Genomic DNA, 52,124 nt, shown 5'->3' with positions numbered 1-52,124 from the left:
CGTCACATCCTGGGGCTGGAGAAGGTCCCAAGGGTTCGGCTGTTCGCCGATTAAAGTGGCACGCGAGCTGGGTTCAGAACGTCGTGAGACAGTTCGGTCTCTATCTACTGTGGGCGTTAGAAATTTGAGTGGATAAGTCGGATCGTAGCCATGTCGTTCTGTGGGCCAAGGAGTTGGTAAGACCCATTGTCTTCCTAAGACCGCTTGGCCTCCGACTTGGCTGGAGAAGGTCCCAAGGGTTCGGCTGTTCGCCGATTAAAGTGGCACGCGAGCTGGGTTCAGAACGTCGCGAGACAGTTCGGTCCCTATCTGTTGTGGGCGTAGGAAGTTTGAGTGGGGCTGTCCTTAGTACGAGAGGACCGGGATGGACAAACCTCTAGTGAATCTGTTATGGCGCCAGCTGTACTGCAGAGTAGCTACGTTTGGAATAGATAAGCGCTGAAAGCATCTAAGTGCGAAACTAGCCACAAGATGAGACTTCCATATAGGGTCGTGAGAGACTATCACGTTGATAGGCTACAGGTGTAAAGGTGGTAACATCACAGCCGAGTAGTACTAATTACCCGAATCTTTCTCATAGCAGAAACTCTGTATGTTGACTGTGTATTCAAAGACTTCTTTCAATAGTGTTAAAAGTTTAGAAGAACAGTTAGATTGGTAGCGATACCATTCTAACGAATTCTTTGAAAACTTAATGATATTAAACGCTGCATCAAAGCTAACAAGCCGGTGCAGGCAGTTTACACCTTATTCAGGTGCCTATATCGGCGGTGTCCACCTCTTCCCATTCCGAACAGAGAAGTTAAGCCCGCCAGAGCCGATGGTACTGCAGTAACATGTGGGAGAGTAGGTCGGTGCCCAATTTTATAATCAGCCCGGTAGTTTCAGTACTACTGGGCTTTTTTGTGCGTTATGCTTTTGCTATATTCGTAAGCTATGCCTTATAAGTGGGGCAGCTCACATACACACACTAAACACACTAACTCAGAAAGGAATATTCTCGGATGAATATATTGAATAAAGTACTCTTGTTTTTGGCATTCCTGCCGTTCGCTTCTATCGCACAAAAATCTGCAGAACCTAAGCCGAACTGGTTTAACCTTGATCTCGTTGAGGATGGCGTTTTTGGAGTCAGTACCGAAAAAGCATATAAAGAATTATTGAGTGGAAAAAAGGGCGTTCCTGTTGTGGTCGCGGTAATTGACGGAGGAATACAACAGGATCATGAGGATCTTAAAGACGTAATGTATGTAAATCCTAATGAAGTTAATGCTAATAAGAAAGATGACGATAATAATGGATATGCAGACGATATCCATGGGTGGAATTTTATAGGTTCACCCGAAGGAAATGTGCGATATGACAATCTGGAGGTTCTGAGAATGGTTCGTAAATACCAGGATCGATATGCTTCTGTAGTAAACTCTACACCTCTTGATAAAGAAGAAAGGGCAGAATTTAATCTTTACAAGAGGCTCGTGACGGAGTACATGGGTAAGTTAGAGAACGCTCGCTATGGGTATGAGCAGATGTCTTTGCTCTCTAAGCATGTATCGGCTATCGTGGCGAAAATTGATAAGAAGAAACCCACGCTGAAGGATTTCGACAATTATAAAGCTCAGAACGAGTTTGAATCCAAGGCCCTAAGGGCAATAAGATCTTCATTGAAGAAGGAACCGGACTATGACAAGTTTAAGGAAGAGCTCGATGAGACGCTGCACTACTACCACAGCCAGGTGAATTATCATCTGAATATGGATTATGACCCCCGCGATTCTGTTAAGGATGACTATTCAAACGGGTGGCAACGCCATTATGGAAATGCAGATATACAGGGACCAGATGCTGATCATGGAACCCATGTTGCCGGGATTATCGGTGCTGATCGCACGAACGGTAAAGGCATTAAGGGTGTAGCGGATAACGTGCGGATCCTTGGTATCCGGGCCGTTCCTGATGGTGATGAGCGGGATAAGGATGTTGCAAACGCTATCTTCTATGCTGTTGATAATGGGGCGAAGGTTATCAACATGAGTTTCGGAAAATCTTTTTCGTGGGACAAGAAGTTGGTTGATAGTGCAGTCAGGTACGCTGCATCTAAAGATGTTCTGTTAGTGCATGCAGCGGGTAATGACGGAAAAAATACGGATTACAGCAACAATTTCCCTACTGCGATATTTGCAGACGACAGGGATCCGAACATGTGGCATGCTCCCCGTCCGGTCATTGCCGCATTACAGCAGGCAGGTCCCGGGACAATTCCCGGAAATGGAATGAGGTCCAGAACTCCTGTTAGGATCGGAAGGGATACAACCAAGCTAGGTCTTCCAAAGGCGGAGAACTGGATAGAGGTAGGGGCCTCCGGATGGAAGAATGATGGTAATCTTGTGGCCGAGTTCTCCAACTATGGTAAGCGTACCGTAGATGTATTCGCCCCCGGAGTTAAAATAAACTCCACGATGCCGGGTTCGAAGTATAAATCCAATAATGGTACCAGTATGGCTTCGCCCGTAGTTGCGGGTGTTGCAGCCCTTATTCGTTCCTATTATCCATCATTGACAGCTGTTGAAGTTAAAGATATCATTATGAGGTCAGTTGTAAAGGTTGACCATAAGATTAAAGTTGTTGATGTGGAAGGAAGTAAACGCGTACCGCTTTCTGAGCTCTGCGTGTCAGGTGGCGTTGTAAATGCTTATAATGCTATCCAGCTGGCAGAGAAGCTTCAGCGTAAATAATTTCGGGAATTATTTTTACCTTTGCAGCGCATTTAACGCTGTTTGCAGCAGTATCGGTGAATCTATGACACAATATCAAACATTACTTTATTATTGCTATACTACGATAGCGAACGCAGAGCAGTTTGCTGAAGACCATCTTCGCTATTGCAAATCTCTTAATCTTGTAGGCCGGATCATCGTTGCCGACGAGGGACTTAATGGCACGGTTTCGGGTACAAAGGAATCGTGTGAAGCCTACATGTTTCATGTTGAATCGAATCCGATATTTAAAGGGATTGAGTTCAAAGTTGACGACGTAGCAGAACCTTCGTTTATTAAAATGCACTGCCGATACAAGTCGGAGATAGTCCATTCAGGACTTCGTGACCCTCAGATCATCAATCCTCAGGAGAAGACGGGAATACATCTCGAGCCTAAAGAATTCATGGAGATGAAGGATAGGGATGATGTAGTTGTGCTCGACGTGCGTTCTAACTATGAGCATTCCTTAGGGAAGTTCAAGAATGCGGTGACTCTTGACATCGATAACTTCCGTGATTTCCCTGCGATGATTAATGAACTGGCGAAATATAAGGATAAGAAGATCCTGACGTACTGCACAGGGGGCATCAAATGCGAAAAGGCTTCTGCGCTATTATTGCATGAAGGCTTTCCTGAAGTTTATCAGCTCCATGGTGGTATTATTAAATATGGTAAAGAAGCAGGGGGGAAGGACTTCGAAGGCAAGTGTTATGTATTTGACGGTCGGGTCGCTGTTGATGTAAATAAGGTTAATCCGGTTGTTATTTCTAAGTGCTATAACTGCGGAAAGACAACGGCTAAGATGATCAATTGTGCAAATCCAGAATGTAATGAGCACTTTACGCAGTGTGATGACTGCGGCTGGGAGCTTGATGGCTGTTGTTCTGAACCTTGTAAGGAACATCCGCGTAAGCGAAAATATGACGGCACCGGGTATTATGTGAAAGTGCCGATGCAGGTTAATCTGAATAAAAGAAAAGGCGGGGAGCCTGTTCCTGAACTTCAGTTTTAATATATTATTAAAGTCCGGCCCAATAAGCCGGACTTTTTGATTTTAGGCATTCACTGCTTTTTCCAGCAATTGTATCCCGGTTGTTCGGGTGTTATCAGGCTATATTATCTGTGTTAGCAGCTCCCTGTTCGATAGTTTATTTTTTCTCTTCTTGATGGCACAAAATGCAAGCAGTTTTGTTATTCAATTAACTGATAAACCGCTCATTAACCTACCAAACTATGAGAAAATTATTTACAAGTCTGGCAGCTTGCGTTCTGACAGTCCTTTTGCTTACCGGAGAAGTTTTTTCACAAAATATAGTTGTGAGAGGCAGGGTCACAGATGCTGCCAATGGTGAAACATTAATAGGTGTAAGTATCAAGGTCAAAGGAGGAACCCAAGGTACATCCACAGACGCAAATGGTGCATTTACCATAAACGTCGCACCTACCGCCACCCTGGTCTTTACATACATCGGCTTTGAGCCTGTCGAAGTTCCGGTCAACAATCAGACTAACCTTAACGTGGTGATGAAAACCTCCGCCTCTGCATTGGAAGAGGTAGTGGTCGTCGGTTACGGTACACAGAGGAAAAGCGACGTGACAGGATCTGTTGCAAGGGTGAAAGGAGCAGATATCGCCAGTCAGCCAGTTTTAGCGGCAACGCAAGCAATTCAAGGACGTGTGGCCGGTGTCCAGATCATTAGTTCCGGAGATCCTAATGCCCTACCCACTGTCAGGATACGTGGTACAGGAACGATGAAAGGGGGTGCTAACCCGCTATACGTGGTCGATGGAATTATCACCGAGGATATCAGGAACATCAATAACGCTGATATCGTTTCTATGGATATCCTTAAGGATGCCTCCGCTACGGCTATATACGGCATGCGTGCAGCGAACGGTGTGTTATTGATTACCACCAAAAAAGGTAAGACCGGTAAGATGGTGATTTCTTATGATGCTCACACGGGTGTAAAAGAGGCTGCAAACCTCGTTGATATGGCGGGACCCGCTCAGTATGCTGGCTATCTGAATGAAGCGAATATCTATTATGGCAGTGGCGATGAGCTGATTACTGCTGATCAAATTACTAACGGTGCTAATACGGACTGGTATGATGCAATTCTAAAGAAGGGTTTTCAACAAAATCATAACCTGTCACTCTCAGGAGGTTCGGAGGACCTGACGTATTTTTTCAGCGCGGGTTATCTTTCTGATGCTGGAATTATTGAGACGAATAACTTTAACAGATTTACTCTTCGATCTAACAATGAATATAACGCTACGAAATGGTTGAAGCTATCCTCTCTGATATCGTTTAGCCGCTTGAATAACCGAGGGGTGGATCTGGGAGCGTTCAACGTGGCCTATCGTGCTGCGCCATATATACCTGCAAAAGTAGATGGTTTATACGGCAATACGTCATTATCCAATAATGTTGGGAACCCGTTGCTCAGTTTGGAAAAGACCGATAATCGTACTCTCGGTAATCGTCTGCAGGGATCATTTGCTATTGATGTGAAGCCGGTGTCATGGTTGAGCCTTCGGTCAAGCTTTGGGGTAGATCTTGATTTTTTAAGAAGTACCAACTATGGCTACCAGTTTGATAATGTGGGGCCGAACAGCGTGTTCATCACACAGGGAGGTAATCAACTTCGTGATAAGAGTGACCTTACCGCAATCAGTAATAATGCTACGAAATGGGTTTGGGACAATACAGCCACTTTTAATAAAATTTTTGATAAGCATAGTGTAAACTTTCTGGTTGGTGTAACTTCTGAATACTACCGTTTTAATGGTTTGGAAGGCAAGCGCGTTAATGTTCCTGCCGATCCTGACCAGTGGTATCTGGGTGCCGGTTCAACCACTGGTGCAACCAATAATAATACTGGTGATAAATGGGCAAGGAATTCGTACATCAGTCGTTTGAATTACGCTTATGATAACCGTTATCTCTTAACCGCTACTTTCAGGGCGGATGGCACGTCAAGATTCCCTTCTGCAAACAGATGGGGTTATTTTCCATCAGTAGGCTTAGGCTGGAATATTGCGGAGGAAGATTTTATGAAAGGGCAGAAGACGCTTACCACGTTTAAAATCAGGGGAAGCTGGGGTAAGGTTGGAAATGACCAGATCAATACCAATGTGTATTTTCCCATTGCTGAAATCAACCTTCCATACTTCTATGAGGGCGTAGAATACTCGGGTATAGCGTTCAATCAATTGCCTGACCGGAATGTAAAGTGGGAAACTACAGAAGAATTTGATCTAGGTCTCGACTACGGTTTCATTGATAACCGACTGACCGGCGAAATCGACTACTATCATAAGAAAACCACCGATGCTCTGATAGACATCAGGATTCCGGCTATTCTAGGAGATGCTGACGCTTTGTATACTACGAATGCGGCAACTTTTACCAATAAAGGGCTGGAGTTTGGAATACATTGGACAGATAAAATCAATGATAACTGGAGTTACAATATTGGTGGAAACGTTGCTTATAATAAAAATGAAATTACTGGTCTTAACGGCGGACAGGCACTTGTGGAGGGAAATATTGGCGGAAACCAGGGGAATGTGACCCGATCCGACAATGGCCAGCCTATTGGTAGTTTCTACATTTACGAAGCAGACGGGATTTTCCAGAACGCTGAGGAAATAGCTGCCTCCGCACAGAAGGACGCGCGTCCGGGCGATTTAATATACAAGGATTTGGGAGGCCCAGATGGTACTCCAGATGGAGTCATTAATGAGTTCGACAGAACTTATGTAGGATCGTATCAACCCAAGTATACGTTCGGTATCAACGGCAGTTTAACTTATAAGTCTTTTGATTTGAGTATCAATACCTATGGAACAGCCGGAGGAAAGATATACAACGGGAAGAAGGCATCACGTTTAGACCAGCGAGACAACCTTGAAGCAGCTGTTGTAAAGAACCGTTGGACTCCCGATAGGCCTGGAAATACTGACCCACGTGCTAACCTTGCGCAGTTACCCGCCTCTACGTACTTTCTTGAAAAAGGAGACTTCTTCCGAATAAACAATCTAACTATTGGTTACGCTATACCCAAGGAAAAACTTTCCAGATTTTTTATAGAAAGACTCAGGGTTTTCGTTGCTGCTCAGAATTTGGCTACAATCACAGGTTATAGCGGGTTTACGCCTGAAATCATCAGCGGAAACCCGCTCAACGCGGGGATAGAATCCAATATATATCCAACCACCCGCACGTTTACTTTTGGCGTCAACATAGGCTTGTAATCTTAAACGGAACAAAATGAGAACACATAGATATATTACACTGATCTCAGCAACGCTGATTATACTGTCTGGATGCAGTAAGGATTTTTTAGATATTAACCCGCAGGGACAGCTCGTGGAAGAACAGGCATTGAGAGATCCCAACGCCGCAGAGCAACTGGTAGGCGGCGTGTATAATACCTTATATTTCGGTGGTTTTGGAAACACTACAGTAGGGTTCTTATTTGAATGCCTTAACGATATTGCATCTGACGATACAGAGAAAGGAAGCTCTCCGTCTGACTTCGCTGCTGGCGGAGAGATAGACAATTTTACGGTTACTCCAAATAACTTTATCCTCAACAATATTTGGGCGGGACACTACACCGCTATTGCCAGGGTAAACAGGGCGATTGATATTCTCAGCCAGAGTACGTTCGAAGAGAGCGTCAAAAACAGACTGCTCGGAGAAGTGCGTTTTCTTAGAGGCTTGTACTATTTCAATCTGGTTAGGACTTTTGGAGGGGTGCCCAAATTAATCCGTGTGCCTGACCCTTCAGAGGGCAACAGTGATGAATTTCAGACCCGTGCATCACAAGAGGAAATATATAACGTGATACTTGAAGACTTGCAATTTGCGGCTGATAATCTTCCGTTGAAAGGTGCAACAGCAGTAGGTCGCGCTACAAAGGGTGCGGCCCAAAGTTATCTGGCAAAGGTATACATGTATCGCAAAGACTGGCCTCGGGTACTTGAAAATACCACGGCAGTCATTAGTTCGGGCTTATATGATCTGGTTCAGGATTATGCTTTGATTTTCAGAGAGAATCCTGTTAATAATGAGGGCGGTAACAATAACATTGAATCCATATTTGAGGTGCAAACTGGAGTGAATCTGGGTGAGAATGCTGTAAGTGAGCTCTATAGCAATGGCCAGGGGCCACGGTCCCGGGGGGGCTGGAATGATCTTGGTTTCGGCATTAACACGCCAACCGCCGATCTTGCTAACGCCTATGAGCCCAATGATGAAAGGAGAGCTGCCAGTATTATCTTTATCAATCCAACTGTTGTTCCCAAAGCGGGTGGTGATCCAGCCAACGTAGGAACCGTGTTATGGGATGGTTTCAGAATCCCAACTCAAGATTCCGTGGAGAATGAGCGCTACAATTATAAGGCCTACCATAGCCCGCTCAGGGAGTCGCCGCAGGTTAGTAATAACAAAGATAAGAAGCCCAAGAACATACGTCTGATGCGTTATGCTGATGTGCTGTTGATGTATGCGGAAGCACAGGCTAATCTTGGGAATGGCGGAGAGGCCCAGGCGAAGCTTACCCTGGTGCGCAACCGCGCAGGGCTGGATGCCGTTCCGGGTACTATCGACAATATCTGGCGCGAACGAAGGGTTGAGCTGGCTTTGGAGCAGGATCGGTTCTTCGACCTGGTGAGGCAGGGACGTGCGGGTACTGTGTTGCGTTCCAAGGGTAAGCCTTTTGTCGATGGTAAGCATGAATTATTTCCTATCCCTCAGACACAACGTGATTTGAGCGGAGGGCGCTTAACTCAGAATCCGGGGTATTAATCGTGATCTAAAAGAATTCTTATGAAACGCAGATATCAATCGCTAAAAACACTTTTATTAGTAACTGTGTTGGGCATGTTTTTCAGCCAGTGTACGGAACCGGAAATGGATGATGACTTTACACCAGGTGCTCCTCCGTCCATTGGAGAATGGACCGGTTCTGAGGAAATTGCGCCGTCTGATCTGGTAGCTTATTGGAGCTTCGACGGAGATGCAAAAGAAGCTATGGGAAACGTAACAGGTGAACGCATTAATGGAAGCGGAACGTTTGCCCCCGGAAGGAAAGGGCAGGCCTATATGGGTGCTCCTAATGCTTTTATATCTTATGATAGTCCAGGCTCCATCGCCGCACTAACAAGCTTTACAGTAGCTTTCTGGATCAATACTCCCAAGCATGGCGGTGGTGCTCAGGGGATTTATGCGCTGACAAGAGCCGATGGCTCTTTTTGGGGTAACTTTCAGGTGATCATAGAAGGGAACACCTCAACAAGCAACAAGATGCAGATGAAGCTTCATTTTGAGAAAAACTCCACGCCGCCTGTCATAAATACAGAGCATTGGATAGATCCACCGGAGGCAGCTCGCCCAGATAATATGTATGGAGCCTGGAGGCACGTGACATATACATATGATGAGCAGACATCAAAAGCAGCAATGTACGCAAACGGACAGGCGGTTGATCTTGGTGCAAGTGCCGACCGAAAAAGTGGTGCTGGTGACGCTGGCCTGGGTGCGCTGGCGTTTAAAGATGCCGCGAGATTCGTAATTGGAGGATTCCAGAATCACCTGGGTGCTCCTTATGGAGGGCTGGAACCCTGGATGCTTAACTATACTGGAATGCTAGATGAGATGCGTATCTATAAAAAGGCCTTAAGCAGTCAGGAAGTATCAGCGTTATATCAGTTAGAACGACAGGGTAGATAATTAACTGAGAGCACATGAAACCACCACACTTGTTATGGATAGTCTTCCTTACTATCTTTTTGGCTTGCAAAAAAGATAGTAAGGAAGAGCCTGCTCCGGAATTCGAACCGTTTGAGTTAGTAGCAGTACAGGTGGATAGTATAGCAGATACGGTATTGACATATTCCCAGGTTGGTCGACAGCCTTCCATGAAGCTGATCTTTTCTTCGCCACTGGACGTTTCTTCTGCAGCGGATAAAGTGCTTTTCAACGGGTCTTCAGGAGAAGCAGTTCAGTTTTCGCTGTCGTATGAGAATGATAACAGATCTATAGTGGTCAAGCCTGCTTCCCCCCTTGCTTCGTTCAGCAGCTTTAGGCTAGTGATTAGCCAGGCGTTACAGGCATCCACCGGGCAGACCTTAAAAGAAAATGTCAATATCAAACTGACCACAGGCTTAGACTCCACCGATAAATTTGCTCGAATTCCCGACGATGAACTGTTAACCTTAGTGCAGAGGCAGACCTTCAAGTATTTTTGGGATTTTGCACATCCCGTAAGTGGTTTAGCCAGAGAAAGAAACACCTCCGGCGAAACGGTTACATCCGGGGGATCGGGTTTTGGCATTATGTCGATAGTGATAGGTGTTCATCGTAATTTTATTACCCGACAAGATGCATTAGCCAGAACGCACCGTATAGTCGACTTTCTCAAGAATAAAGCGCAGCGGTTTCATGGTGCATTTCCACATTGGATGAACGGCACTACAGGAGCTGTACAACCCTTTAGTACTAAAGATAATGGAGCTGACCTTGTTGAAACTTCCTTGCTTTTTCAGGGCCTGCTTACCGCCCGCCAGTTCTTCAATGGGACGGGTGCCGCAGAGACGGCACTCCGCGACGATATTACTATCTTGTGGAATGATGTAGAATGGGACTGGTTTAGAAGAGGTAATGGAGATGTTCTTTACTGGCATTGGAGCCCAGAATATGGCTGGGACCTTAACCTTCCCGTACAAGGCTGGAATGAAGCCTTAATAACCTATGTACTTGCTGCTTCTTCACCGCGACATGCCATTTCTAAATCGGTATATGACCGGGGTTGGGCTAATAATGGTCAGATCGTAAATGGCAATAAATATTATGATGTGGTACTGCCGCTTGGGCCTGCTAACGGCGGTCCGCTATTCTTTTCTCATTATTCCTTTCTGGGTCTGAATCCGAATGGTTTGAAAGATGCGTATGCGGATTACGGCGTCCAGAATAAAGCGCATGCGTTAATTAATTATAGATACTCTGTGGCTAATCCCAAAAAATTTTATGGTTACAGCGAAGAGTGCTGGGGGCTGACAGCCAGTGACGATATCAACGGCTATCTGGCCCATGCGCCTGGAAATGATAATGGCGTGCTATCGCCAACGGCGGCATTATCCTCATTTCCCTATACTCCTGAAGAATCTATGAGAGCCCTGAAATTCTTCTATTATAAACTGGGAGACAGGCTATGGAAAGAATATGGCTTCATTGATGCTTTTTCTCTTTTTGAACCCTGGTTTGCTGAATCTTTTCTTGCCATAGATCAAGGTCCTGTAATCGTGATGATCGAGAATTATAGAAGCGGTCTTCTCTGGGAGTTGTTTATGAGTTGTCCGGAAGTGAAAAAGGGACTTAAAGCCCTAGGCTTTACCAGTCCTCATATTTAATAAAAGCAAAATGAAACGGTTATTTATTCCTTGTTTGGTTCTTATACTCTTAATGACTGCTTGCGGAAATAGTGATAAAGCAAACTCTTCCACATCATCATCAGGCCAGGATTCACTTACAGATGATTCATTGCTAACCCTTGTTCAAAGAAGAACGTTCGACTATTTCTGGGAGGGTGCAGAACCTAATTCCGGATTGGCGAGAGAGCGAATCCATATGGATGGTGACTATCCTCAGAATGATCAGGATATAGTAACCATTGGAGGAGGTGGTTTTGGAGTAATGGCGATCCTGGTGGGTATCGAACGGAAGTTTATCACCAGAGAGGAAGCTGTTGCGCGCCTTTCCCGTGTGGTGGCCTTTCTTGGCAAAGCAGATCGTTTCCATGGCGCCTGGCCACACTGGCTGGAGGGGAAGACAGGGAAGGTAAAGCCCTTTAGTAAGAAAGACGATGGGGGCGATTTAGTGGAGACAGCGTTTATGGCTCAGGGACTCATCTGTGTGAGTGAGTATTTCCGCAATGGAAACAAGCAGGAACAGGCGCTTGCAAACCGGGCCGATAGCTTATGGAAAACTATCGACTGGAGCTGGTACCGGAAAAATGGTGAAAATGTGTTATACTGGCACTGGAGTCCGCAGTACGGCTGGGCCATGAATTTTCCGGTTAGTGGTTATAACGAGTGCCTGATTATGTATGTGTTGGCAGCTGCTTCGCCTACGCATGGCGTGCCCGCAGAAGTATATCACGAAGGTTGGGCCAGGAATGGAGCGGTAAAGACCGATGACGAGCAGTTTGGACATCAGCTAGTACTTTCTCACAATGGTTCACCCGGAAGTGTTGGCCCGCTTTTCTGGGCTCACTATTCTTATCTGGGTTTAGACCCGACAGGCTTGAAGGACAGGTATGCGGATTACTGGACGCTCAACAAGAACCATACATTGATTAACCGCGCGTACGCCATCCAGAATCCCAAGGGGTATAAGGGCTACGGAGAAAAGTCCTGGGGATTTACGGCGAGCTATTCCGTTAATGGCTACGCAGGTCACAAGCCTGGCGAAGATTTGGGCGTGATATCACCTACCGCAGCTATCTCATCATATCCCTACACTCCCGAATACTCCATGCAGGTGATTCGCCACCTCTATGAGGATCTTGGAAATAAGGTATGGGGGAAATATGGATTCTATGATGCGTTCAGCGAAACGGAGCACTGGTATCCTCAAAGGTATCTGGCAATAGATCAGGGTCCTGAGATTGTCATGATTGAGAACGGACGTTCCGGCTTACTCTGGAACCTGTTTATGAAAAATCAGGATGTACAAAATGGATTGAAGAAGCTGGGCTTTGAGAGTCCACACTTAAAACGTTAATATGATCGAAAGAATTAAAATATACTGGGGCTGCTTTGTGTTTTTCTGTCTATTTCTTGTCTGCTCTCCTCAAAAGCTTCAGGCGCAGCAGACACAAATGAGTACGTACTGCAATCCCCTGAATATGGATTACACCTATATGGTTTATGACGCCAGCCGTAACATCTCGTACCGTTCAGGTGCAGATCCTGCTGTCGTGAAGTTTAGAGGTGAGTATTATATGTTCGTAACCCGTTCCATGGGCTACTGGCATTCTCCGGATCTGGCCAATTGGACGTTCATTACGCCAGAGAAATGGTACTTTCAGGGTTCCAACGCTCCAGCAGCCCATAATTACAAGGACTCTGTTCTATACGTAGCCGGCGACCCTTCAGGCTCCATGAGTATTCTCTACACGGATAATCCCAAGAAGGGAGATTGGAAAGCCGTACCGAATATTCTCAACGACTTACAAGATCCCGACCTGTTTATCGACGATGATGGTCAGGCTTACATGTTCTGGGGTTCATCTAATACGTATCCGCTAAGAGGACGTAAACTGGATAGAAATAACCGATTCGTCGCTGATGAGAAGATCGTGGAGCTTTTCAAACTGGATGGTGAGAAACATGGATGGGAACGCTTCGGAGAAAATCATTCGGATACGGTACTAAAAGGCTATATGGAAGGAGCCTGGCTAACGAAATACAAAAATAAATATTACATGCAGTATGCTGCTCCGGGTACAGAGTTCAATGTCTACGGTGATGGGGTCTATACCAGTGATTCCCCTTTGGGTCCTTACCAATATGCGCCTAACAACCCGGTTTTCTATAAACCCGGGGGCTTTGCTAATGGTGCGGGACATGGCAGCACTGTTTTGGGTCCTGATCATGTCTATTGGCATTTTGCTTCCATGGCACTATCTGTCAATGTAAATTGGGAACGAAGACTATGTATGTTTCCTGCATTCTTTGACGAGGATGGACTCATGTATTCCAATACAAGCTACGGCGATTACCCACACTACGCTCCTGCTGTGGCCGGTAAAAATGGTGCATTCAGAGGATGGATGCTCTTGTCTTTTAATAAGCCGGTTAAAGCATCCTCTACATTAGAAGGCTATTCTCCAGGGAATATTACAGATGAAAGTATTAAGACCTTCTGGGTAGCTGCTAAGAACGACTCGACACAATGGTTGGAAATTGATCTGCAGAAGCCCGCTGCTGTTCATGCTATTCAGTTAAATTATCACGATTTTAAGTCTGATCTTTATGGTCGTGTTCCTGGTCTTTACCATCGTTATGTGCTTGAGGGATCAACAGATAGGAAACAGTGGAGTGTTCTCGTAGATAAGTCTGAAAGTTTTGAAGATGTTCCCAATGATTATGTTGAACTCCGAAAGGCAGAAACGCTGCGATATATTCGCTACAAGAACATCCATGTACCCACCCCTAATCTGGCTATCTCCGGGTTGAGAGTGTTTGGACTGGGGCAGGGAAAAGCCCCGGCTGCGGCGAAGTCTTTTCGTGTAAAGCGTCTGCCGGACAGACGTGATGCCATCGTCTCATGGAAGAAAGAGGAAAACGTACAGGGACATAACATACTCTGGGGAATAGCTCCGGATAAATTGTACAATTCATGGATGGTCTACAAGGATGACACGCTGCACTTAAAAAGCCTCGGTGTAGATCAGACCTATTATTTCAGTATTGAAGCATTCAACGAAAACGGCATATCGAAACGGTCTGCCATTGTTGAAGTAAAATAACATCAGGTACAAGCTTAATTAGTCAATTATGAAGGTTTACAGAACGCTACTAACAATCTCAATGCTATCTCTAACAGCGGTGATGGCACAGACAACCCGTGATACTAAGATGGATCAATTCATTAACAGGCTGATGCAGCAGATGACTGTTGAAGAAAAGCTCGGTCAGCTGAACTTACCCGGTGCGGGCGATATCACAACCGGACAAGCCTCCAGCTCTGATATTGCGGGGAAGATAGCAGAAGGTAAGGTTGGCGGATTGTTTAATATCAAGTCAGTCGCCAAGATCAGAGATGTTCAGAAAATAGCGGTAGAGAAAAGTCGCTTAAAGATCCCGCTGATATTCGGAATGGACGTGATCCATGGATACCAGACAGTGTTCCCCATACCGCTGGGTTTATCCTGCAGCTGGGATATGCCCCTTATTGAGCGCAGTGCCCGGATCGCGGCTATTGAAGCAAGTGCTGACGGGATCAACTGGACATTCTCGCCTATGGTCGATATTTCAAGAGACGCGCGATGGGGGCGTGTTTCCGAAGGATCCGGGGAAGACCCTTACCTCGGTGCAGAAATAGCCAAAGCCATGATAAAAGGGTATCAGGGAGATGACCTTTCTAAAAACAACACGATCATCGCTTGTGTAAAGCACTTTGCACTATATGGAGCAGCAGAAGCGGGCAGAGACTATAATACTACGGATATGAGCCGGGTAAGAATGTACAACGAATTTTTCCTTCCGTACAAAGCATCTATTGAAGCAGGTGTAGGGACCGTGATGACTTCGTTTAACGAGGTGGACGGTATCCCCGCCAGTGCCAATAAATGGCTGATGACAGACGTTCTCAGAAATCAATGGGGGTTCAGCGGCATGGTCGTTACCGATTATACGGCTATCAATGAAATGGTGGATCATGGATTAGGCGATCTGCGTGCTGTTTCCGCATTGGCTCTTAAAGCCGGCGTCGATATGGATATGGTAGGAGAAGGTTTTCTGACGACCCTTAAGCAATCTCTTGACGAAGGGAAGGTAACCCGGCAGGAGATCGATATGGCGTGCAGAAGAGTGCTTGAAGCCAAGTATAAGCTCGGCCTGTTCGCTGACCCTTACCGTTATTGCGATATCAAAAGAAGTAAGAAAGAAATATATACTCCTGCCTTCAGAAAGGAAGCAAGATCAACCGCTGCTCAGAGTTTTGTGCTGATGAAGAATGAAGGAAACACGCTGCCGCTGAAGAAGACCGGAACAATTGCCCTGATAGGTCCTCTTGCTGACGCAACTGAGAACATGACGGGTACCTGGAGCGTGGCTGCTGACTTTAGTAAATCCGTCTCCGTGTTGAACGGCCTGAAGTCAAGTGTCGGCAAGCAAGGTCGTATCCTTTATGCAAAGGGTTCCAACCTCACTGAAGACAGTGTGCTTGAGGAACGCGCCACCATGTTTGGAAAGACCCTGCGCCGGGATAGCCGGAGTGCGGAAGCGATCCGAAACGAAGCCCTCCAGATCGCCAGCCAGGCAGACGTGATCGTCGCTGCTCTGGGAGAGTCCGCCGAGATGAGCGGAGAGAGTTCCAGCCGCACAGACATTGGCATTCCGCAGGTTCAGAAAGATCTTCTTGCAGAGTTGTTAAAAACCGGAAAGCCGGTCGTTCTGGTTCTGTTCACCGGAAGGCCGTTAGCGCTTCAGTGGGAATCAGAGAATGTGCCAGCGATTCTAAACGTCTGGTTTGGGGGCTCTGAGGCGGGAGATGCAATAGCTGATGTTCTCTTTGGCGCTGTTAATCCTTCCGGAAAGCTTACGATGACCTTCCCGCAAAATGTCGGACAGGTTCCTATCTTCTATAACCACAAAAATACGGGGAGACCCTTGGAAGAAGGTAAATGGTTCCAGAAGTTCCGTTCAAATTATCTGGACGTATCCAATGATCCCTTATATCCATTCGGATATGGCCTCAGCTATACACAGTTCTCTTACGGAAATATTCAGCTCAGCGACAGTCTGCTCAGGTCAGGCCAGCCAATCACCGCGAGTGTCTCCCTCACCAACAGCGGATCTGCAGAAGGAAAGGAAGTCGTGCAGCTTTATATCCGTGACATGGTGGGCAGTATAACCCGTCCTGTGAAAGAACTGAAGGGCTTCCAGAAAATCTCGTTAAAACCGGGAGAGTCCAGGGAGGTGACGTTTCGCATAGACGAAGAGATGCTTAAGTTTTACAACTCAGAGCTAAAATTCACTGCAGAACCCGGAGAGTTTAAGCTATTTATCGGAACCAACAGCCGTGATGTAAAAGAGGCCAAATTCAGGCTTCAGTAAGGCAGAAGCGGATAAAAGGGGATGAATGATCAGTCTGGTTCTGCCGGATACAATGTAAATAGGCATATATGAAAGTAAGTCTGATGTTTTTGATGATTGGCCTGAGCTCCGCATTTCTCCGGGCGCAGGACTTCAGTCGCTATGAGCGCACGGTATTCATCAGCGAGGGCGACACATTGCCTTACCGGATCTTATTTCCCCAGAACTTTGATAGTTCCAGAAAGTATCCGGTGCTCTTCTTTCTTCACGGAAGAGGGGAGAGCGGTACTAATAATGAAGATCAATTAAGAAACGGTGCTGCGCTTTTCTTAAGGCCTGAGCTCAGAACCAAATACCCCTGTATAGTGATAGCCCCTCAATGTCCCGCAGACAGTTACTGGTCTAACGTCAAGATCACCACAGATACCGCGGGCAAACGAAACTTTTCGTTCAGGAAGAAAGGTAAACCTACAAAGGCGATGCAGCTGTTGCTGGGACTGGTGGACAGGATAGTGGAAAAGCCGTTTATCGATTCAACGCAAATTTATGCAGGCGGGCTATCCATGGGAGGAATGGGTACTTTCGAACTGCTTCGCCGGAAACAGGGTCTTTTTGCAGCTGCCTTCGCTATATGCGGTGGCGATGTCCCCTCTAACGTTAAGAAATATGATGATGTACCGCTATGGATCTTTCACGGGGGGAAAGATGACATTGTGCCACCTCATTTTTCAGAAGAGATCGTCAGAGAACTGGAAAAGAGAAAAGCGGATGTTAAGTTCAGTCTTTATCCGGAGGCTAACCATAATAGCTGGGATCCTGCGTTTGCAGAGCCTGAACTCCTGCCCTGGCTATTTTCCAGGAAGCGGACCGATCATCTCGAAAAATAACGTAAAGCTATTCCTTGGGCTTGATATTCTTCATATTGAACCTGGGCTTATAGGCAGGCTTAGCCGGTTCTTCCGGAGCTTCCGTAGTCGACTCCTGGCTTTTTGAAGGTGACTCCACCGAGTCTGCCGCTTGTTCAGATGATGAAACGGGCGGTTCTTCGGCAGTTTTCGCTGCGATAGTTTTCACGTTGAAGCGCGGCTTATAAGCAGGCTTAGGAACAGCAGCTTTTGCTGCTTCGTTATGATCTGTGCCCTCCTCTAAAGGACGATCCCCATTCTCAGCCTGAGGTTTTGCTGCTTCATCAGCCGGTTCTGGCAAAGGAGGGTTATTTTCATTAGTAACACTTACGCCGGCTGATGGATTTTCATGCTCCGGATTCTCTTCCTGAACGTCCTTCCTGGCAGTCGTCTTACTATTAAAGCGAGGTTTGTATGCCGGTTTCGTTGGAGGAACAGTGCCCGTGTCTGCAGGATGAGCTGCATCACTACCTATAATGGCATCGCCAGCTGAAAGTAGCGAATCCGGAGCAGAATGCTCTCCGGGAGTGGCGGCTGCAGGTGCTGAGACACCAGGTTCTCCAGTATGTTGGACCTCGTCCGCCGATGCATTTTCTTTTGCGGTACCTTCAATCGCTTCCTGCTTATTCCTCTCGGCATTTTCCGTATTTTCTGCCAGCTTTCCTGCGTTAAAGCGCGGTTTGTATGCCGGGCGAGGTGTATTTGCCGTGTTACCCTGTGAAGCGCCAGATGGTATCTCCTGGCCCGGTCGGCTGGCTGTTTTCTGTACGTCTTCTGACAATTCTCCCGATACGGGCTTGATGTTCCTCGGCTTGAATCCTGGTTTGCTAACCGGAGTTGCAGGCTTATCAGCGGACGCATCCGCTTTGCTATCCGTAGGTTGCTCCTGCTTTTTAACAGCCGCAGCAGCAATGCTTCTTGGCCTGAATCCAGGCTTAGCTGAAACCGGCGTTTTAGGTTCCTGACTCGCCTGGGGCTGCAGTGCCGGAATGCTTTGCTCGATAGTAGGAGAGCTTAGCGGTTCCGCCTGAGACGCAATCTGGGTCTCCAGCTGTGTGGCAACCTTCTTGGCAGATTCTGCCAGATGGTATAAATGTCTTAGTTTATTAAACCAGAACTTCTTGGTGTGGTCGAAGCTCTTTTCGCCCATCGACTCGAAATGACTTTTGAATTCAGAATAAAGGGCAGGATCTGCATCTCTCATCAGTCCCAGGTCGATTCTCTTTTTATTAAAAAATTCTTCAAAAGTCATTTCGTTCGTTTTAGTTACTCAGCCATGTTATGATAAACCGCCTGCACATCATCATCATCTTCCAGCTTGTCGATTAGCTTCATCACGTCAGCCGCCTGTTCTTCCGTAACCTCAGAAAAAGATAACGCTACACGCTCCAATTTCGCACTTTTAACTTCAATACCTTTCTCCTCAAGTGCACGCTGCATCTTTCCAAAGTCTTCAAACGCAGTATGAAGTACCGCAATGTCGTTTCCTTCTTCGTCCGCTTCCACAAACAGATCTTCGAGGCCCGCATCAATCAGCTCAAACTCAAGTTCCTCCAAATCACGATCCGCCGGATCAAACTTGAATACCGACTTTCTATTGAAGATAAAGTCCAGAGAGCCTGTTTTGCCTAATGTTCCGTTAGTTTTATTGAAATAGCTTCGTACGTTGGCTACCGTGCGGTTCGTGTTGTCAGTTGCTGTTTCAACCAGTATGGCTACCCCATGAGGCGCATAACCTTCGTAAACAATCTCTTCGTAATTGCTTTCGTCCTTGCTCGATGCTCTTTTAATCGCCGCTTCTATCCTGTCCTTCGGCATATTGACGGCTTTGGCATTCTGAACAGCTGTACGCAGCCGGGAATTGGTCTCAATAAGCGGCCCGCCGGCTTTTACAGCCATCACAATTTCCTTACCCAGGCGGGTAAACTGAACTGCCATCTTGGCCCAACGTTTAAATTTTCTTTCTTTACGGAACTCGAATGCTCTTCCCATATATAAGTAAAGTTATTTTATAGTATTTTTAAGGGTTCTCCAGTTTCAGAAAACGAAGTCCAAACTTACAAAATATGCCAGAAAAGACCTTACTCCGGCAACCTTTATACGTAGATATAGAATTAAAAAATCAAAATCTCGATGCCAGTACACATGCTTTTCGGCAGCGATGGGTTTTTCCGTTCAAATCAGTCAGTTCCAGAAATATGATGTAAATTCCAACAGGCGCCATTTCGCCGTTCTCATCCCTTCCGTCCCAGAAAAGATCCCCTTCAGAACCAAGCGTAATATTTCTGCAGATATGCCTCACCAGCGTTCCGCTCCTGCTAAACGCAGATATATTAGCCAGGATTTCCGGTGCCCGGGTAGAATAATGGATAATTAGATAATCTTCAAAGCCGTCATTGTCGGGCGAAAACGTCTTTGAAGCCAGCATTACGGGCTCGTCAGCGGTCACCGTCTCGCGAAGCTGCGAATTTCGATATCCTGGAGTAGCGTAACCCGCAGCACCAGCTGCAGAGCAGAAGTTTCCCGGCTCGTTAGCCCCCCTGTCAAATACCGAACGTTCGAGAGATACACCATCAGGATCCCTGATCAGGGGTGAGTGCATATCCTCTGAGTAATCCAGACGATCTACCACTGTGCTGTCAGATACCAAAACAATAATTCCCTTATCATTGCTGAAAACCGGGAGCGCCTGTACCTGCAGAAGAGCGTTCTCATCAGGCGTATCATACTCACTTTTAATGTTACTTGGGTCGACACTCATGGCCATGTAGCCGGCAGGGTATAAAAGGATGTCGCTTTTACTAATCGGCTTTACCGCTGTTACCGTATCTTCTTTCATCGTGGCAACCGACAGGTTCTTCAGATTGAACACCTTGTCTGACCGATTGTATATTTCTACAAAATCAACTCCATCCTTCCGTGGATTAAATAAAATTTCATTGATGATAATCTCTTCCTTCCCGATTGCTGAATAAACCGGTCCACCGCCTGGTCCTGGCGCAGAGGTACTGTCGTTTGGGGCCTCTGGATTAGGAATTAAGTCTGGACGCTTCGGTGTCCCGGTTTCAATGTCATCGAAATAGAACTGCGCGGAATGTGATTTGGTGAATACACACTGGAACCCGAACCAGGAAGACGATAGCACCTCGGGCTGGGTAGCCGCCTCTCCCTCCAGAGTAAAAGCAGACTCAGACCTGTTCTTACTGTACAGCTGCCATGAACCATCTGCCCTGCGGTTTACCAGAATCCGCGTGCTGACTGTTGATGCCGAAGCCCTTCCGTCAATTCCATCAATAAGCAGCTGGGCATGCCCTCCGGATTGTCGGTAAAGGTCATAAGAATCTTTCGTTCCGTCTTCACCAAATTCTATGAAGTATCCGTTCAATGAGCTACTCAAATCTGCCTGGTCTGACACCAGATAGATGCGCACAAAGTTCGACGATGTAGCAGCAAACCCCAGTTCCACGCTGAACTCCCAGCTGCATGCTGCCGGAAGGTCGACACCCGTAGACAGGTATTTCGCGGAGGCGGAATCGTTTTTGACAGTCTGCAACCTACCGGCTGAGTTTATCATAAAGGCAGCCACATCACCAACCCATATCGGCGAGCTTGTAAAGTTCCCGTCATTAAATGATTCATTCAGTTGAGCTATAGCAAAATTCCAGTAAAAAAAAGTGAAAAACAGTAAACAATTTTTCATATTTGCTGGATTAGTAATTATGTAACAAATATTTATTCCAAAAAAAGATGAAAGTTGCAGTTGTAGGCGCTACTGGTCTCGTAGGATCAGTGATGTTAAAAGTATTAGCAGAGCGCAATTTCCCGGTTACCGAATTGATTCCCGTTGCTTCAGCGAAAAGTGCTGGTAAGGAACTCGAATTTAAGGGTAAGAAGTATAAGGTGGTGACAGTGGATGAAGCAATTGCAATGAAACCTGATGTAGCGCTTTTCTCTGCAGGTGGAAGCACTTCGCAGGAGCAGGCTCCCCGCTTTGCGGAGGCTGGTATTGTGGTTATTGATAATTCGTCTGCTTGGCGCATGGATCCGACTAAGAAACTGGTAGTTCCTGAAGTAAACGCAGATACGCTTACCCCGGAAGACAAAATTATTGCCAACCCAAATTGTTCTACCATTCAGATGGTGGTTGTATTAAAGCCACTGCACGAGAAATATAAAATAAAAAGAGTTGTTGTATCAACCTATCAATCAGTAACCGGCACAGGAGTTAAAGCTGTAGACCAGTTAATGAACGAAAGACAAGGTGTAGAAGGGCCAATGGCATATCCGTACCCTATTGATCTAAACGTTATTCCACAGATAGATGTTTTTCAGGATAACGGTTATACTAAGGAAGAGATGAAAATGATTCTCGAGACCAAGAAGATCATGGGCGACGACTCCATCCGTGTTACCGCTACAACGGTGCGTATACCGGTAATGGGCGGGCATTCGGAATCTATCAATCTGGAGTTCGAGAATGATTTTGATCTGGCAGAAGTTCGCTCCCTGCTTGAGCAGCAGGAGGGTATTCTGGTCGTTGACGATCCTGCTAACCTGGTTTATCCGATGCCAAAAGACGCTCACGAGAAAGATGAGGTGCTGGTAGGCCGTATCCGCAGGGACGAGTCGCAGGATAAAACCTTGAACCTATGGGTAGTTGCAGACAATCTTCGTAAGGGTGCTGCTACAAACGCTGTCCAGATTGCTGAGTACATGCTAAAAAACGGACTACTTCCGGCATAATTTTAAAAACAGTTTACAATAGGCGGTGTATTTAAAAACATCGCCTTTTTTATGCGCTTTACATCCGAGTTGACCAATTTGAAATCTTTTCCCGATTGTCCATGAAATCATGTTTTTTGCCTCTACTGTTACTTGTATCACAAATTGTCGCTGGTCAGACTCTGAAAGAGAAAATTTCAGAAGCCTACCTCCGTTATGAAAGAGACAGTCAGCTTCAGTACGGTCTAAGCTCACTTACCGTTCTTCATGCCGAGACCGGAGAGGTGATTTTTTCAAAAAACGGATCAACGGGCCTGGCTCCGGCCTCTACGCTGAAGACAATCACCAGTATCACCGGTTACAGCTTGCTGAAGCCGGGATACCAATGGGAGACATCGTTGGGATATAACGGTACGCTCTCAGGAGGAGTGCTAAGTGGAGATCTTATCATCAAAGGCAACGGAGATCCTTCGTTGGGCAGCAGCCGCTATCAGGAGACCCAACCTGCGATCTTACTCGCCCGATGGCTGGATGCGGCTAAAAAGGCAGGCATCAACAAGATAAACGGAGATATCATTGCAGATGATTTGCTGTTTGGAACGCAGACTTTGTCCGATGGATGGACATGGGGAGACATGGGTAACTACTACGGAGCAGGTTCAACAGCCATGACCTGGCGGGAAAATGAGATAGGCGTCAATTTTACTCCCGGAAGCAGGAGCGGGGCAACCACTACGTTAAGGAGCACAGACCCACAGGTGCCAGGCGTACGGATTGTCAATGAAGTAATTACTGGTCATCCGGGCAGTGGAGACCATGTATATGCCTACTCTGCGCCATTCGGGGATATCATCTATCTGCGTGGTACCTACGGAATAGACCTCAAAAAGCAGATCAAAATTTCCATGCCCGACCCGGCCTTGTTCCTGGCTCAGGAGCTTCGCGCCCAGTTGAGCAAAGCAGGTATCCCCGTTACGGGAACGGTAACAACCGCCAGAAAGTTGGCGCTGGATCAGAAATCCCCAAAAGCACTGTCCGCCATTATCGACCGTTATCAATCACCTGATATTTCCAGGATCGTATACTGGCTAAACCAGAAAAGTCTTAACCTTTATACCGAGAATCTGTTGCGGACGGCCTCCATTGCTAGTGGGAGAACAGGCTCCTTTGACGACGCAACAAAGACCCTTGCCAGCTACTGGGATAAAAAGCTCGGCATTGATAAAAATGCTATCTCCATCCTGGATGGCAGTGGTCTGTCACCAGAGAACAGGGTGACAACCCTCGCGATGGCCACTATCTTATATTCTGCGAGATCCGAAGAATGGTTCCCGCAGTTCTATGAGAGCCTCCCCTTATACAATAATATGAAGATGAAAAGCGGCAGCATCCGACGTGTTCTTGCCTATACCGGATACCATAAGAGCGCCGCCGGCATTCCGCTTGTTTTTTCGTTCATCACCAATAACTATAGTGGTGGCTCCTCTGCAATCAGGCAAAAAATGTTTAAGATGCTCGATACGCTTAAATAACTTGCGGCTTAACAACGCCTGAAACTTTTTGAGCTGCTATTTTTTACATGCGAAGTCTCCTATATTCGTTTATGATTTTGATTGGATGAATAGACTTATACTTCTCCTTGTATTTCTTGGCTACCATCACGCATTACTTTCCCAAACCAACTATTATGGTGATCCTGCTTATGTGGGAGATGCAGCTGACAGGAACGCCTGCCTACCCAATACCGTAATTGTAAAATTTAAAGAGTCGCCTGGCCCAGCCCCGATGAGTCGGTCGTCCCTGCCGCAGCTGCTGTTGAAAGCCGCGAAGGTGAGGAGCCTTACTCCGAAGTTTCCCCAGGCCGCACTGCGTTCGGGGGTCAGCAGTTCTTCGAACACCAATAAAATCGGTCTTGACCGTATCTACGAGCTCAAATACAGTGGCGTTGCCGACGTCAATGCCGTCGTCCGGGAGCTTCAATCGATGAAGAACGTCGAATACGCCGAACCTGCCTATATTCATCACACCCGTTTAGTCCCCAATGATCCCTATTACACTCCCCGGCAAAGCTATCTCGCGCAGATCGGTGCACCCCAGGCATGGGATCTTGTCCCCAACGCATCCGGTGTGGTCATCGGGATAGTGGATACGGGTTCTGATCTTGACCATGAAGATCTGATAGCGAATTTCGCAGGCGGCAAGGATCTCGTAGGCGCCTATGCAGGAAATATATTGCCGGACGATGACCCGGATGTGAAAAAGGCAGTCAACGACCACGGTGTGCATGTAAGCGGCCTGGCTTCGGCCCTGACCGGTAATGGTAAAGGAATCTCCAGCATTGCTGGCACGGCGCCTTTACTTATTGTTAAAGTTGCAGCAGACGACTCTCCGGAAGATATATACAACGGATACGAAGGGATCCGGTACGCTGTGGATAACGGAGCGAAAATTATAAACTGTTCCTGGGGAACATCTGCACGCAGTCTTTTCGGTGAAGATGTCATTAATTACGCCATAAGCAAAGACTGCCTGGTGATTGCTGCCGCCGGAAACCAGGGTAATGACGTTCCGGACTATCCTGCCGGATACAAGGGTGTTCTGGCAGTGGCTAATATTATGGACAACGATACCCGCGCCAGCACTTCCAACTTTGGTGGCTACGTGTCGATCAGTGCGCCCGGAAACGCCATTTTTAGTACCACCTACAACGGAAACTATGGCGTGAAATCGGGTACCTCCATGGCGGCGCCCATCGTTTCCAGTGCCGCTGCACTGCTCAAAACATACTACCCCCTGCTGTCTATGGCACAGGTGGGCGAACTGCTGCGCGTTACTGCGGATGATATTAACCACCTCAATCCATCCTATTCGGGAAAACTGGGGAAGGGGAGGCTGAATATCTTTCGTGCGCTCACTCAGACAGCACCGGCGCTGCGTACTACCGCTGTCCGCTTCGAAGATCCAGGGAATGGAAGCTTCCGCGCGGGCCCTGAAATTAAAATGCATATCGATATCCGTAATTATTTGATGCCTGCTGATGATATCGAAGTGACGTTGCGGACAGATAACCCTCATGTAGAGATCATAACCGACTCCCGTCAGGCGGGTTATTTAGGAATGATGGAAGACCAGGCAGGAATTGGTGCGTTCACGTTTACAGTGAAAGCAGGAGCCCCCGACAACCTGCCAGTAGAGTTCATTGTTGGTTTCAAGGCGAACAACGGACAATACGAAGATTATGAAACCTTTACGTTGCTGGTAGCCCGGGATTATCTTAATATCGTCACCGACGATCTGCAGACTACTGCTACCAGTGTTGGCAAGATCGGATACGCCGCCACCGGTCAAAAAGGAGGGCTCGGATTCCGTTACAAAGGTAAACAGATGCTTTATGAAGCTTCACTGCTGATTGGCTATTCAGCCAGCTCAGTCGCTAACAATGCCCGTACCAGCGCCGGGAACGCAGATGAGCATTTCATAAAGCGCGTTTCTATTGCCGAAATATCCCAGGGCGATAAAATAATTGCTGAGGCCATATTTGATGATAGCGGTCAGCCGCAAGGGGGCTTGGTAGACGTGAAGCAGACGGTAACGGCGCTAAAGGATCCAGACAAAGACAATTATATCGTCTCCCTATACGAAGTAATAAACAGGAGTGCGCAGGAAATCAGTGGCGTTTATATCGGGATGTTCACCGATTGGGATATAGACGGTGGAAGCTCCGACTATACCGCTTACCATGCGGCAAGCAAACTCGCCTATGTATCATCCACTGCAAAGGAAGCCCCTTTTGCGGCGGTGAAGTTGTTGAGTAGTTCAGGACAGCCACACTACTATCCTTTGTCCCTGGGCAGCGGTATTTTGGCGGATGATAACTTTACCACCCCGGAGAAGTTTCAGACCTTATCTTCCGGAATACAGTCCACCGGGATCGGCTCTCCGGTCTCCCCTTATGACGTTTCCTTTGTTTCCGGATACGGCCCATATACCATTCCGTCAAATGGCTCCATCAAAGTGGCTTTCGCATATTTAGGTGCGCCTAGCCTGGAGGAGTTGCTCAACGCTTCTGCAAGCGTTCAGTCTGATTATGATCTGGTAAAAGAAGAAACGGAAACGATAGAGATCCTGTCGACCTATCCGAACCCTGTAACGCCAAAGAATAACGGCGATGTGGCAGTCGTGGTAAATCTTCCGGATGACGTGCCGATAAGCCTGTCGCTTTTTAATATGATGGGTCAGAAGGTAAAAACACTATTGCATAATCAAACCTTTTTTAAGGGCAGTCATACCTTGTATTTTAATGTGGCATCTTTACATGCGGGTATCTATATACTTCAGCTGAAGTTTAAGGGCAAAAGTTATACCCATAAAATAAGTGTGGTCAAATAGTTATTTAATGTTGAAACAAGCTCTGCAACGAGGTTCGTAACTTTCCTTTTCTCCAAGAAAGAAAGTATCGGTATTGGTAACGGTACGATAGGAGTAAGAGGCAGGCGCGCCGCATTGCGCACATATAGCGTGTACTTTGGTCACGTCTTCCGCAATGGCCATAAGAGCGGGCATTGGTCCGAAAGGCTTGCCCTGAAAATCCATGTCCAGTCCCGCAATGATCACGCGTATCCCGCGGTTTGCCAAAGCAATGCAAACGTCTGTAAGTCCCTCATCAAAGAATTGCGCTTCGTCTATCCCCACGACGTCCGTGTTGGAGCCATACAAGAGAATTGCCGACGAATGCTCAACCGGAGTAGAGGGAATAGAGCTGGAGTCGTGTGAGACGACTTCCGTTTCGTGGTAGCGCACTTCAGTTGCCGGTTTGAAGATTTCGATGTTAAGCCTGGCAATTTTGGCCCGTCTCAACCGACGGATAAGTTCTTCGGTCTTACCAGAGAACATCGAGCCGCAGATCACTTCGATACTGCCGCTACGCTCGTTTTTAGACCGGAAATGGAACTCACTAAACAACATATCCCGTTTTTGAGAGCGGCTAATATCAGAATTTAATGGTACTTTTGAGAACCTAGTTACCAACAAAACATTATCTAAATTTGTCTATTAGCCATGATTAATAAAGCAGAGATTTTTAAAAAAGCGGGTAATATCCTATCAGAGCTGACTGAACAATACCAGTATATTGAAGAAAACCCCCAAGACCTGAATGACCTGGAACTTGAGCTTCTTTCTGCTAATGCTGATTTTCTGGCCGAGAACCTGAGAGTACTTAAGAAACTGAACGCAAAAAAGCGATCGTCTGAAACAGCTGTGTCTGAAAAAGCAGCCGGCAAAGATGATGATGCGGAGTTGCCATCTGCTCCCGTCAGAGCCACGAATGAGATATCACTGGAGACATTGCTGAATACAGCTGCAAATGAAGAAAAAGAAGAACCTGTAGCCGAAAACAAAGAGGTTAATCCTATCCCCCAGACGCATGATATCCAACAGGAAAGCAGGCCGGCGGCGCAAGGCCCGGTACCCGGACTCCTAACGGATGTGCAAACGAGCAGACCGGAGCCGCTCTACGTTCCTGTACCAGAACCGGTAAAGGCCCCTGAGGTGCCGCAAAGCCCCGAGCCAGTAAAGGTCTCTTCGCCAGAGCCTTCATATCCTTCAGTGCCCGTTCCGCCAGTGACCGCGCCGGCAGCTTACCAGCAGCCACGGGTTCAAAGTCTTAACGATATGATTTCATCTCAGAAAGCGCAGCAAGGCACGTCCAGCCAATATAAGCAGGCTCCCATTACGGATCTGAAGTCAGGTGTGAATCTCAATGACAAGCTTTCGTTCATTAAGGACCTGTTTAATGGCTATAGCCTTGCTTACAGTGAGGCCATGGAGATCCTTAACCGGTTCGAAACATTTGAATCAGCAGACAATTTCCTGAAGTCAAATTATGCAGCAAAGAACAACTGGGCGGCAAAACAAGCGACCGTAGAAAAGTTCTATGAAGTCCTTCGCAGAAGATTTATTATCTGAATTATATAACTCCCATCCTGTTTGAATCCAGCTTTAGCAGGATGAAAAGCAGGATGGTGAAACTCCAGAGGGATGATCCACCATAACTCAGGAAGGGCAGCGGGATACCAATAACCGGAACCAAGCCGATCGTCATCCCTATATTAATAAAGAAGTGGAAAAATAGGATAGACGCTACCCCATATCCGTAAATCCTGGAAAAGGAAGACCGTTGTCTTTCGGCAATATTGACAATGCGCAAGAGCATCGTCAGATACAACGCGATTACGACCAGGCTGCCTGCAAAACCCCACTCCTCACCAACGGTACAGAAAATAAAGTCGGTGCTTTGTTCAGGAACAAAGTCATATTTTGTTTGTGTTCCCTGGAGGTAGCCTTTGCCCCATAATCCGCCCGACCCAATCGCTATCTTCGACTGGTTCAAATTGTAACCTTGTCCACGCGGATCATCTAATTTACCCAGTATCACATCAATTCTGTTTCTCTGGTGACTCTGCAAGATATTCTGATAGGCAAAGTTCACACAAAAAATAAAAGCAATAGAGACGACTACGGAAACCGCGATAGGCTGAATGTATTTTCGGCTCTCCCTTGATAGCATGATAACCAGGACACTCAAACAAATAATAATCCCTATCAGAATGAACTTGTTGATAACGAGTGCAAGTATAAAAAGGGCAATCAGAATAGTGCCGATGACCAGGACATAGCCGGAGAGGCCTTCGCGATAGAGGGCAAAGATTAGCGATGTAAAGGTCAAAGCAGATCCTGTATCGGGTTGTAGCATGATCAGACTTGTGGGAATCAGCAGGATCAGCACACAAATGCCGATCATCTTGAACTCGTGCATCTTGAGGTTGGTCGAGCTGATATAATGCGCCAACAGCAGGCAGGTGGAAAACTTGGCAAATTCCGAGGGCTGAAGCCTGAAGCTGCCTATCGGTATCCAGGCCTGATTTCCACCCACGTTCCGGCCAACGATCAGTACAGCGATCAGCAGCAGCAACGTAATGCCGTAAAATACCGGTGAGAAGGTGCTGAAGAACTTCGAGTCGAGCAGAAGGATAACCGCACCCAGAATAATCGCCGAAACGATGAATATAAACTGCTTGCCGTAGTTGGTATTCATATCCATAATGCCCGGATAAAGCGGGTCATAGACAGCAGCATGAATGTTGAACCATCCAATAACACATAAACACAGATAGATCAGGATCAGAATCCAGTCAACGTTAAAAAAAAGGCTGCGTTGATTAATCATTTTGCGTCGTTAAAGTGGGAGTAATTTGTTCAACAGGCTTCATCTCGATTTTTGGCAGGCTGTCAACCCGGGGTCGTTGCGCCGGTTTGGCTTTCGGCTTTGCGCCGGGAAGCAAGTTGGCGTTATACAACCTTTCCGTATAATATTTTGGCCGCCTGATCGTGTCGGTGAGGTACTGCTCCATTATCAAACTTGCAATAGGAGCCGACCACGTAGCACCGTATCCGGCATTTTCAACCATGACGGCAACCGCAATTTTGGGGTTGTGCCGGGGAGCGAACGCAAAGAAAACAGAGTGGTTTTCGCCATGCGGATTTTGCACTGTTCCTGTTTTGCCACAAGCCTCAAAGCCTGGTACCTGCGCAATAGGATAGGCCGTTCCGCCCGGGGCGTTAACGGCTCTGCTCATTCCTTCAATCACCGGATCATAGAACCGCGCTTCCACCCCTGCACTGTTTTTCTTGGTGTATTCAGGCTTTACCACATGATCTTCTCCTATTCCTCTGATCAGGTGAGGCGTGTAATAAAATCCCCTGTTGGCGATAGTAGCAACAACGTTGGCCATCTGAAGAGGGGTAATTCCCAATTCTCCCTGCCCGATGGAAAGAGAGATATTGTAGCCCGAAGTCCATTTATCACTTTTGAAGTGCCGGGTATAGAATTCAGCGGTGGGAAGCAACCCCTTCCGTTCATTCGGCAGATCAACACCTAACTTAGAGCCTATGCCAAACCTGTTTACTGCGTCGTGCCACTTGCGGTAAGCCTTAACCGACCGCATGCCCGAATGGTCTATCATGCGGTTATAAACATAGCCGTAGTAAGTATTGCATGAATATTGGATAGACTCAATCAAACTTGTCGATCCATGTACGTGGGTGCAACCCATCTTTCCCCTGCGACCGTAGTAGTAAGCACCCGGACAGTAGAACCGCGTCTCTGCATTAATTTTTCCCATTTGCTGAGCGACCAGGGCATTAATAACCTTGAAGATAGATCCCGGAGGATATTCAGCCATTGTAGGCCTGATGAAAAGCGGTTTATGGGGGTTTCTTAATAACTTCATGTAGTTATTTCCCTTCTCTCGTCCGACCATCAGATTGGGGTCGTAGCTCGGACTGCTCACGAATGCCAGTATCTCTCCAGTCGAAGGTTCAATAGCAACGATACTACCGATCTTATTATGCATGAGTTTTTCGCCCAACCGCTGAAGATCCCTGTCCAGGGATGATATCAGTTTTTTTCCTGTGACAGCCAATGTATCATACGCTCCATCTGCATAATGTCCCTTGGGCCGGTTAAAGGCATCTACCATCTGGTTTTCGACACCCCTTTGTCCTCTGAGAAGTTCTTCATACGACTTTTCTACACCTGTCCGGCCAATATAGTCGCCTGCCTTATAATAACCGCTGGAGCGCTTAATATCCGACTCTACAACTTCGTTAATGTAGCCAAAAAATTGGGAAGCGATGGTGTCGGGATACCGCCTGACAGACCTCTTCTGCACATAAAAGCCGGGAAACTGGGTGAGCTTTTCCTGGAAGGATGCAAAGGTCTGAGCTGACAGTTGTTTCTCAAAGACCGATGCCCGGTATGGCGAGTAATTTCTCGCCTTGTTGAAGCGCTGATAAAACCCTTTTTTATCCAGATTGATCAGCTTGATGAACTCAAGTGTGTCAAAAGGTTTTACTTCCCTGGGAACCACCATGAGGTCATATACCGGTTCATTCTGTACCAGGATCCGGCCCTTACGGTCATAAATAACGCCTCTGGCAGGGTATATTGTTACCTTACGGATCACATTATTATTAGCTGAAAGAAAATAACTCTTGTCAATTACCTGAATATAGAACAGGCGGGCCAGCAAAATAAGTGCTATTGCAATAAAGATTCCCTGGACGACATATTTACGCTGAAAAAAACTGTTCATTAACGCTCTTTCTTACGGAAGAATATAAATTCTGAAATGATTATCAAAAATATGGTAAAGAGAGAACTTAAAAGAAAGCGGATTAGTACATATTTCAGATCAAAAAAACCAAATGACTCTAATAATATCAATGTCAGATGATGGAATAGCGTCAGTACCACCGTATAAACAAAAAACCAGCGAAATCCCATAATGCCCAGCCTTGGTTCGGGTTCGTTCTCAAATCCCTGCCGCTCAACGGTCACGTTAATGAATATAACCCGTACAAGAGCAAGCAGTGAGCATGCTGCTGCGTTGATACCTGCGGTATCATAAAACGAGTCCACCGTGAGTCCCGTCAGTATCGCCAAGAGAAAAAGCAGCCAGTTAGGTGTCTCAAATGGCAGCAGCATGATAAACAGGATATAAGGAAATGGAATGGACAGATTGTAAAATCCCATATTCTTCAACAGAAACGTCTGAATGAAGATCAGTGCAACGAACCGAATGATATTGGTAATAATAGTTCTACCCATCTTTTTTACTCAGATTTTCTAAAATTTCCTTCTCCGGACCGAAAAGGTTTTTGATGACATAGACATATTGCAGCGTCGCGAAGTCCGTTTCCAGGCGAACCTCTATTTCAGGAAAGCTCTCTCCGCCTCTTTCTCTGGTACGGAGAATCCGTCCAACGGGCAGTCCCGCAGGAAACAGCGTAGAGTACCCCGAAGTCACCACATGCTGCCCTGTCTTAACGCTAATGTGGTTCGGGATATCCTGCAATACGGCTAACCGCGGATTGGTATTTTCTTCACCCCATACCAACGAACCGAAAGCCTGGCTTTCCTTTATGCTAGCACTGATTTTGGTGTCGCTATGTAATAGCGAATAGATCGTCGCAAAGTCTTCCGAAACGTCTTTTACAATACCGACAATGCCTGAAGCGCCTATAACGCCCATACCGCTTTGAATACCATGCCGTTTTCCACGGTTAATCGTGATGTAGTTATTCTTAAGATGAATGGAGTTATTTACAACCCGGGCTACAATATAGGTATATTGCTGTCTGGAAGTAGTGTCTTTTGTCGTATGCTCTGCTACGCTATCATCAAAATATGACATTTTCAGTTCCTGTCTCAGGAGAGCATTCTCTTTTGCGAGACTATCGTTGACCTCTGCAAGGCGCAGGTAGCGTTGCGCTTTATTAATGCGGGCATAGGTCTCACCTATGAAGTGATTTGCCGAATTGAATACCCCTGATCGCTGGTAAGAATTATTTCTAACCACTAAGGTGATAGAAATGATAAAGCAGATGATGAAAAAGAAGAATGCGTTATACTTACTGATGAAAATCCAGAGATTACGCATAAACTAGTAGGTGTTATATTTAAAGCAAATGCCGGCCTGCAAATAATTGCCGTTGATGCAGTGCCTATCGGCAGGCTGGCATGTATATTTTACTGCATTAAGAATTTGTAACCGCCGATGTTCTTCAGGGCGATACCAGTACCGCGTACAACCGCCCTTAATGGATCTTCAGCTACATGTACCGGCAACTTTGTTTTTGCCGCTACGCGTTTATCCAGACCTCTTAACAGGGCGCCCCCACCAGTCAGATAGATTCCGGTTTGGTAAATATCTGCAGACAGCTCCGGAGGAGTAATCTCCAGGGCTTTCAGGATGGCTTCCTCTATTTTAGAGATAGACTTGTCAAGACAATGAGCAATTTCGGTATAAGATACCGTGATCTGCTTTGGCACACCGGTCATCAGGTCTCTTCCCTGCACAGCGAAGTCAGCAGGAGGTTCAGAGAGTTCGGGTAAGGCCGCGCCCACTTCAATCTTGATCTTCTCCGCCGTGCGGTCACCGATCATGATGTTGTGCTGCCGGCGGATATATTGTACGATGTCACTGTCGAAGTTATCTCCCGCAACGCGGATAGACTGGTCGCAGACTATCCCCGACAAGGCAATCACTGCAATCTCGGTAGTACCGCCACCGATATCGATAATCATGTTACCCATCGGCTCCTCTACGTCAATACCGATACCCACCGCTGCTGCCATCGGCTCATGGATCAGATATACTTCTTTCGCACCGGCAATTTCGGCGGAGTCACGTACAGCTCTTTTCTCCACTTCTGTAATGCCTGAAGGAATACAGATAACCATTCTCAGAGACGGAAAGAACCAGCCCCTGCCATTATTGATCATCTTAATCATCCCTCTGATCATATGTTCGGCAGCGTTGAAGTCGGCTATGACACCATCCTTGAGCGGACGTACCGTGCGGATATTATCGTGGGTTTTACCCTCCATTTGCATAGCTTGTCTGCCTATGGCGATAATTTTGTTAGTTGTACGGTCGAAGGCTACTATAGAGGGCTCATCGACGACAACCTTATCATTATGTATAATCAGGGTATTTGCAGTACCCAGATCAATTGCTATTTCTTGTGTAAACCAATTAAATAAACCCATTAAGGACATTTTAAATTGTTAAAGTATGCAAATGTAGTAAATTGTTCAGTACTAAATCAATGTTTGAAATGCCGAACACCGGTAGTTACCATAGCTACACCTTTGCTGTTTGCCATATCTATGGAGAGTTTGTCCTTAATGGAGCCGCCTGGCTGAAGAATCGCTTTGATACCCGCATTAGCCGCTATTTCTACGCAGTCAGGGAAAGGGAAAAAAGCATCAGAGGTCATGACAGCACCCTTTACGTCAAAGCCAAAGGTCTTTGCTTTTTCGAGCGCCTGTACAAGCGCGTCGACCCGGGATGTTTGTCCTACGCCACTTGACAAAAGCTGTCCGTCTTTTGCGAGAACAATAGTATTAGACTTGGTATGTTTAACCAGTTTATTAGCAAAATGAAGATCCTGAAGCTGCTCTGGTGTCGGTTTTACTTCCGTTACCGGGGTCATCTGGTCGGGGCCTTCGATCGTAGCATCCTTATCCTGTTCGATAACGCCGTTCAGCAGCGTCTTGAATGATTTTCCAGGTAGCGCAACTGGCTTACGTTGAAGAAGAATTCTGTTTTTCTTTTCCGTCAGGATTTCGATGGCCTTCTCACTGAAAGCAGGAGCTATAAGCACTTCAAAGAAAAGGTTGCTGATCTCGCGTGCAGTTTCGCCATCGACCTCGCCATTACAGATGATCACCCCGCCGAAAGCCGAAACCGGATCACAAGCAAGCGCAACTTTCCATGCATCCAGCAGATTGTCTTTAGATGCAACGCCGCAAGCATTCGTGTGTTTTAGTATAGCAAAGGTCGGTTCCGTAAATTCATCGATCAGGGCAACAGCTGCATCCACATCAACCAGATTATTGTAGGAAAGCTCTTTTCCATTCAGCTTAGTGAACATGGCGTCCAGATCTCCATAGAAATAGCCTTTCTGATGAGGATTCTCTCCGTAGCGAAGGACAGTCGACTTTTGCTCACTCACCTTAAATACCGGAAGCGGATCTTCCTGATTGAAATAGTTGAAGATAGCCGTGTCGTAATGAGATGACGTATTGAATGCTTTTTTCGCGAACGCCTTGCGGTGTTCCAGGGAAGTTGCACCCTGGTTTTCCTCCAATATATGATGTAATTCAGCGTAGTCATTTTTAGATGACAGGATCACGACATCGTTGAAGTTCTTTGCCGCTGCGCGAATCAGGGAGATGCCGCCGATATCGATCTTTTCAATGATCTCGTCTTCGCCAAGCCCTGCCTTAACTGTTTCCTCAAAAGGATAGAGGTCCACAATTACCAGGTCGATCTCCGGAATTTCATACTGTGCAGCCTGGGCTTTATCTTCTTCCAGATTTCTTCTCGACAGAATGCCACCGAAGACTTTCGGGTGCAGCGTTTTTACACGGCCTCCCAAAATAGAAGGGTAGCCCGTCAGATCCTCTACACGAACCACATCAAAGCCGAGATCCCTGATAAAGCTTTCGGTTCCGCCTGTTGAATAAAATGTTACACCTAATGAGTGAAGCTGTCTGATGAGAGGTTCCAGGCCGTCTTTGTAATATACTGATATTAAAGCGTTTTTTATTTTAACAGGATGGTTCATGTATTGAAAAATTAAGCGGCAAAGATAGGATTTTTGCAGGGTAAAATCACATTCCATTTTGCGGAAAAATCGTGGAAATATGTTTTAATACCTGGTTTTGATGAGGGGGCGCCATAATTCAGCATTGTCCGCTTTTTTTGGTGCGGCAGCCTTGGGTCATTCTAGTGCTGCTGGTAGCTTGCAAGGAGGTTGCCTGGGATTGTATGGGATTCCGCTCGTAGTCTGTGCGGGGGTTGCTTGAAGATTGCTTGAAGATTGCTTGAGGGCAGCTGGGGAGCAGATAGGGAGCAGCTAGGGGGTGTAGCCGCGATGCAACCAGGGTGTAGCCACGTTGTAGCCACCTTTCTTCAATAAAACGTGGCTATACCGTGGCTGTAAGGCGGCTGAAGTGTGGCTACACCCCCTAGCTGCCTGAAAGTTGCTCCCTAGCTGCTATCCGGCTGATGAGCGACAAGTCTCCGGGAGGATAAAGCCTTACCCAAAACATGTTGCTATATAATTAATAGTACAGTCTTATTATAGAGGAGCAGGTCGGGAGATATAAGGTTGTAAAGCATGCCCAGGCTTTGCGGCTCATCCCACTATCAGGCAAGGCGGTTTCGGCTCCTGTTGAGTTGCTGCAAATAAAATACGCGGCAATATTGAAGCCTTATTATAAGGTGATAGCTCCGTGGCGCCGGTAGGGGGCTGCCCTGCTATCGGGAGATTAAAACGAAAACTGCGGCTGGTTACAGCGATTTCATTTTCTTGATCAGGCTTTCTACGACCTTCGGATAATGCAGGTGTTCCAGCTGCTGACCTTTGAATTTGATCATTTCAATGTCGTCGTCCTTATCTATTTTGTATTTCGATTGGTGTATAATCTCACCCTCGTCGAAGTTTTCATTAACGAAGTGGATGGTAATCCCCGATTCAGATTCCTTATTGTTTAATACAGACTGGTGCACGCGATCGCCATACATTCCTTTGCCGCCGTATTTTGGAAGCAGGGCGGGGTGGATGTTAATGATCTGGTTTGGAAAAGCCTTTAACAGGTTCTCGGGGATGAGCCAAAGGAAGCCCGCGAGAACAATCAGGTCGATTTCCATAGACTTGAGTAGTTTGACGATATGATCTGTCTGGTAAAAATCGAACTTGTCGAAGACATGGGAGGGGATTTCGAAATTGTCGGCTCTCTGGATCACGTAGGCGTTTGGGTTGTTACACAAAACGATGGCTACTTCCGCATCCGGGTGTTTGTGGAAGTGCTCCATTATCTTTTGCGCGTTGGAGCCCGACCCTGAAGCAAAAACGGCAATCCTCTTTTTAAGTGACATATTTCGATGGGGTAAGTCCAAAGATATTATTTTAAGTCTGGAAGACGCAAATTAAGGTTCAAATTCGGCTCAAAGCCGGTTCGGGATCCAGCGGTTTGGGAGGCCGGCGGATGGGGTGTCGAAGGCCGCTTCGAAACATGCCGGCTTTGAGCCGGATGGCGATGTTCCGTATAGTGTCTGGAAGAGGGCCGTTCTGGCGTTGTTTTGTCGTTCCGAGAAGCGAATGAAATAACGGCTGAACGGGTTGATAGTTAGATGTTTCGAGGTTGCAATATGCTGCGGAATGGCCAGAATCGGGCACGATTCAACTTTGGTTGCCGGGAGTTGCTCATATATAGGCAAATATCTCGAAAAATAAATCCCTAAGTGTTTGATAATTAATTAAACATTCCTATCTTTGCCCTCCCTTTCGAGGGATTTACTTGCCTTGAGCGAAGCCCTACTGCTTCGATGGGCACAAAAAACGAATTAAAAAGAAATGTCAGGTATTATTGGAAAAAAAGTAGGAATGACCAGCATTTTCGATGCCGATGGAAGGAACATTCCATGCACGGTGATTGAGGCTGGCCCTTGCGTTGTTACGCAACTTCGTACCGAAGAGGTTGACGGCTATGAGGCTGTTCAATTGGCTTACGATGAGAAGAAGGAAAAAAACACTACTCAGCAGCTGAAAGGCCATTTTTCGAAAGCAAACACTACTCCAAAGCGGAAGCTTGTGGAGTTTAAGACGTTTGAAGATGAGAAAAGTTTAGGCGACACAGTTACTGTGGAGATTTTTGCTGAAGGCGACTTCGTTGATGTAGTGGGTACATCTAAAGGTAAAGGTTTCCAGGGTGTTGTTAAAAGACACGGCTTTAGCGGTGTAGGTATGCAGACTCACGGTCAGCATAACAGACTGAGAGCTCCGGGTTCATTAGGTGCTTCTTCATGGCCTTCTCGCGTATTTAAAGGTATGCGTATGGCGGGTCGTACAGGTGGTTCACGTGTGAAAGTTCAGAATCTTCAGGTTTTGAAAGTATACGCTGAACAAAATTTATTAGTAGTTAGCGGTTCAATTCCGGGAGCTAAAGGTTCTTACGTAATCGTTGATAAATAAGATGGAAGTTAACGTAGTAAATATCTCAGGTAAAGAAACAGGTGCCAAGGTGCAACTTCCTGAAGCGATTTTTGGTGTAGAGCCAAATGATCACGCGATTTATCTTGACGTGAAGCAATATCTTGCTAATCAACGTCAGGGAACGCATAAATCAAAACAGCGTAACGAAATTGCTGGTTCAACCCGCAAGTTATATAAGCAAAAAGGTACAGGTGGTGCTCGTGCGGGTAACATCAAGTCGCCTTTGTTCAATGGTGGTGGTCGTGTATTCGGTCCTCAGCCACGTGACTATAGCTTTAAGCTGAATAAAAAATTAAAGCAACTAGCTCGTAGGTCAGCTTTATCATACAAAGCACAAGATAACAGCATCGTTGTTCTTGAAGATTTCTCTTTTGATTCAATCAAAACCAAGAACTACGCTCAGTTGGTATCTGATCTGAATGTTGCGTCTGAAAAAACCTTATTGGTTTTAGCAGCAGCAAATAACAATGTGTATTTATCAAGCAGAAACTTGAAAAAAGCGAAAGTGATCACTGCAGATCAGTTAAACACCTATGATGTGTTGAACGCAGGAAAGCTTATCCTGACTACAGGTTCTGTTAAATTATTGGAGGAGGCATTCGCCAAGTAATATGGAAATTTTAAAGAAGCCTATTTTAACCGAGAAAGCAGCTGCGCTAACTGAGAAGCTAAACAGATATGCATTCAAGGTAGACCACAGAGCTAACAAGTTGCAGATCAAAACTGCAATTGAGCAGATGTTTGGTGTTAGCATCAGTGCTGTAAACACCATGGTGGTAGATGGTAAAGCAAAGAATCGTTACACAAAAGCTGGATTCGTATCAGGCCGCTCGCCTAAGTACAAGAAAGCGATCGTAACGTTAAAAGATGGTGAAACTATTGACTTTTACAGCAATATTTAATTAGAACATGGCAGTTAAAAGATTTAAACCGGTTACCCCTGGAACTCGTCACCGTGTTGGCGGCGATTATTCAGATGTTACTACAAACGTTCCAGAAAAATCGTTAGTAGTATCGATCAAGAAGTCAGGTGGTAGAAATAATACCGGTAAAATGACTATGCGTTATCTCGGTGGGGGACATAAACAGTCGTACCGATTGATTGATTTTAAACGCGATAAACAAGACATCCCCGCAAAAGTTGCCACAATTGAGTACGATCCAAACCGTACAGCTCGTATAGCCCTGCTACACTATGCTGATGGAGAGAAGCGTTACATCATTGCTCCTGAAGGATTAACAGTTGGACAAACTGTAGTATCAGGTGCAGCGTCTGCTCCGGAGGTTGGAAACACATTACCATTGCAAAACATCCCTCTGGGTTCAATTATTCACAACATTGAACTTAACCCAGGTCAGGGAGCAACAATCGCTCGTAGTGCTGGTGCTTATGCACAGTTATCTGCGCGTGACGGAAAGTATGCTATTATCAAATTACCTTCAGGTGAGACTCGTATGATCCTGTCATCTTGTATGGCAACAATCGGTTCGGTTTCTAACGCTGAAAGAGCTAACGAAGTGTTAGGTAAAGCGGGAAGAACACGCTGGTTGGGACGTCGTCCACGCGTTCGAGGTGTAGCAATGAACCCGGTCGATCACCCTATGGGTGGTGGTGAAGGAAGATCTTCAGGAGGTCATCCTCGTTCTAGAAACGGTATGTTAGCTAAGGGTTACAAGACCAGAAACAAGAAGAAGAGTTCGAATCGTTACATCATTGAAGGGAGGAAGAAATAATGGCACGTTCAATTAAAAAAGGCCCTTATATCGATCATAATTTAGAGAGCAAAGTGCTTTCTATGAACGAGACAAGCAAGAAAACCGTTATCAAAACCTGGTCACGCCGGTCAATGATTTCTCCGGATTTCGTAGGGCATACATTCGCAGTTCACAACGGAAACAAGTTTATTCCGGTGTATGTAACTGAAAACATGGTTGGTCACAAGTTGGGAGAATTTGCTCCAACCAGAACATTTAGAGGTCACGCTGAAAAGAAGAAATAAGCAATGGAAGCAGTAGCAAAATTAAATGATTGCCCTACCTCGCCTCGTAAGATGAGATTGGTTGTTGACCTTATCCGTGGTGAGCGTGTTGAAAAGGCACTATATATATTAAAGTATACCAACAAGGAAGCTGCACAAAGAGTTGAGAAACTTTTATTGTCGGCTATCAAGAATTGGGAAGCGAAAAACGAGGGTCAGCGCCCGGAAGAGAGTGAATTGTTTGTGAAAACAATTACTGTTGACGGTGGTCGTCAGTTGAAAAGACTTAGACCTGCTCCTCAGGGTCGTGGACACAGAATTCGTAAGCGTTCAAACCACGTTACTCTAGTAGTGGACAGCAAGAATCTTGAATCACAAACTAATTAATCAGAAATGGGACAAAAAGCACATCCAATAGGTAACAGATTAGGAATCATCAAAGGTTGGGATTCTAATTGGTTCGGTGGCAACAACTATTCTGAGAAATTAGTTGAAGACGAGAAGATCAGAAAATACCTTTCTGTACGTATAGCTAAAGGAGGCGTTGCCAAATTGGTTATCGAGCGTACATTAAAGCGTATCACTGTCACTGTACACACTGCCCGCCCGGGTATCGTTATCGGTAAAGGTGGACAGGAAGTTGATAAGATCAAGGAAGAGTTGAAGAAACTGACTAAAAAGGAAGTTCAGATCAACATTTTCGAAATCAAACGCCCGGAGCTTGACGCACAATTAGTTGCAGAAGGTATCGCAAAACAACTTGAGGCCCGTATTTCATTCCGTCGTGCAATGAAAACTTCTATCGCATCAACTATGCGTATAGGAGCTGAAGGTATCAAGATTATGTGTTCAGGTCGTTTAGGTGGTGCTGAAATGGCACGTACCGAGCAGTATAAAGACGGTAGAATTCCTTTGCACACATTTCGTGCTGACATTGACTATGCTTTAGCAGAAGCCCTTACTACTTATGGTAAGATCGGTGTTAAAGTATGGATCTGTAAAGGTGAAGTTTACGGAAAGCGTGATCTTTCTCCGAACATTGGTCAAACAACTGGTGTAAGAGGCAGAGGCGGAGAAGGTAACTCTTCATATGGTGCTGGCGAAAGAGGAGATAGAAGAGGCGGAAACGACAGACGTGGTGCTAACGACAGACGTGGTGGAGCTGGAGATAACAGAGGTGGAAATCGTGGGGGTGGAAACAACCGTGGTGGAAACGCTGGAGGCCAGAACCGTCCCGGAGGTCAGGGAGGCAACCGCCCTGGAGGTCCAGGTGCTAACCGCGGTGGCGGTGGTGCAGGATTTCGCGCAAAGAAATAATTGAAGTTCAGACATCGTAAAGATATAAATACAGAAAAAGATGTTACAGCCAAAAAGAACGAAGTTCAGAAAGATGCAAAAAGGTAAGATGAAAGGTTTAGCTTCTCGCGGAGCAGAACTTTCATTCGGATCTTTCGGAATTAAATCGCTGGAACCGGCATGGATCACCAGCCGTCAGATTGAAGCTGCACGTATTGCGGTAACACGTTTCATGAAACGTGAAGGCCAGGTGTGGATTCGTATATTCCCTGACAAACCCGTTACCAAGAAACCTGCGGAAGTACGTATGGGTAAAGGTAAGGGAGCTCCAGAATACTGGGTTGCCGTTGTTCGCCCGGGAAGAATGATTTTTGAAGCAGAAGGCGTACCTTTGGAAGTTGCCAAAGAAGCCCTACGTTTAGCGGCTCAAAAATTACCGGTACAGACAAGATTTGTAGTACGTAGAGATTACGTAGAAGCATAAAAAAGTTGTAGGTTGTGAGTTGTTTGTTGTATTGCTTTATAACTATCACTAAACAACTTACAACCAACAACTAAGAAAAAGAAAAGATGAAAACCTCAGAAATATTAGAGCTATCAACTGAAGAGATTGTTTCCCGCATTGGCGAGGAGAAAAGCAATCTTACTAAATTAAAATTTGCGCATACAGTTTCTGCCATAGAGAATCCATCTCGTATAAGTAAGGTGAGAAAAGAGATCGCACGTTTGAACACAGAATTGACTAAACGTAAAGCGGCTGCTGCTGCTGAGAAAGAGTCCGCTTCTGAAACTGAATAATTTTAGAGTCGAAATGGAAAGAAAATTAAGAAAGACCCGTACGGGGTTGGTAGTGAGCAACAAGATGGATAAATCTATCGTTGTTGCTGTAGAAAGGAAAGTAAAGCATCCTATCTACGGTAAGTTTGTTCACAAGACTACCAAATTTATGGCTCATGACGAAAGCAACACTTGTGGTATCGGAGATACTGTGTTGATAATGGAGACTCGTCCTCTGAGTAAAACTAAGAACTGGAGATTAGTTGAAATTTTAGAAAGAGCGAAGTAATGGTACAACAGGAATCAAGACTAAATGTCGCAGACAACAGCGGAGCTAAAGAAGTTTTAGTTATCCGTGTTCTGGGAGGTACCGGTAAACGGTATGCTTCTCTTGGTGACAAGATCGTTGTTACCGTAAAAAGTGCTATCCCTTCTGGAAACGTTAAGAAAGGAACTGTTACTAAAGCAGTTGTTGTAAGAACAAAGAAAGAAGTGAGACGCAAAGATGGCTCATATATCCGTTTCGACGATAACGCAGCAGTTTTATTAAATAATCAGGACGAGCCGAGAGGTACCCGTATCTTTGGTCCGGTTGCGAGAGAGCTGCGTGAGAAGCAATTCATGAAAATCGTATCATTAGCACCGGAGGTATTGTAACATGGAAAAGAAAAAGAATATCTTGCCTAAGCTTAAGATCCGTAAAGGAGATTTAGTACAGGTAATAGCAGGCGACTCAAAGGGTAAGCAAGGTAAAATCGTTGAGGTTTTATTGAAAGCTAACAGGGTTGTTGTAGAAGGCGCGAATATGGTATCACGTCATACTAAACCAAATGCTGCTAACCCTAACGGTGGCATTATTAAAAAAGAAGCCGCTATCCATGTTTCAAACGTGATGTTAGTGGATGCTAAAACTGGCAAACCGACCCGCGTTGGAAAACAAAAGAACGCAGAAGGAAAATTTGTTAGAATCGCTAAAAAATCAGGGGAGGAAGTTAAGCAATGAGTTACGTACCAAGATTAAAATCCAAATATAAGGAGGAAATCCGCACAGCACTGAAAGAGAAATTTCAGTACAAGACTGTGATGCAGGTTCCTAAGCTTCAGAAGATTGCAATCAACCAGGGTGTTGGTGCTGCAACTACTGACAAAAAGCTAATTGATAACGCTATTGCAGAGCTTACTACCATTACTGGTCAGCAGGCTGTAGCAGCTAAATCAAAGAAAGATATCTCTAACTTCAAATTACGTAAGGGAATGCCGGTTGGTGTTCGTGTAACGTTACGTGATAACCAGATGTATGAGTTTCTTGACAGATTGATCGCTGTTGCTCTACCTCGTATCCGTGATTTCAAAGGTATCAACGATAAAGGTTTCGACGGGCATGGTAACTATACTTTAGGTGTTACTGAGCAGATCATTTTCCCAGAGATTAACATTGATAAAATCAATAAAATTATGGGTATGGATATTACTTTTGTAACTTCCGCAAAAAATGATGTTGAGGCGTTAGAGTTATTAAAACAATTCGGTTTACCGTTCAAAAATCAATCACCAGTAAATAATGGCTAAAGAAGGTATAAAAGCACGGGAAGTTAAACGTGCAAAGTTGGTTGCCAAGTATGCTGACAAAAGAGCTGCTTTGAAAGCTGAAGGAGATTTGGTTGCTTTAGATAAGTTGCCAAAGAACTCTTCGCCGGTGCGTTTACACAACCGTTGTAAACTGACTGGCCGCCCTCGTGGATACATGAGACAGTTTGGTATTTCACGTGTTACATTCCGTGAAATGGCGTTAGCTGGAAAGATTCCGGGAGTAAAGAAGGCAAGCTGGTAATATAGAGTTGGGGGCATGGCTCCCAACCTCCACATAAAGATTTAACCGATAGCAGGTCCGCATATAAACAATGGAAACCACTATCATAACAAACAAGTAATGAATACAGATCCAATAGCAGATTATCTTACAAGAGTAAGGAATGCCATTAAGGCCAACCACCGGGTTGTGGAAATTCCTGCATCAAACCTTAAAAAAGAAATAACTAAAGTTCTTTTTGATAAAGGTTACATCGCGAACTACAAGTTTGAGGACAATACCGTACAAGGCATCATTAAAATCGCTTTGAAGTACCATCCTGTAACTAAAGTTCCTGCTATTCGCACTCTAACACGTGTGAGTAAGCCTGGTTTGAGAAAATATTCAGGTGTAGACAGCATGCCACGTGTATTAAATGGTTTGGGAATTGCAGTTGTTTCAACTTCTAAAGGAGTGATGACTGACAAGGAGGCCCGCAACCTTAACATCGGTGGTGAAGTATTATGTTACGTTCATTAATCAAAAGGATTAAACGATGTCAAGAATAGGAAAAGCCCCGATAACAATCCCTTCAGGTGTTACTATCTCGGTTTCTGCAGAGAATGTAGTGACGGTAAAAGGCCCTAAAGGAGAATTAAAGCAAAGATTAGACGGTGATATCACCGTTTCTCAGGATAACGGAATTTTAACTGTTGAACGCCCTACCGAGCAGAAGCGCCACAAAGCACTTCACGGATTATACCGCTCACTTATTAACAACATGGTTATAGGTGTAACTGAAGGTTATAAAGTTCAGCAGGAGTTGGTTGGTGTTGGTTACCGTGCAACAAACACAGGTAATACATTAGACCTTGTATTAGGTTTCTCTCACCATTATGTGTTTGAATTGCCTAAAGAAATCACAGTAGCTACTACTGCTGATAAAGGTAAGAACCCAACAATCATTTTAGAAAGCGTAGACAAACAGTTGTTAGGACAAGTTGCTGCCAAGATTCGTTCATTGCGTACTCCTGAGCCTTATAAAGGAAAAGGTATTAAGTTCGTAGGTGAAGTATTGAGAAGAAAAGCAGGTAAATCAGCAGCTAAAAAATAGTAATCATGTCAGGAATTAAATTATCTCGCAGAGAGCGTATAAAAAAAGGTATAAGAAAGAGACTGTCTGGTTCTACTGATCGTCCTCGTTTGTCTGTATACAGAAGTAATAAGGGTATTTATGCTCAGGTTATAGATGATACTACAGGAAAAACTCTAGTTTCAGCATCATCTTTATCAAAGGATTTTTCTGCAAATGGAAACAAAATAGAGCAGTCTAAGGCTGTTGGAAAGCTTGTAGCAGAAAAAGCTATTGCTGCCGGCATCAGTCTGGTAGTATTTGATAGAAATGGTTATTTATACCACGGTCGTGTAAAGTCTCTTGCAGACGGAGCACGTGAAGCTGGTTTAAACTTTTAATCTGAGAATAAATGTCAACAATCAATATAAAGAGAGTTAAATCAAGCGAAATTGAACTGAAAGATCGTTTAGTTAGCATTCAGCGCGTTGCTAAGGTTACTAAGGGTGGTCGTACATTCAGTTTCTCAGCCATCGTTGTTGTAGGTGACGAGAATGGTGTAGTAGGATATGGTTTAGGAAAAGCAAAGGAAGTAACTGAGGCTATCGCCAAAGGTATTGACGATGCGAAGAAAAATTTGGTAAAAGTTCCTATTATCAATGGAACAGTTCCTCATGAGCAATATGGTAAGTTTTCAGGTGGGTTCGTTTTAATAAAGCCAGCTGCTAATGGTACCGGTGTTATTGCTGGTGGTGCGATGCGTGCGGTTCTGGAAAGTGCTGGTGTGCATAACGTATTAGCGAAATCAAGAGGATCATCTAACCCGCATAACGTGGTTAAGGCAACTGTATCGGCTTTATCTCAAATGAGAGATGCTTATACTGTAGCTCAGCAACGTGGTGTGGATCTTAATAAAGTTTTTAACGGATAAGAACATGGCGAAGATCAAGATCACTCAGATTAAAAGCGTTATCGACAGAAGCGAGCGCCAGAAGAGAACAATGCAGGCTCTAGGTTTGAAAAAGATTAACCAAGCTGTAGAAGTGGAAGCTACCCCGGCTATCATCGGGATGGTAAGGAAAATTAATCATCTAGTAGCAGTAGAAAGTATTTAATCATGAACTTAAGTAATTTAAAACCTGCAGAAGGTTCAACTAAAAATAAAAAACGAATAGGACGTGGTACGGGTTCTGGTCGTGGTGGAACCTCCACCCGCGGTCATAAAGGTGCCGGATCCCGTTCAGGATATTCATCTAAGGTAGGTTTCGAAGGTGGTCAGATGCCTTTGCAACGTCGTATACCTAAGGTTGGTTTCAAAAACATCAACCGCGTAGAGTACGTAGGTATTAACCTGGATGTACTTCAAAGCCTTGCTGAGAAGTTCAGCTTAACAGCTATCGACTTCGCTGCATTGAAGGAGCACGGACTGGTTTCTAAAAACGACCTTGTAAAGATCCTCGGAAGGGGTGAACTGAAGGCGAAACTGGATATTACTGCTCATGCTTTTACCGCTACGGCTCAGAAAGCAATTGAAGCAGCTGGTGGTGCAATTGTTAAATTATAAATAATTAATGAAGAAGTTATTCACTACCCTTTCCAATATTTGGAAAATTGAAGACTTAAGAGTGCGTATTTTAAACACACTCTTATTTCTTTTAATTTACCGTGTAGGATCATTTATTGTGCTTCCGGGCGTTAGCGCTACAGCATTGGATAATCAACAAGCCAGGGAAGGTATCCTTGGGCTTTTAAATATGTTTGCCGGAGGTTCATTTGCCAGAGCATCGATATTTGCCCTTGGTGTTATGCCTTACATATCTGCATCTATCGTTGTACAGCTTTTAGGTATTGCGGTACCGTACTTTCAGAAGATGCAAAAGGAAGGGGAGAGTGGCAGGAAGAAACTTACTCAGCTTACCCGTTACCTGACAGTGGGGATTACGTTGTTGCAGGCCATCGGGTATGTGCGTACGCAGATTACTCCTGATGCCAGGTTACTGGCGGAACCGTTGTTCACGATATCCTCTATGGTTATCCTTACTGCCGGTACTTTGTTCGTCATGTGGCTGGGTGAGAAGATTACAGACAAGGGTATTGGTAATGGTATTTCGTTAATTATCATGGTTGGTATTATTGCGCAGTTACCTGCGGCATTTATTACTGAGTTTGACTCGCGCATTAACGGACTTGGAGGGATCATTCCTTTTATCGTGGAGATTGCAGCACTATTTTTTGTTGTGGTGTTTACGATTCTGGTTGTCCAGGGTGTGCGGCGAATTCCTGTTCAGTATGCGAAGAAAATTGTAGGTAATAAGCAATACGGTGGTGTTCGTCAGTATATACCGTTGAAGGTTAATGCTGCCGGAGTTATGCCGATCATCTTTGCTCAGGCACTGATGTTTATTCCGACTACGTTAGGGCAATTCTTCCCTGCAGCGCAAGGCCCGGTACTGGCATCGTTGAGCAACTATACTTCTGTTGCCTACAATCTGACCTTTGCATTGCTGATTATTGCATTTACGTTCTTTTATACCGCCATCACGGTTAACCCTGTTCAGATGTCGGATGATATGAAGAAAAACGGCGGTTTCATTCCTGGAATTAAGCCAGGTTTAGCTACTGGAAATTATATCGATTCTGTGATCTCCAAGATTACATTACCGGGATCTATCTTCCTTGCAGCTATCGCAGTTCTTCCTTCTGTTGCGATCGTACTTGGCGTGAACAGTAACTTTGCCCACTTCTATGGCGGTACGTCACTGCTTATTCTGGTGGGTGTTGTTTTGGACACGTTACAGCAGATCGAGAGTCATCTATTGATGCGTCATTACGACGGACTGATGAAGACGGGCAGATTAAAGGGTCGCACACCAGTAGCTGCCGATACCGGCGCATCAGGGTCTGTGATTTAATCGGAACTAATGTCTAAAGTAAAATTTAAAACGGACGAAGAGATTGAATTGATACGAGAGAGCGCGCTCCTCGTATCAAAAACTCTCGCCGAGGTCGGACGCCTGGTTAAGCCGGGCGTTAAGACTATAGAGTTGGATCGGGTAGCTGAAACATTCATCAGAGATCACAAAGGCGTTCCAGCTTTTCTTAATTATAACGGATTTCCGTATTCTCTTTGTATTTCTACTAATGAAAGGGTCGTGCATGGTTTCCCCGGAGATGATGAACTTAAAGAAGGGGATATCATTTCTATTGATTGTGGAGTTGTTTTGAACAACTTCGTTGGGGACTCCGCATTTACTTTTGCTGTTGGAGAAATCGATCCTTCGGTTCGCCAGCTTTTGGAAGTAACAAGAGAATCTTTATACAAGGGAATTGAGAAAGCTGTTGTCGGTTCCCGAATAGGTGATATCGGTTACGCCATTCAGGAGTATACGGAGAAGCATGGTTATGGTGTAGTGAAGGAACTTGTTGGCCATGGAGTTGGTTTTAAACTTCATGAGAAGCCGGAGGTACCTAACTATGGCAAACGTGGAACAGGCATGAAGCTGGAGGAAGGGATGGTCATTGCCATTGAGCCGATGATCAATCTCGGAAAGGCCGGCGTTAAGTTTTGGAAAGATGGGTGGACTGTAAGTACAGTTGATAGCAAGCCGTCTGCTCATTTCGAGCATACAGTGGCGATACGCAAAGGAGAAGCGGATATTTTATCAACATTTGATTATGTTGATGAGGTTTTAAAAAGTTAGTATATAAAAATTATTATAATAACTAAAATAAACTAAATATTTTATATAATTTTGCAACCCCAAATGTTTGGAGTTAATTAAATAGAAATCAATAAAATATGGCTAAACAGGCCTCTATTGAACAAGACGGGATCATAAAGGAAGCATTGTCAAACGCAATGTTTCGTGTGGAATTGGAGAATGGTCATGAGATCATTGCCCACATTTCAGGAAAGATGCGGATGCACTACATCAAGATTTTGCCTGGTGATAAGGTAAAGCTTGAGATGTCTCCATATGATTTGTCAAAGGGTAGAATTACTTACAGATATAAATAAGATGAAAGTTAGAGCATCCATAAAGAAGCGCAGTGCGGACTGCAAAATAATTCGCCGTAAGGGAAAACTTTATGTAATTAACAAGAAGAACCCTAAGTATAAACAACGCCAGGGATAAAATAATTTGTTGAGTGTCTGCGGATAGGTGACCAGTTAGCTGTTAGCATCGGATCAGTTGTTCATTCAATCAATCAATCATTCAAAGAAATATGGCAAGAATAGCAGGTATTGATTTACCAAGAAACAAAAGAGGAGAAATCGGACTTACTTACATTTTCGGTATCGGAAGGTCTACTGCGCAGAGCATTTTAGACCAGGCAGGTATTAGCCGTGATGTAAAAGTTGAAGAATGGACCGATGAGCAATTAACAGCGATCCGTACGATCATCAACGACGAGGTTAAGGTTGAAGGAGCTTTACGTTCTGAGGTTCAGTTAAACATTAAGCGTTTAATGGATATCGGATGTTACAGAGGCTTGCGTCACCGTAAGGGACTTCCTGTTCGTGGACAAAGAACCAAGAACAATACTCGTACCCGTAAAGGAAAACGTAAAACAGTTGCTAACAAGAAAAAGGCTACTAAATAATACCAATAATGGCTAAGAATAAAAAAGTAACCAAGAAGCGTATTGTCGTTATCGAACCAGTTGGTGAGGCACACATTAACGCTACTTTTAATAACATCATCATTACCTTAACTAACTTACAGGGTCAGGCTATTTCATGGTCATCTGCTGGTAAGATGGGTTTCAAAGGTTCTAAGAAGAACACTCCTTATGCTGCAGGTCAAGCTGCTGCTGATTGTGGAAAAGTGGCTTTTGATTTAGGTCTGCGTAAAGTAGAAGTATTTGTAAAAGGTCCGGGATCTGGCCGTGAGTCGGCTATCCGTACTCTTCAGAACACAGGTATTGAAGTGACTACTATTAGAGATATCACTCCTCTTCCACACAACGGATGTCGTCCTCCAAAAAGAAGAAGAGTTTAATTAATCGATTTTAAAGATAAGATTCTGCGGCTACAGGTCGCATGATACTTTAAACAGAACAAAATGGCAAGATATACTGGTCCAAAATCCAAAATTGCGCGTAGATTCAGAGAGCCGATCTTCGGTCCTGATAAAGCATTAGAAAGAAAAAATTATCCTCCTGGAATGCACGGTGCTTCAAAGCGTCGTGGAAAGCAGTCTGAATATGCTGTCCAGCTGATGGAAAAACAAAAAGTAAAATATACATACGGAGTATTAGAGCGTCAGTTCGAAAACCTGTTCCACAAGGCGTCAGCCAGAGAAGGAATTACTGGTGAGTTACTGTTGAAATTGCTTGAAGCCCGTTTAGACAATACAGTTTACCGTTTAGGTATTGCTCCTACACGTTCAGCTGCCCGTCAGCTGGTAGGTCACAAGCATATCACTGTAAACGGTGAAGTGGTGAATATTCCTTCATACTCTTTACGTGCTGGTGATGTTGTTGCTGTTCGTGAGCGTTCACAGTCTCTTGAAGCAGTTACCAACTCTGTTGCCGGACGTAAACTAAATAGATATCCTTGGTTGGATTGGGATGCAAATTCTTTCACTGGAAAGTTCCTAAACTACCCAAATCGTGATGAGATTCCTGAGAACATCAAGGAAAATCTGATCGTCGAGTTATACTCTAAGTAATAATTACAGCAGTCCTGATTTTATCGGGACTGCTTTATACATACAGTTCAAAACATTTAACTGAATATAAATGGCAATTTTAGCATTCCAGAAACCAGATAAAGTTATCATGCAGAAATCAACGGATTTCGACGGTACGTTTGAATTTCGTCCGTTAGAACCGGGTTTCGGTGTTACCATCGGTAATGCTTTACGTCGTATTCTATTGTCTTCTCTAGAGGGATATGCAATTACGTCTGTACGTGTTTCAGGTGTTTCTCATGAGTTTTCAACTATCAAAGGTGTTGTAGAAGATGTGACTGAGATTATCCTGAACTTAAAGCAGGTGCGTTTTCAGAAAACAGGCGATGCCGGTGATAGCGAGAAGATCTACGTAATCATTAATGGTCAGGAGCAGTTTAAAGCAGGTGATATTACCAGGTTCTCTACTAATTTTACTGTTTTAAATCCTGAACTTGTATTATGTAATATGGAATCGTCTGTAACGCTTGAAGTAGAGCTTACAGTTAATAAGGGTCGTGGTTACGTTGCTGCTGAAGAAAACAAGAATCCGGATGCCAATTTAGGCGTTATCGCTATCGATTCTATTTACACTCCAATCAAGAATGTTAAATATACTATCGAGAACTACCGGGTTGAGCAAAAGACGGATTATGAGAAGTTAGTTCTTGATATTACAACTGATGGTTCCGTTCATCCAGAGGATGCCCTTAAGGAAGCTGCTAAGATTTTGATTCACCACTTCTTGTTGTTCTCTGATGAGAATATCATGTTAGAGGCCCAGGCTAAAGAGGAAACTAAGGAAGTAGATGAAGAAATTCTTCATATGCGTAAGATCCTTAAGACTGAATTAGTGGATCTTGATCTTTCGGTTCGTGCATTAAACTGTTTGAAAGCAGCTGATATTCGCACACTGGCTGACCTTGTATCTTATGATGTGGCTGATATGCTTAAGTTTAGAAACTTTGGTAAAAAGTCATTGACAGAGATTCAAGACCTGGTAAAGTCAAAAGGCCTTTCTTTTGGTATGAACCTATCTAAATACAAATTAGACGAAGAGTAATCTTCTCTTTATTATACATAAGCGACGTGCTTATAATTCCTCCTGTAACAGGAACGGTATAAGCACGGAAATTTAACAAACAATGAGACACGGAAAAAAAATCAATCACTTAGGCCGTACCAACAGTCATCGTAAAGCGATGATGTCTAACATGGCTTCTTCGCTTATCGAGCACAAGCGTATCGTTACTACTTTAGCTAAAGCTAAAGCTTTACGTACCTACGTTGAGCCGTTAATTACCAAATCTAAAAACGATACTACTCACTCTCGTAGAACTGTGTTTAGCTACCTTCAGAATAAAGAAGTAGTTACTGAGCTTTTCCGCGATGTGGCTGCTAAGGTTGCAAACCGTCCGGGAGGTTATACACGTATCATCAAGTTGCAAAATCGTCTAGGTGACAACGCTGAGATGGCTTTGATCGAGCTGGTAGATTACAATGAAACATACAAATCTGAGGCTCCTGCTGCAGCTGAGAAGAAGTCTACTCGTAGACGTGGTTCTAAAGCTAAGAAAGCAGAACCTGCTGCTGAAACAGCGGTGGCGACTGAAGAAACTCCGGAAGCAGAAGCTCCAGCAGCTGATTCGGCTGAAGAGCCTGCTAAATAATACAAAGAGAGGCT

54 protein-coding genes and 2 rRNA genes are annotated in these 52,124 nt (G+C 45.2%); 45 read left to right on the top strand and 11 right to left on the bottom strand.

Features of this window, described 5'->3' with window-relative positions:
* From ACKI5J_RS00505 to ACKI5J_RS00450, 12 genes are all read left to right on the top strand, one after another.
* A 23S ribosomal RNA gene (locus ACKI5J_RS00505) occupies positions 1 to 579 on the top strand; the annotation flags it as partial.
* 172 nt (positions 580 to 751) lie between these two features.
* Positions 752 to 863: ribosomal RNA gene (gene rrf, locus ACKI5J_RS00500) — 5S ribosomal RNA — on the top strand.
* Between the two features lie 141 nt (positions 864 to 1,004).
* Positions 1,005 to 2,735 carry a S8 family peptidase gene (locus ACKI5J_RS00495; protein ID WP_407425410.1) on the top strand — a complete coding sequence of 577 codons (1,731 nt, stop codon included), beginning with the start codon at positions 1,005 to 1,007 and terminating at the stop codon, positions 2,733 to 2,735.
* A gap of 64 nt (positions 2,736 to 2,799) precedes the next feature.
* Positions 2,800 to 3,771, top strand: coding sequence for a rhodanese-related sulfurtransferase (locus ACKI5J_RS00490; protein WP_407425408.1), 972 nt, complete (start codon positions 2,800 to 2,802; stop codon positions 3,769 to 3,771).
* Positions 3,772 to 3,992: 221 nt separating this feature from the next.
* Positions 3,993 to 7,022, top strand: coding sequence for a SusC/RagA family TonB-linked outer membrane protein (locus tag ACKI5J_RS00485; protein ID WP_407425406.1), 3,030 nt, complete (start codon positions 3,993 to 3,995; stop codon positions 7,020 to 7,022).
* A gap of 16 nt (positions 7,023 to 7,038) precedes the next feature.
* Positions 7,039 to 8,580, top strand: coding sequence for a RagB/SusD family nutrient uptake outer membrane protein (locus ACKI5J_RS00480; RefSeq protein WP_407425404.1), 1,542 nt, complete (start codon positions 7,039 to 7,041; stop codon positions 8,578 to 8,580).
* Between the two features lie 21 nt (positions 8,581 to 8,601).
* Positions 8,602 to 9,504, top strand: a complete 903-nt coding sequence (locus tag ACKI5J_RS00475; RefSeq protein WP_407425402.1) for a LamG domain-containing protein — start codon at positions 8,602 to 8,604, stop codon at positions 9,502 to 9,504.
* A 14-nt stretch (positions 9,505 to 9,518) separates the two neighbouring features.
* Positions 9,519 to 11,183 (top strand): glucoamylase family protein, encoded by a 1,665-nt coding sequence (locus ACKI5J_RS00470; RefSeq protein ID WP_407425400.1) that lies wholly within the window; start codon positions 9,519 to 9,521, stop codon positions 11,181 to 11,183.
* A 10-nt stretch (positions 11,184 to 11,193) separates the two neighbouring features.
* Positions 11,194 to 12,555, top strand: a complete 1,362-nt coding sequence (locus ACKI5J_RS00465; RefSeq protein ID WP_407425398.1) for a glucoamylase family protein — start codon at positions 11,194 to 11,196, stop codon at positions 12,553 to 12,555.
* A gap of 1 nt (position 12,556) precedes the next feature.
* Complete coding sequence (locus ACKI5J_RS00460) at positions 12,557 to 14,305, top strand: family 43 glycosylhydrolase (RefSeq protein ID WP_407425396.1); 1,749 nt, start codon at positions 12,557 to 12,559, stop codon at positions 14,303 to 14,305.
* Positions 14,306 to 14,366: 61 nt separating this feature from the next.
* The gene (gene bglX / locus ACKI5J_RS00455; protein WP_407425394.1) at positions 14,367 to 16,616 is read left to right on the top strand and encodes a beta-glucosidase BglX; all 2,250 of its coding nucleotides are present in this window, start codon (positions 14,367 to 14,369) and stop codon (positions 16,614 to 16,616) included.
* Between the two features lie 68 nt (positions 16,617 to 16,684).
* Positions 16,685 to 17,482, top strand: a complete 798-nt coding sequence (locus tag ACKI5J_RS00450; protein ID WP_407425392.1) for a prolyl oligopeptidase family serine peptidase — start codon at positions 16,685 to 16,687, stop codon at positions 17,480 to 17,482.
* A gap of 7 nt (positions 17,483 to 17,489) precedes the next feature.
* Here ACKI5J_RS00450 and ACKI5J_RS00445 read toward each other — a convergent pair whose 3' ends face one another.
* From ACKI5J_RS00445 to ACKI5J_RS00435, 3 genes are all read right to left on the bottom strand, one after another.
* Positions 17,490 to 18,752 carry a hypothetical protein gene (locus ACKI5J_RS00445; RefSeq protein WP_407425391.1) on the bottom strand — a complete coding sequence of 421 codons (1,263 nt, stop codon included), beginning with the start codon at positions 18,750 to 18,752 and terminating at the stop codon, positions 17,490 to 17,492.
* A gap of 14 nt (positions 18,753 to 18,766) precedes the next feature.
* Entirely contained in the window at positions 18,767 to 19,492 is a 726-nt protein-coding gene (locus ACKI5J_RS00440; RefSeq protein WP_407425389.1) for a YebC/PmpR family DNA-binding transcriptional regulator, read from the bottom strand.
* Positions 19,493 to 19,622: 130 nt separating this feature from the next.
* A complete protein-coding gene (locus tag ACKI5J_RS00435) occupies positions 19,623 to 21,200 on the bottom strand; it encodes a hypothetical protein (RefSeq protein ID WP_407425387.1) in 1,578 nt (525 codons plus the stop codon).
* A gap of 47 nt (positions 21,201 to 21,247) precedes the next feature.
* On the opposite strand from ACKI5J_RS00435, the gene ACKI5J_RS00430 reads away from it, so the two are divergent.
* The 3 genes from ACKI5J_RS00430 (at position 21,248) to ACKI5J_RS00420 (ending at position 26,611) form a co-directional block, all read left to right on the top strand.
* Positions 21,248 to 22,243 (top strand): aspartate-semialdehyde dehydrogenase, encoded by a 996-nt coding sequence (locus tag ACKI5J_RS00430; RefSeq protein WP_407425385.1) that lies wholly within the window; start codon positions 21,248 to 21,250, stop codon positions 22,241 to 22,243.
* 101 nt (positions 22,244 to 22,344) lie between these two features.
* On the top strand, positions 22,345 to 23,754 hold the full coding sequence (dacB, locus tag ACKI5J_RS00425; RefSeq protein WP_407425383.1) for a D-alanyl-D-alanine carboxypeptidase/D-alanyl-D-alanine-endopeptidase: 1,410 nt from the start codon (positions 22,345 to 22,347) through the stop codon (positions 23,752 to 23,754).
* Positions 23,755 to 23,839: 85 nt separating this feature from the next.
* Complete coding sequence (locus ACKI5J_RS00420) at positions 23,840 to 26,611, top strand: S8 family peptidase (protein ID WP_407425381.1); 2,772 nt, start codon at positions 23,840 to 23,842, stop codon at positions 26,609 to 26,611.
* On the opposite strand, the gene ACKI5J_RS00415 is transcribed toward ACKI5J_RS00420, so the two are convergent.
* A complete protein-coding gene (locus tag ACKI5J_RS00415) occupies positions 26,612 to 27,187 on the bottom strand; it encodes a thymidine kinase (protein WP_407425379.1) in 576 nt (191 codons plus the stop codon).
* Between the two features lie 93 nt (positions 27,188 to 27,280).
* Between ACKI5J_RS00415 and ACKI5J_RS00410 the strand changes: the two genes are divergently transcribed.
* Positions 27,281 to 28,189 carry a hypothetical protein gene (locus ACKI5J_RS00410; RefSeq protein ID WP_407425377.1) on the top strand — a complete coding sequence of 303 codons (909 nt, stop codon included), beginning with the start codon at positions 27,281 to 27,283 and terminating at the stop codon, positions 28,187 to 28,189.
* A gap of 1 nt (position 28,190) precedes the next feature.
* Here the strand turns inward: ACKI5J_RS00410 and rodA are convergent, their stop codons facing one another.
* The 7 genes from rodA to purN all read right to left on the bottom strand — a co-directional run bounded on the left by rodA (position 28,191) and on the right by purN (position 36,735).
* Entirely contained in the window at positions 28,191 to 29,450 is a 1,260-nt protein-coding gene (rodA, locus tag ACKI5J_RS00405) for a rod shape-determining protein RodA (protein WP_407425375.1), read from the bottom strand.
* Positions 29,443 to 31,377: a penicillin-binding protein 2 gene (gene mrdA / locus ACKI5J_RS00400; protein WP_407425373.1), complete on the bottom strand. Its 1,935-nt coding sequence runs from the start codon at positions 31,375 to 31,377 to the stop codon at positions 29,443 to 29,445. Before mrdA ends, rodA begins: the two co-directional genes overlap by 8 nt.
* A complete protein-coding gene (locus ACKI5J_RS00395; protein WP_407425371.1) occupies positions 31,377 to 31,892 on the bottom strand; it encodes a rod shape-determining protein MreD in 516 nt (171 codons plus the stop codon). Before ACKI5J_RS00395 ends, mrdA begins: the two co-directional genes overlap by 1 nt.
* On the bottom strand, positions 31,885 to 32,724 hold the full coding sequence (gene mreC, locus ACKI5J_RS00390) for a rod shape-determining protein MreC (RefSeq protein ID WP_407425369.1): 840 nt from the start codon (positions 32,722 to 32,724) through the stop codon (positions 31,885 to 31,887). The genes ACKI5J_RS00395 and mreC overlap by 8 nt, the downstream gene beginning before the upstream one ends.
* Before the next feature lie 89 nt (positions 32,725 to 32,813).
* A complete protein-coding gene (locus tag ACKI5J_RS00385; protein ID WP_106294726.1) occupies positions 32,814 to 33,836 on the bottom strand; it encodes a rod shape-determining protein in 1,023 nt (340 codons plus the stop codon).
* A 56-nt stretch (positions 33,837 to 33,892) separates the two neighbouring features.
* Positions 33,893 to 35,419, bottom strand: a complete 1,527-nt coding sequence (gene purH, locus ACKI5J_RS00380; RefSeq protein WP_407425367.1) for a bifunctional phosphoribosylaminoimidazolecarboxamide formyltransferase/IMP cyclohydrolase — start codon at positions 35,417 to 35,419, stop codon at positions 33,893 to 33,895.
* Positions 35,420 to 36,147: 728 nt separating this feature from the next.
* On the bottom strand, positions 36,148 to 36,735 hold the full coding sequence (gene purN, locus ACKI5J_RS00375; RefSeq protein ID WP_407425365.1) for a phosphoribosylglycinamide formyltransferase: 588 nt from the start codon (positions 36,733 to 36,735) through the stop codon (positions 36,148 to 36,150).
* 478 nt (positions 36,736 to 37,213) lie between these two features.
* Here purN and rplC point away from each other — a divergent pair, with 478 nt between their 5' ends.
* From rplC to rplQ, 29 genes are all read left to right on the top strand, one after another.
* Positions 37,214 to 37,831 carry a 50S ribosomal protein L3 gene (gene rplC, locus ACKI5J_RS00370; RefSeq protein WP_106294720.1) on the top strand — a complete coding sequence of 206 codons (618 nt, stop codon included), beginning with the start codon at positions 37,214 to 37,216 and terminating at the stop codon, positions 37,829 to 37,831.
* A gap of 1 nt (position 37,832) precedes the next feature.
* A complete protein-coding gene (rplD, locus tag ACKI5J_RS00365; protein ID WP_106294718.1) occupies positions 37,833 to 38,462 on the top strand; it encodes a 50S ribosomal protein L4 in 630 nt (209 codons plus the stop codon).
* A gap of 1 nt (position 38,463) precedes the next feature.
* Positions 38,464 to 38,754, top strand: coding sequence for a 50S ribosomal protein L23 (gene rplW / locus ACKI5J_RS00360; RefSeq protein ID WP_106294716.1), 291 nt, complete (start codon positions 38,464 to 38,466; stop codon positions 38,752 to 38,754).
* A 7-nt stretch (positions 38,755 to 38,761) separates the two neighbouring features.
* Positions 38,762 to 39,586 (top strand): 50S ribosomal protein L2, encoded by an 825-nt coding sequence (gene rplB / locus ACKI5J_RS00355; RefSeq protein WP_407425362.1) that lies wholly within the window; start codon positions 38,762 to 38,764, stop codon positions 39,584 to 39,586.
* Positions 39,586 to 39,852, top strand: a complete 267-nt coding sequence (gene rpsS, locus ACKI5J_RS00350; protein WP_106294712.1) for a 30S ribosomal protein S19 — start codon at positions 39,586 to 39,588, stop codon at positions 39,850 to 39,852. Before rplB ends, rpsS begins: the two co-directional genes overlap by 1 nt.
* Before the next feature lie 3 nt (positions 39,853 to 39,855).
* The gene (gene rplV, locus ACKI5J_RS00345; RefSeq protein WP_106294710.1) at positions 39,856 to 40,218 is read left to right on the top strand and encodes a 50S ribosomal protein L22; all 363 of its coding nucleotides are present in this window, start codon (positions 39,856 to 39,858) and stop codon (positions 40,216 to 40,218) included.
* Between the two features lie 6 nt (positions 40,219 to 40,224).
* Entirely contained in the window at positions 40,225 to 41,148 is a 924-nt protein-coding gene (gene rpsC / locus ACKI5J_RS00340) for a 30S ribosomal protein S3 (RefSeq protein WP_407425359.1), read from the top strand.
* A gap of 40 nt (positions 41,149 to 41,188) precedes the next feature.
* Positions 41,189 to 41,611, top strand: coding sequence for a 50S ribosomal protein L16 (rplP, locus tag ACKI5J_RS00335; RefSeq protein ID WP_407425357.1), 423 nt, complete (start codon positions 41,189 to 41,191; stop codon positions 41,609 to 41,611).
* Between the two features lie 86 nt (positions 41,612 to 41,697).
* Positions 41,698 to 41,925: a 50S ribosomal protein L29 gene (gene rpmC / locus ACKI5J_RS00330; protein WP_106294704.1), complete on the top strand. Its 228-nt coding sequence runs from the start codon at positions 41,698 to 41,700 to the stop codon at positions 41,923 to 41,925.
* 13 nt (positions 41,926 to 41,938) lie between these two features.
* Positions 41,939 to 42,193, top strand: a complete 255-nt coding sequence (gene rpsQ / locus ACKI5J_RS00325) for a 30S ribosomal protein S17 (RefSeq protein ID WP_106294702.1) — start codon at positions 41,939 to 41,941, stop codon at positions 42,191 to 42,193.
* The gene (gene rplN, locus ACKI5J_RS00320; RefSeq protein WP_407425355.1) at positions 42,193 to 42,561 is read left to right on the top strand and encodes a 50S ribosomal protein L14; all 369 of its coding nucleotides are present in this window, start codon (positions 42,193 to 42,195) and stop codon (positions 42,559 to 42,561) included. The genes rpsQ and rplN overlap by 1 nt, the downstream gene beginning before the upstream one ends.
* A 22-nt stretch (positions 42,562 to 42,583) precedes the next feature.
* Complete coding sequence (gene rplX / locus ACKI5J_RS00315; protein WP_407425412.1) at positions 42,584 to 42,907, top strand: 50S ribosomal protein L24; 324 nt, start codon at positions 42,584 to 42,586, stop codon at positions 42,905 to 42,907.
* On the top strand, positions 42,904 to 43,473 hold the full coding sequence (rplE, locus tag ACKI5J_RS00310) for a 50S ribosomal protein L5 (protein ID WP_106294696.1): 570 nt from the start codon (positions 42,904 to 42,906) through the stop codon (positions 43,471 to 43,473). Before rplX ends, rplE begins: the two co-directional genes overlap by 4 nt.
* Positions 43,466 to 43,735, top strand: coding sequence for a 30S ribosomal protein S14 (rpsN, locus tag ACKI5J_RS00305; RefSeq protein WP_106294694.1), 270 nt, complete (start codon positions 43,466 to 43,468; stop codon positions 43,733 to 43,735). The genes rplE and rpsN overlap by 8 nt, the downstream gene beginning before the upstream one ends.
* A gap of 99 nt (positions 43,736 to 43,834) precedes the next feature.
* Positions 43,835 to 44,233 carry a 30S ribosomal protein S8 gene (rpsH, locus tag ACKI5J_RS00300; protein ID WP_407425352.1) on the top strand — a complete coding sequence of 133 codons (399 nt, stop codon included), beginning with the start codon at positions 43,835 to 43,837 and terminating at the stop codon, positions 44,231 to 44,233.
* A 16-nt stretch (positions 44,234 to 44,249) separates the two neighbouring features.
* Positions 44,250 to 44,807, top strand: a complete 558-nt coding sequence (gene rplF, locus ACKI5J_RS00295; protein ID WP_407425350.1) for a 50S ribosomal protein L6 — start codon at positions 44,250 to 44,252, stop codon at positions 44,805 to 44,807.
* Positions 44,808 to 44,812: 5 nt separating this feature from the next.
* Positions 44,813 to 45,166, top strand: a complete 354-nt coding sequence (gene rplR / locus ACKI5J_RS00290) for a 50S ribosomal protein L18 (RefSeq protein WP_407425348.1) — start codon at positions 44,813 to 44,815, stop codon at positions 45,164 to 45,166.
* Positions 45,167 to 45,177: 11 nt separating this feature from the next.
* Positions 45,178 to 45,696 carry a 30S ribosomal protein S5 gene (gene rpsE / locus ACKI5J_RS00285; RefSeq protein WP_106294686.1) on the top strand — a complete coding sequence of 173 codons (519 nt, stop codon included), beginning with the start codon at positions 45,178 to 45,180 and terminating at the stop codon, positions 45,694 to 45,696.
* Positions 45,697 to 45,700: 4 nt separating this feature from the next.
* Positions 45,701 to 45,880, top strand: coding sequence for a 50S ribosomal protein L30 (gene rpmD, locus ACKI5J_RS00280; RefSeq protein ID WP_407425345.1), 180 nt, complete (start codon positions 45,701 to 45,703; stop codon positions 45,878 to 45,880).
* Positions 45,881 to 45,882: 2 nt separating this feature from the next.
* Positions 45,883 to 46,329 (top strand): 50S ribosomal protein L15, encoded by a 447-nt coding sequence (rplO, locus tag ACKI5J_RS00275; protein ID WP_106294682.1) that lies wholly within the window; start codon positions 45,883 to 45,885, stop codon positions 46,327 to 46,329.
* A gap of 7 nt (positions 46,330 to 46,336) precedes the next feature.
* A complete protein-coding gene (secY, locus tag ACKI5J_RS00270) occupies positions 46,337 to 47,677 on the top strand; it encodes a preprotein translocase subunit SecY (protein WP_407425343.1) in 1,341 nt (446 codons plus the stop codon).
* Positions 47,678 to 47,686: 9 nt separating this feature from the next.
* On the top strand, positions 47,687 to 48,466 hold the full coding sequence (gene map / locus ACKI5J_RS00265; protein WP_407425341.1) for a type I methionyl aminopeptidase: 780 nt from the start codon (positions 47,687 to 47,689) through the stop codon (positions 48,464 to 48,466).
* Positions 48,467 to 48,564: 98 nt separating this feature from the next.
* Positions 48,565 to 48,783, top strand: a complete 219-nt coding sequence (gene infA / locus ACKI5J_RS00260; protein WP_016196832.1) for a translation initiation factor IF-1 — start codon at positions 48,565 to 48,567, stop codon at positions 48,781 to 48,783.
* Between the two features lies 1 nt (position 48,784).
* Positions 48,785 to 48,901, top strand: coding sequence for a 50S ribosomal protein L36 (gene rpmJ, locus ACKI5J_RS00255; RefSeq protein ID WP_008506259.1), 117 nt, complete (start codon positions 48,785 to 48,787; stop codon positions 48,899 to 48,901).
* 91 nt (positions 48,902 to 48,992) lie between these two features.
* The gene (gene rpsM / locus ACKI5J_RS00250) at positions 48,993 to 49,370 is read left to right on the top strand and encodes a 30S ribosomal protein S13 (RefSeq protein ID WP_106294678.1); all 378 of its coding nucleotides are present in this window, start codon (positions 48,993 to 48,995) and stop codon (positions 49,368 to 49,370) included.
* A gap of 8 nt (positions 49,371 to 49,378) precedes the next feature.
* Positions 49,379 to 49,768 (top strand): 30S ribosomal protein S11, encoded by a 390-nt coding sequence (gene rpsK, locus ACKI5J_RS00245; RefSeq protein ID WP_407425337.1) that lies wholly within the window; start codon positions 49,379 to 49,381, stop codon positions 49,766 to 49,768.
* A 63-nt stretch (positions 49,769 to 49,831) separates the two neighbouring features.
* Positions 49,832 to 50,440: a 30S ribosomal protein S4 gene (rpsD, locus tag ACKI5J_RS00240; RefSeq protein ID WP_106294675.1), complete on the top strand. Its 609-nt coding sequence runs from the start codon at positions 49,832 to 49,834 to the stop codon at positions 50,438 to 50,440.
* A 70-nt stretch (positions 50,441 to 50,510) separates the two neighbouring features.
* Positions 50,511 to 51,503 (top strand): DNA-directed RNA polymerase subunit alpha, encoded by a 993-nt coding sequence (locus ACKI5J_RS00235; RefSeq protein WP_407425335.1) that lies wholly within the window; start codon positions 50,511 to 50,513, stop codon positions 51,501 to 51,503.
* 82 nt (positions 51,504 to 51,585) lie between these two features.
* Entirely contained in the window at positions 51,586 to 52,110 is a 525-nt protein-coding gene (gene rplQ, locus ACKI5J_RS00230; protein WP_407425333.1) for a 50S ribosomal protein L17, read from the top strand.
* Positions 52,111 to 52,124 lie beyond the last annotated feature (14 nt).

Source organism: Arcticibacter sp., assembly GCF_045629565.1.
GTDB lineage: Bacteria > Bacteroidota > Bacteroidia > Sphingobacteriales > Sphingobacteriaceae > Arcticibacter.
This window is presented reverse-complemented; position numbering and strand designations above follow the sequence as displayed.

Coding starts and splice junctions, on each gene's coding strand:
- ACKI5J_RS00495 (WP_407425410.1), top strand. CDS start 1,005: ATGAATATATTGAATAAAGTACTCTTGTTTTTGGCATTCCTGCCGTTC.
- ACKI5J_RS00490 (WP_407425408.1), top strand. CDS start 2,800: ATGACACAATATCAAACATTACTTTATTATTGCTATACTACGATAGCG.
- ACKI5J_RS00485 (WP_407425406.1), top strand. CDS start 3,993: ATGAGAAAATTATTTACAAGTCTGGCAGCTTGCGTTCTGACAGTCCTT.
- ACKI5J_RS00480 (WP_407425404.1), top strand. CDS start 7,039: ATGAGAACACATAGATATATTACACTGATCTCAGCAACGCTGATTATA.
- ACKI5J_RS00475 (WP_407425402.1), top strand. CDS start 8,602: ATGAAACGCAGATATCAATCGCTAAAAACACTTTTATTAGTAACTGTG.
- ACKI5J_RS00470 (WP_407425400.1), top strand. CDS start 9,519: ATGAAACCACCACACTTGTTATGGATAGTCTTCCTTACTATCTTTTTG.
- ACKI5J_RS00465 (WP_407425398.1), top strand. CDS start 11,194: ATGAAACGGTTATTTATTCCTTGTTTGGTTCTTATACTCTTAATGACT.
- ACKI5J_RS00460 (WP_407425396.1), top strand. CDS start 12,557: ATGATCGAAAGAATTAAAATATACTGGGGCTGCTTTGTGTTTTTCTGT.
- bglX (WP_407425394.1), top strand. CDS start 14,367: ATGCTATCTCTAACAGCGGTGATGGCACAGACAACCCGTGATACTAAG.
- ACKI5J_RS00450 (WP_407425392.1), top strand. CDS start 16,685: ATGAAAGTAAGTCTGATGTTTTTGATGATTGGCCTGAGCTCCGCATTT.
- ACKI5J_RS00445 (WP_407425391.1), bottom strand. CDS start 18,752: ATGACTTTTGAAGAATTTTTTAATAAAAAGAGAATCGACCTGGGACTG.
- ACKI5J_RS00440 (WP_407425389.1), bottom strand. CDS start 19,492: ATGGGAAGAGCATTCGAGTTCCGTAAAGAAAGAAAATTTAAACGTTGG.
- ACKI5J_RS00435 (WP_407425387.1), bottom strand. CDS start 21,200: ATGAAAAATTGTTTACTGTTTTTCACTTTTTTTTACTGGAATTTTGCT.
- ACKI5J_RS00430 (WP_407425385.1), top strand. CDS start 21,248: ATGAAAGTTGCAGTTGTAGGCGCTACTGGTCTCGTAGGATCAGTGATG.
- dacB (WP_407425383.1), top strand. CDS start 22,345: ATGAAATCATGTTTTTTGCCTCTACTGTTACTTGTATCACAAATTGTC.
- ACKI5J_RS00420 (WP_407425381.1), top strand. CDS start 23,840: ATGAATAGACTTATACTTCTCCTTGTATTTCTTGGCTACCATCACGCA.
- ACKI5J_RS00415 (WP_407425379.1), bottom strand. CDS start 27,187: ATGTTGTTTAGTGAGTTCCATTTCCGGTCTAAAAACGAGCGTAGCGGC.
- ACKI5J_RS00410 (WP_407425377.1), top strand. CDS start 27,281: ATGATTAATAAAGCAGAGATTTTTAAAAAAGCGGGTAATATCCTATCA.
- rodA (WP_407425375.1), bottom strand. CDS start 29,450: ATGATTAATCAACGCAGCCTTTTTTTTAACGTTGACTGGATTCTGATC.
- mrdA (WP_407425373.1), bottom strand. CDS start 31,377: ATGAACAGTTTTTTTCAGCGTAAATATGTCGTCCAGGGAATCTTTATT.
- ACKI5J_RS00395 (WP_407425371.1), bottom strand. CDS start 31,892: ATGGGTAGAACTATTATTACCAATATCATTCGGTTCGTTGCACTGATC.
- mreC (WP_407425369.1), bottom strand. CDS start 32,724: ATGCGTAATCTCTGGATTTTCATCAGTAAGTATAACGCATTCTTCTTT.
- ACKI5J_RS00385 (WP_106294726.1), bottom strand. CDS start 33,836: ATGGGTTTATTTAATTGGTTTACACAAGAAATAGCAATTGATCTGGGT.
- purH (WP_407425367.1), bottom strand. CDS start 35,419: ATGAACCATCCTGTTAAAATAAAAAACGCTTTAATATCAGTATATTAC.
- purN (WP_407425365.1), bottom strand. CDS start 36,735: ATGTCACTTAAAAAGAGGATTGCCGTTTTTGCTTCAGGGTCGGGCTCC.
- rplC (WP_106294720.1), top strand. CDS start 37,214: ATGTCAGGTATTATTGGAAAAAAAGTAGGAATGACCAGCATTTTCGAT.
- rplD (WP_106294718.1), top strand. CDS start 37,833: ATGGAAGTTAACGTAGTAAATATCTCAGGTAAAGAAACAGGTGCCAAG.
- rplW (WP_106294716.1), top strand. CDS start 38,464: ATGGAAATTTTAAAGAAGCCTATTTTAACCGAGAAAGCAGCTGCGCTA.
- rplB (WP_407425362.1), top strand. CDS start 38,762: ATGGCAGTTAAAAGATTTAAACCGGTTACCCCTGGAACTCGTCACCGT.
- rpsS (WP_106294712.1), top strand. CDS start 39,586: ATGGCACGTTCAATTAAAAAAGGCCCTTATATCGATCATAATTTAGAG.
- rplV (WP_106294710.1), top strand. CDS start 39,856: ATGGAAGCAGTAGCAAAATTAAATGATTGCCCTACCTCGCCTCGTAAG.
- rpsC (WP_407425359.1), top strand. CDS start 40,225: ATGGGACAAAAAGCACATCCAATAGGTAACAGATTAGGAATCATCAAA.
- rplP (WP_407425357.1), top strand. CDS start 41,189: ATGTTACAGCCAAAAAGAACGAAGTTCAGAAAGATGCAAAAAGGTAAG.
- rpmC (WP_106294704.1), top strand. CDS start 41,698: ATGAAAACCTCAGAAATATTAGAGCTATCAACTGAAGAGATTGTTTCC.
- rpsQ (WP_106294702.1), top strand. CDS start 41,939: ATGGAAAGAAAATTAAGAAAGACCCGTACGGGGTTGGTAGTGAGCAAC.
- rplN (WP_407425355.1), top strand. CDS start 42,193: ATGGTACAACAGGAATCAAGACTAAATGTCGCAGACAACAGCGGAGCT.
- rplE (WP_106294696.1), top strand. CDS start 42,904: ATGAGTTACGTACCAAGATTAAAATCCAAATATAAGGAGGAAATCCGC.
- rpsN (WP_106294694.1), top strand. CDS start 43,466: ATGGCTAAAGAAGGTATAAAAGCACGGGAAGTTAAACGTGCAAAGTTG.
- rpsH (WP_407425352.1), top strand. CDS start 43,835: ATGAATACAGATCCAATAGCAGATTATCTTACAAGAGTAAGGAATGCC.
- rplF (WP_407425350.1), top strand. CDS start 44,250: ATGTCAAGAATAGGAAAAGCCCCGATAACAATCCCTTCAGGTGTTACT.
- rplR (WP_407425348.1), top strand. CDS start 44,813: ATGTCAGGAATTAAATTATCTCGCAGAGAGCGTATAAAAAAAGGTATA.
- rpsE (WP_106294686.1), top strand. CDS start 45,178: ATGTCAACAATCAATATAAAGAGAGTTAAATCAAGCGAAATTGAACTG.
- rpmD (WP_407425345.1), top strand. CDS start 45,701: ATGGCGAAGATCAAGATCACTCAGATTAAAAGCGTTATCGACAGAAGC.
- rplO (WP_106294682.1), top strand. CDS start 45,883: ATGAACTTAAGTAATTTAAAACCTGCAGAAGGTTCAACTAAAAATAAA.
- secY (WP_407425343.1), top strand. CDS start 46,337: ATGAAGAAGTTATTCACTACCCTTTCCAATATTTGGAAAATTGAAGAC.
- map (WP_407425341.1), top strand. CDS start 47,687: ATGTCTAAAGTAAAATTTAAAACGGACGAAGAGATTGAATTGATACGA.
- infA (WP_016196832.1), top strand. CDS start 48,565: ATGGCTAAACAGGCCTCTATTGAACAAGACGGGATCATAAAGGAAGCA.
- rpmJ (WP_008506259.1), top strand. CDS start 48,785: ATGAAAGTTAGAGCATCCATAAAGAAGCGCAGTGCGGACTGCAAAATA.
- rpsM (WP_106294678.1), top strand. CDS start 48,993: ATGGCAAGAATAGCAGGTATTGATTTACCAAGAAACAAAAGAGGAGAA.
- rpsK (WP_407425337.1), top strand. CDS start 49,379: ATGGCTAAGAATAAAAAAGTAACCAAGAAGCGTATTGTCGTTATCGAA.
- rpsD (WP_106294675.1), top strand. CDS start 49,832: ATGGCAAGATATACTGGTCCAAAATCCAAAATTGCGCGTAGATTCAGA.
- ACKI5J_RS00235 (WP_407425335.1), top strand. CDS start 50,511: ATGGCAATTTTAGCATTCCAGAAACCAGATAAAGTTATCATGCAGAAA.
- rplQ (WP_407425333.1), top strand. CDS start 51,586: ATGAGACACGGAAAAAAAATCAATCACTTAGGCCGTACCAACAGTCAT.